Raw genomic sequence first — 50107 nt, forward strand, 5'->3', positions numbered from 1 at the left:
AGCTGACGAATACTAATAGATCGAGGACTTAACCAAAAAGTTTTTAAGAACTTCAATGAATGTTTATCCAGTTTTGAGAGAGCAATCTCAATAGTCTAGTAATGATGGCAAAGAGGTCACACCTGTTCCCATGCCGAACACAGAAGTTAAGCTCTTTAGCGCCAATGGTAGTTGGGGGCTGTCCCCCTGCGAGAGTAGGACGTTGCTAGGCACACTAAAAGCGCAACTGTTTATTCAGTTGCGCTTTTTATTATGCCAATTTATTAAAGATACTTTAAGCGTTCGCTAATAAGGACACTTTAATAAATTTTAAATAGTGAATAGTATAATTTTATATAAATGACCTTATAATCTAGTAGTAAGTAAAATTAGTTAAATACAAAATATGAAGGGTAAATGTACTTTCTAATTAGATAAATAGTTTATTTAAAGCATCATATCAAGTCAATCATGTATAATAAACGTAATAGTATATAGGAAAGGGTTTAATCATGACGAATAAATTATTTTTTACATTTGAAGGTCCAGAAGGGGCAGGTAAAACAACTGTCCTAAAAATGGTAGTAAATAAATTACAAGAGGAAGGAAAAGAAGTTATCGCAACACGTGAACCAGGTGGTAGCGTGATAGCTGAAAAAATCCGCGAAGTGATTTTAAACCCAGCCCATACAGAAATGGATGCAAAAACAGAGGCATTATTATATGCTGCGGCTAGAAGTCAACATTTTGTTGAAAAAATTGAACCAGCATTAAAACAAGGAAAAGTAGTTCTTTGCGACCGATTTATCGATTCATCGTTAGCTTACCAAGGTGTTGGTCGTTCTTTAGGGATAGAAGGAGTAAAATCAATTAACGAATTTGCAATCGGTAAAAGAATGCCAGATATGACTATTCTTTTTGATCTAGATCCTAGAATAGGATTAGAGAGAATAAATTCGCATAAAGATCGAGAAATAAATCGCCTAGATGTTGAGAGCTTGGCATTTCATCAAAAAGTGAGGGAAGCATATTTAAAACTTGCGGAAAAGTTCCCAGAAAGAATTTATGTAATTGATGCCAGCAAACCGTTAGAAGAAGTTTTTCTAAATGTCTGGAAAGTTTTGAAAAGAGCAATATAAAGTAAATGAAGTGCTAATAGGAAATATGTTATAATTATAAGTGAACCTATATATTAAGGGGTGAATGCCGATGAAATTAGTTGTGGCTGTTGTTCAAGATCAGGATAGTAACCGTCTTTCAAACGCTTTGACGAAAAATAATTTTCGCGCAACAAAGTTGGCCAGTACAGGAGGATTTCTTCGTTCAGGAAATACAACTTTCTTGATAGGTACTGAAGATTCACTAGTCCAAAAGGTATTAGATATAATTCGAGATAATTGTCGTTCTCGTGAACAAATGGTGGCACCTATTTCACCAATGGGCGGAAATGCAGATGCATATATTCCATATCCAGTAGAAGTTGAGGTAGGAGGAGCAACTGTTTTTGTTTTACCAATAGACCAGTTTCATCATTTTTAAAGATGGGGGACAATTAGGTGAAAATAAATCAAGACCTGCGTATAGGGTTGGATACAACTAGACAGAAATTGCCGGTTCACCAAACAACAACACGCTTTGGTGAATTAGTTGTTAAGTCCGGACAACGCATGCAAACAGAACAAATAACAAAATTATTAGGCGATATCTCAACTGCAGGTGATCGTATTGCAAAATCTAGAAATTTACGAGATTTAGCAAAGTTTAAAATGCTGGTTAAGAGATTTTTAAAAGAAGCTGTTTCCTATGGAATGGAGTTAAAACAATCTCATACATGGAATCGTTTTGGAGAAGGTCGTCGCTTGAAAATAGTAGATACAATTGACGAAAAACTGATTGAGTTAACAGAAGACGTTTTAAATGAAGAAAAAGATTCTGTCGATTTATTAGCTAAAATAGGTGAGATTAAAGGATTGTTAATCAACCTTTATACGTAAAACCCGTGTCTTTCGGTGTTCCGAAGCACGGGATTTTTTCAAACAATGAAAAGGTGATGGATGATGCATACAGCTGAAGAACTACTTAAATTACAACCAGTAGTGATGAAGCAACTACAGATGATCTTTGAGAAAGACAGGGTAGGGCATGCGTACATATTCGAGGGTGGTAAGGGTACTGGTACGGAAGAGATGATGCTTTTCTTTGTTCAGCTATTATTATGTGAAAATCCTAAAAATAATGTTCCATGTGGAACATGTCGAAGCTGTCAACGCATTAAGTCAGGAAATCATCCTAATTTTCATCAAGTATATCCTGAAGGGCAATTTATCAAAGTAGATGCTATTGAAAAATTATTAAATGAGATGAGCAAAACAGGTTTAGAAGCTGGACGCAAAATATATGTGATTCATAGTGCTGAAAGACTGAATGTTAAATCAGCTAATACGCTACTGAAATTCTTAGAAGAGCCTGAAGGGATTGTAACTGCAATATTTGTCACACAAAATATTAATGCAATCTTACCAACGATTCGATCACGTTGTCAGCATATTAAATTTCGAGAAATCCAACGAGATGTTATGGTGAAAACATTGGTTGATAGTGGTATAACTCAATCTATGGCAGCTACTGTAAGTATGATGACGAGTGATTTGGAAGAAGCTTTTTCTCTTGCAAAAGATGATGCGTTTGCACTGTCAAGAAAGACAGTGTTAAAATTGGTAGAAGCAACCTTTAAAAATGTACATGAAGCAATGCTAGTAGTACATGAAGATTGGTTACCTCTTTTCAAAGAGAGAGAGCAAGTTGAAATGGCATTAGATCTATTGTTATTTGCCTTTCGAGATATAGTAGCCGTTAAAGCAAACCCAGAAGCGATGTGTACGTATCCTGATCTAGTTCCAACATGGAAGGATGCTGCACTTCACACAACCTTCAATAAGTTATCGGCGCAGTTGCAAGCAATATTAAATGCACGAAAACAATTGCAGAGTAATATGAACAAGACGTTGATGATGGAGCAGTTGATGCTGAATCTGCAGGAGGGAAAATCCTTTGTATAAAGTAGTAGGTGTCCGCTTTAAAAAAGCGGGTAAAATATATTATTTTGACCCTGGAGAGTATTTGCTTGAAAAGGGTCAATATGTAATTGTAGAAACTGCCAGGGGCATTGAGTATGGAAGAATCGTCGTTCCTATGAAACAGGTTGGGGAAAATGATGTTGTTTTGCCACTTAAGCAAGTAGTACGTCCTGCAAATGAACGGGATCGTATTCAAGTTGATGAAAATGCATTGGAATCTAAGCGTGCTTTTGACCTGGCAACAAGTAAAATATTAGAACATGGTTTAGAAATGAAGTTAGTAGATGTTGAATATACATTTGACCGTAATAAGATTATTTTCTATTTTACAGCAGAAGGACGAGTAGATTTCCGTGAATTAGTAAAAGATCTTGCGGCCATTTTTCGAACGCGTATTGAGCTTAGACAGATTGGGGTCCGTGATGAAGCTAAAATGTTAGGCGGTATTGGACCTTGTGGAAGAATGTTATGTTGCTCCACATTCTTGGGGGATTTTGAACCAGTATCTATTAAAATGGCAAAGGATCAAAATTTATCATTAAATCCTTCAAAAATATCAGGATTATGCGGACGTTTAATGTGCTGTCTAAAATATGAAAATGATGAATATGAAGAAGCACGAGTACAAATGCCAGATTTAGGTGAAACGATTACAACTCCAGATGGTAGAGGAAAAGTGATTGGTCTGAACATATTAGAACGCGTGCTTCAAGTTGAAATATTTGAAGAACAACGAATCTTAGAATATACATTGGATGAATTATTACAATATGAGAATAGTTCTGTTCAATAGAAGAAATAATGAGGTGGCTTGAGTGAAGGACCGTAATTTCTTAGACACTGTTATGGAGTTCGAACAACAGCTTGAATCGATGCAAACACAATTTGAGGCATTGAAGAAATTTGTTGCACTCATGATGGAAGAGCATCAAACACTACAGATGGAGAATCATCATCTTCGAACGCGTTTAGAGGAACTTCTTTCTACGAAGCAAGAAAAATCTGTTAAGTCCAATGCTAAGGAAGAAAAACAGGAGACTGTTGATGTAGGAGAAGGATATGATAATCTAGCTCGGTTATATCATGAAGGGTTTCATGTTTGTCATGTCCATTTCGGTAGTTCGCGAAAAGGCGAAGATTGTTTATTCTGCCTATCATTTTTAAATAAACAATAATTGAAAGAAGACTGATTCCATTAAAAAGTGGAGGTCAGTCTTTTGCTATGTTGGAGGGTAAATGAATGAAACAATGGTTGAAAGAAGATGAAAGATTAGATTATTTGCTAGCAGAGGATTTGCGAATTATTCAAAGTCCGTCAGTCTTTTCATTTTCATTGGATGCCGTTTTATTATCTAAATTTGTAAGTGTACCTTATCAAAAAGGAAATATTGTAGATTTATGTGCGGGAAATGGTGCAATTCCACTGTTTTTAAGTGCTCGAACAAAAGGGCATATTACTGCCGTTGAACTACAAGATCGACTTGTTGATATGGCTAGTAGGAGTGTGCAATACAATCAATTGCAAGAGCAGATTACAGTTATGCAAGGTGATGTTCGCACAATTGCTCCAATACTAGGTATTGAGAAATATGATGTAGTGACATGTAACCCACCATATTTTCCTGCACATAAGGCGAGTGAAAAAAATTTAAAGGAACATGTTGCTATTGCAAGACATGAAATCTATTTAAAACTAGATGAAATGATTTTCTCAGCAAGTAAACTTTTAAAACAGGGTGGAAAGGCTGCTTTTGTCCATCGCCCAGGAAGATTACTGGATATTGTAACTTCAATGCGTGCAAACCGTATTGAACCAAAACGCATTCGCTTTGTCTACCCAAAGGAAGGCAAAGAAGCAAACACCTTATTAATAGAAGGAATTAAAGATGGAAAACCAGATTTGAAAATTCTGCCTCCATTATATGTTTATGGAGCAGATGATGAATATACATCTGAAGTGAGAGAAATGCTATATGGTGACAAGCAATAACCATGTTATGTACGTTTTAGAATGTTCCGATGGCACATATTATACTGGTTATACGAATAATTTAGAAAAACGTATTGCTGTTCACAATTCTGGTAAGGGTGCAAAATATACGAGAGCAAGAAGACCTGTACATTGTATTTACTTTGAAGTATTTGAAAACAAGCATGATGCAATGAGTGCAGAATATTATTTTAAACGACTAACAAGACAGCAGAAGATAAACTATATCGTAACAAGGAGCGAGGAAGAGTGAAATCACAGAAAAGTTCCATGCATGAAGAAGGTAGTTGCTTATATCTAGTGGCGACACCTATTGGAAATTTGGAAGATATGACGATGCGTGCGATACGAATATTAAAAGAAGCGGATATTATTGCAGCAGAAGATACCCGGAATACTAAAAAGCTGTGCAACTACTTTGAAATAGAAACACCATTAGTAAGTTATCATGATCATAATAAAGAACAAGGCGGAGAAAAATTACTTCAATTTTTACGTGAAGGGAAAACAGTAGCGCTTGTAAGTGATGCCGGATTGCCATGTATTTCTGACCCTGGAGCAGATATTGCTGCAAAAGCTATTGAAGAACATTTTGCAGTAGTACCTATACCCGGTGCTAATGCAGCTATTACAGCTTTAATTGCCTCTGGGTTATCTCCACAACCTTTCTTCTTTTATGGTTTTTTAAGTCGTCATAAAAAAGATCGCCGTGACTCGCTGGAATTATTGAAGAGACGACATGAAACTATACTTTTTTATGAAGCACCTCATCGTTTAAAGGATACTCTAAAAGATATGCAAATGATATTTGGGAATCGTCATGTTGTTATGGCTCGCGAGTTAACAAAAAAATTCGAGGAATTTCTTCGAGGAACTTTAGATGAAGCAATCGAATGGGCAAATAACAATGAAATTCGAGGAGAATTTTGTTTAGTTGTTGAAGGAAATATAAATGGAGAAGATGAGGAAGAAGAGAATTGGTGGGATCAGCTATCTATTATAGAACATGTCGACCAATTAATTTCTAACGAAAAGCTATCTTCGAAAGAGGCTATTAAAGAAGTAGCTAAAGTACGTGGATTAGCGAAAAGAGAAGTCTACCAACAATATCATATTGAAAACTAAATGGCGAGAAATTATCTCAACATCTTTAAGTAAATAATAAAAAAGCCCATCCGAAATGGCGAATATTTCGGATGGGTTTTTTCTTATATAAAATCACATTTGAAAGCAAGGTAATAAAGTAAAAATGACTTCTTATTTTATATCTTGTTGCTCGAGTAGCTAATTTTAATAAATTATTTATTTAATTTAGCTTGGATTTCTTTCATAAGGATTTGTGCACCTTCAGGGCTAAGGATTAAATTGCCTCCAGCTAAACGGAAGTTATCATCAGATACTTCACCTGTTACTGCACATGTCATATTAGGCATGTATTTTTTTAAGATGATTTTATCATCATCAACATAAATTTCTAGTGCGTCTTTTTCAGCGATTCCTAAAGTACGACGAAGTTCGATAGGAATAACCACGCGACCAAGTTCATCAACTTTACGTACAATACCAGTAGATTTCATTACAAGAGTTCCTCCTATATTTTCATAATAATATTATTCGTCAAAATTCGACATAAACTCTACTTCTGTTTTATATCATACCAACTAATGCCATAACCGTCAATTATTTTTCACTACATGAGTAACTTTTTTTCAAAAAATTTCCGTTCTTTAAGGATATTCATCATAGGAATTTAATTTATTTTGCACAAAATTTGTTCCTTTATACGGTTTTTTGCTTATAAATTTAGATATTTTTTCTCTGAATATTATTCGACAAATTTAGACAAAAACATGTAAAATAAACTTTAATTGAAAGGTATTTAGTACTTCGATAAAATAGTAGGTATACTGTATAGCACTGGAGGAAGTTTTCGTGACAAATGAAAAGAAAACATTCTATATAACGACACCAATTTACTACCCAAGTGGTAAATTCCATATCGGTACTGCCTACACAACTGTAGCTGCTGATACAATGGCTCGTTATAAAAGATTACGTGGATATGATGTTCGATTCCAAACAGGGATGGATGAACATGGTCAAAAAATTCAAGAAAAAGCAGAAGAAGCAAAGAAACACCCAAAAGAATATGTTGACGAAATTGCGGCAGCAGCTAAAAAACTTTGGAAAACAATGGACATCTCTTACGATGACTTTATCCAAACAACAGAAGAGCGCCATACAAAGACTGTAGAGAAAATTTTCAAAAAATTCTTAGATAATGGAGACATTTACAAAGGTGAATATGAAGGATGGTATTGTACACCATGTGAATCTTTCTTTACTGATACACAACTAGATAATGGTAACTGTCCTGATTGTGGTAGACCTGTTCACAAAGTAAAAGAAGAATCATACTTCTTTAATATGAAGAAATACGCAGATCGTCTTTTAAAATTCTATGAAGAAAACCCTGAATTTATCGAGCCTGAATCACGTAAAAATGAAATGATTAATAATTTCATTAAACCAGGGTTAGAAGACCTTTCTGTTTCTCGTACTTCATTTGACTGGGGTATTCGAGTTCCTGGAGATCCCAAACATGTTATTTACGTTTGGGTTGATGCTTTAACCAACTATCTAACAACATTAGGCTATGGCACAGAGAATGATGAAGAATACAAAAAATATTGGCCAGCAGATGTTCATGTCGTTGGTAAGGATATCGTCAGATTCCATACGATCTATTGGCCGATTTTCTTGATGGCTTTAGATTTACCACTTCCTAAGAAAGTATTCGCTCATGGTTTTATCATGATGAAAGATGGAAAAATGTCAAAATCTAAAGGTAATGTTGTATATCCTGAAATGTTGATCGAACGTTATGGTTTAGATGCAACACGTTATTTCTTACTACGTGAATTACCATTTGGGCAAGATGGTGTGTTCTCCCCAGAATCATTTGTTGAACGTACAAACTTCGATCTAGCAAATGACCTTGGTAATTTACTAAATCGTACTGTTTCAATGATGAATAAATATTTTGATGGTATCATTCCAACTGAAGATTTAGAACCAACAGATTTCGATGAAGCGCTTCATGCACAAGCAAAAGAAACACAAGAAAAATATGAAGCTGATATGGAAAAAATGCAATTTAGCGTTGTATTAGCAGATATTTGGGCATTAGTATCGCGCACGAACAAGTATATTGATGAAACACAACCGTGGGTACTTGCAAAAGATGAGGCTCAGCAAGGAAAACTTGCAACAGTGATGAATAATTTAGCTGAAAGTCTACGACGTGTGGCAGTTATGATTCAACCATTTATGACAAACTCCCCTAAAGAGATTGTCCGTCAACTTGGCTTATCAGAGGAATTACTTGCTTGGGATACTCTAAATGGAGAAAGTGTTATTCCAAACGGTACAAAGGTTATCGAAAAAGGTGTTCCTATTTTCCCTCGTTTAGATACCGAAGAAGAAGTAACATATATTCGTGATCAAATGCGTGGCTCTGTAAAAACAGTTGAAGTACCGAAAAAGGAAGAAAAGAAAGAAGAAATTCCTGAAATTACAATTGATGATTTTATGAAGGTAGATCTAAGAGTTGCAACTGTAACAGCTTGTGATAGAGTTCCAAAGGCAGATAAACTACTTAAACTTCAATTGGATTTGGGTTATGAACAACGTCAGGTTGTATCTGGTATTGCGGAACACTACAAACCTGAAGAGTTAATAGGACGCAAAGTTATCGTAGTAGCTAATTTAAAACCTGTAAAACTTCGTGGTGAATTATCACAAGGAATGATTTTAGCTGGAAGTAAGAATGGTGTATTGACTTTAGCGACTGTGGACGAGAAATTAGAAAATGGAGCTAAGGTTAAATAATAATACGGCATTAAAATGGCCAATTACATTATGGTGAATAACAATAGTTAAAGTTAAAATGTTTTATTTTTGATATTTTATTTATTTAAAAGAATAAAAAATGAATAATTTGGTAAAATACAATGCTATTTAGTAACAAAAAACCTGCTGGAAATAGACGGCAGGTTTTTGTATCTGTTGATATAAAAAATAGACAAAAATCGATTGAAAATTGGTGAATACGATTTATCATTATAGGTATAATAGACTATTCCTTTGAAGAGAGATGTTAGTTCGTAGGTATTAAGTATATTGTGAGATGTAATGTTTGTAATATATTTGTAATTTCTCTGTGAACTGTGAAATGGTTTATTTAGCTAAAATGTTAAACATGTGAGGAGAATGAATATGTTTATAGATACGCATGTCCATTTAAATGCAGAACAATATAATGATGATTTACAAGAAGTAATTAATCGAGCTTTAGCAGCAAATGTGAAAAAAATGGTTGTTGTTGGATTTGATAGGTTGACGATCAACCGTGCAATGGAATTGATTGAAGAGTACGACTTTCTATATGCGGCAATAGGATGGCATCCAGTTGATGCAATAGATTGTACTGAATCAGACTTGCAGTGGATTGAAGAGTTAGCAAAACATCCTAAGGTCGTAGCAATTGGTGAAACTGGACTAGATTATTATTGGGACAAGTCGCCAAAAGAGACTCAACAAAAGTTGTTACGAAAACAAATCCAGCTTGCAAAGCGTGTTAAATTACCAATTGTAATTCACAACCGTGAAGCAACTGCAGATTGTGTGCGTATTTTGCAAGAAGAGCACGCCGAAGATGTTGGTGGTGTGATGCATTGCTTTAGCGGTAGCGTAGAAACCGCAGAAATTTGTATCAAAATGAATTTTATGATTAGTTTAGGTGGCCCTGTTACTTTTAAAAATGCAAAAAAGCCGAAAGAAGTAGCAGAGAAAATACCTTTGCAATATTTGATGATTGAAACAGATGCTCCATACCTTGCTCCACATCCGAACCGTGGAAAAAGAAACGAGCCTTCGTTTGTACCGTTAGTCGCTGAAGAAATAGCGCGATTGAAGGGGTTAACAGTTGAAGAAGTTGCGCAAAAAACAACCGAAAATGCGCATCGTTTTTTTAAAATTGAAGCATAAAAAGAGTGAAATAAACAAACGTCTCCCACATTCAAAAAAAGGATCTTCAACTCTCTTTTTAATAATTTGTAAAGTCTTATCTGTTGACAATCAAAAAAGAGTCTATATAATCCAACGAGTGATAAGGAGGCGTTTTTCATGCCAAATAATTCCATGAAAACTCTGTTCTTAAAGTCATTGAGGAAACAGCAAAGAGTGGCAGGTTTTATAACTATTCTATTAGCTTTTGCTGTAATATTAAGCGTTATTGGTAAACCTGTTACTGTAAAAGCAGAAGGAAAACAACAGGGAAATGTAGTTAGTAATTTATATATTAACAATGTTATCCAATCGACCTCATTGAGTATTAATAATTTATACGAACAGAAAAATAACAACACATCTCAAATTTTAGCAGGAGAAACTTCGACTACGGTCGCTGACTTTTTAAAGCAACCTACAGTTGAGTCAGAGGAAAATAGCGATACTCTTGAAAGTAAAGATACGCAAAATATAAATGACCCTGCTGCATCTGACGTTCGAGTAGAAAAGGCCATCGATGTAGTGGAAGACTCCAAAGTTTATGCAAATAGAAATTCCAACAAGAAAATTACACTAGTTAGTAGTTCAAGAAAATACCACACGACTGGTAACCTAAATATGAGAAAAGGTCCAGGAGCTAAATACAAAGTTATTAAAGTAATACCTAAGGGTAAAAATGTGACATATAAAAGCAAAAAAGGAAAATGGTATAAAGTATCCTATAGTGGCAAGACTGGGTATGTATCAAAAGCATACTTGCGATCAGGCACAGTCAAAAAGGTATCAAATTCCCTTAATGGTAAATCTATGTATGTAACATCGACAGCGTATACAGCTTACTGTAACGGATGCTCAGGTAAAACAACTATAGGTATTAATTTACGAAAAAATCCATATAAAAAAGTTATAGCAGTAGACCCTCGAGTAATACCACTTCGTAAAATGGTATATGTAAATGGCTATGGATTGGCAATTGCCGGTGATACAGGTGGCTCTATTAAAGGACGTAAAATTGATGTTTTCATGCCATCGAAAAAGCAAGCGTACAATTGGGGACGCCGTACAGTTAAAATTACAGTTCAAAAATAAAAAAATGAAAAATTTTAAGCTTTCTTCTCCATACTGGTAGAAGAAAGCTTTTTTACTTTTACAGCAAATAAACTGCACTTATATCTATTTTCTGTACCGTTACTGTACAATAAGTGTAGAATCAAAGTAAAATGGTCAAAGGAACTTTTTAGAAAAGAGGATTCGATATCCGTGGATATAAAGGAAATCATTGTCGTTGAAGGAAAAGACGATACAACAGCAATAAAAAGGGCAGTTAATGCAGACACAATTGAAACAAATGGATCAGCAATTTCGGAAGAAACCCTCCGTAATATTCAACATGCTCAAGATGTCCGAGGTGTCATTGTGTTTACGGATCCAGACTATCCGGGTCGCCGCATTCGCGCAATTATTGAAGCGCGTGTTCAAGGTGTGAAACATGCATTTTTGCCAAAGAAAAAGACAATTGCTAAGAATGGTAAAAGTTTAGGTATTGAACATGCGAAGGATGAAGATATTCGTTATGCATTGTCCAAAGTTTATACGCCACAAAAAGTCAGTCAGGATTCACCCGATACAATTACGTTAGACGACTTAATAGCTGCTAAATTGCTATCACACCCCGATGCCAAAAAAAGACGTGAACGATTAGGGGAAATTTTAAATATTGGTTCTACAAATGGTAAACAACTCGTAAAAAGATTAAGGATGTTTCAAATTACAGAAGAGCAATTTGGAAAAGCAATTGCACACATCAATCAGGAGGAACAAAATGCATAAAGATATTGCCACACCTTTGCGCACACAAGAAATATTAAAAAAATATGGATTTTCATTTAAAAAGAGCTTAGGTCAAAACTTTTTAATAGACCCCAATATTTTGCGTAACATTGTAAGCTATGCTGACTTAACAAAAGAAAGTGCAGCAATTGAAGTAGGGCCAGGAATAGGAGCTTTAACGGAACATTTAGCCCGTGCTGCAGGAAAGGTTGTTTCTTTTGAAATTGACCAACGATTATTACCTGTACTAGAGGATACATTAAGCCCATATGAAAATATAAAAGTTGTTCATTCAGATGTATTGAAGGCAGATGTTGCTTCAATTATTACAGAAGAACTAAATGACTACAAAGACATTATGGTGGTGGCTAATCTACCGTATTACGTTACGACACCAATTTTATTAAAACTTCTTATGGAAGGTCTACCAATTCGCGGAATGGTTGTTATGATGCAAAAAGAAGTTGCGGATCGCATTTCAGCTGTCCCTGGTACAAAAGCATATGGTTCGTTATCAATTGCTGTGCAGTACTATATGAGTGCAGAAGTTGTTATGACAGTACCTAAAACGGTATTTATGCCACAGCCTAATGTTGACTCTGCTGTTCTACGATTAATACGTCATACAGAACCACCTATAAAGGTTATTGATGAGTCATTTTTATTTGAAGTAACTCGTAGTTCTTTTGCACAAAGACGTAAAACGATATTAAATAATTTACAATCCCAATTGCCAAATGGAAAAGAAAAGAAGGAAAATATCTTATCTGCATTGGCCAAAGTAAATATTGATCCAACAAGACGAGGGGAAACATTATCAATCGTAGAATTTGGTCAATTGGCAGACGCTTTATACCCATATTTCAAAAAATAAACCATATATTAGTATAATAATAAGAAAAAATAGAGTTTAATATAAAAAGTTATTGACATAGCAAAGCTTCATTGTTAAAATATAATTTTTGTGTTGACAAAAACACCGGTATTATGTATACTTGTTATTAGTGAGGTGTAAGCGAAAATGCCAAAAACTTTAGCTGACATTAAAAAGTCGTTAGATTGTCATTTGGGTAAACGTCTGCAATTAAAAGCAAACGGTGGTCGCAAGAAAACGATTGAGCGCGCTGGGATATTACGTGAAACATATCGCGCAGTATTTGTAGTTGATCTTGATCAAGACGAAAACGCTTTTGAGCGTGTTTCTTACAGCTACACAGATATATTAACAGAGGCAGTAGAGATTACATTTGACGACGAAGCAACTCAAATTGCCGCCGCCAAATAAGTAAGTTGTAATTATAATCGAATATTTTGTTCGGACGCTTGTAGAGCATTCTTTTGTCCAAAGGAATGTTTTATGAGTGTTTTTTATTTTTGAGGACATACTAGTAGCGTCAGTCGCTAAAGGAGGAATTTCGTTTGGCGAGAAGATCAATGATGTCCGATCGTTTGAAGGTAGAAATCGCTAAAGAATTAGGCTTTTACGATACTGTTGAACGTGAAGGATGGGGCGGAATCAAAGCACGGGATGCCGGAAATATGGTGAAGAAAGCAATCGAAATGGCTGAACGAGGTCAAGCAAGTGACAATAGCCAAAAGTAGGCAATCTTAAAATCATATGAAGCGAACTGACAAAAGCAGTTCCCTCTATATTTTTAGAGGTGAACTGCTTTTTTGTTTATAACTTATAAAGGGTGGCAAAACTCTTAAAGATTCATGTACGTTTTTTCTCAACTTTCTTTTCCTGTGGTAGAATATTATTCAGTGAAAAGAACGAAGTAACTTTATCTTGTTTTTTTATACTTATCGGAAGGAGGCGGAGATATGCTTTACGTAAAAGCACCTGCCAAAATAAATTTAACACTTGATGTACTATATAAACGTCCAGATGGCTATCATGAGGTTGAAATGATTATGACAACAGTTGATTTAGCCGATCGCGTTGGCTTGAAAAACCGTCATGATGGACAGATTCTAATTCATTCAAGCAGTAATTTTGTTCCCGATGATCAAAGGAATCTAGCATATCAAGCGGCAAAATTATTAAAAGATACATATAGTATTCAAGACGGCGTATCTATAACAATCGATAAGCAAATTCCTGTAGCTGCGGGTTTAGCTGGTGGTAGTAGTGATGCAGCGGCTACATTAAAAGGTCTTAACCAATTATGGAATTTAAATTTAACACTCGATGAACTGGCTGATTTGGGCGCACAAATAGGATCAGATGTATCATTTTGCGTTTATGGAGGAACTGCGATTGCCAGAGGACGTGGGGAAAAAATTGAACATATTGCTACACCTCCAACGTGTTGGGTTGTTTTAGCAAAACCATCAATTGGCGTTTCCACCGCAGCTGTTTATGGTGGCTTGAATATGGATGAAGTTGTACATCCAAATACAATGCAAATGAAGGCAGCCATTGAAAATAAGAATTACCAACTAGTATGTGATACAGTAAGTAATGTATTAGAAAGTGTTACACTAAAGCTACACCCAGAAGTATCTGTTATTAAAGAACAAATGAGTCGTTTCGGAGCGGATGCAGTATTAATGAGCGGAAGTGGACCAACAGTGTTTGGACTGGTACAAAATAAGGCGCGTGTTAGCCGAATTGTAAACGGTCTTAGAGGTTTCTGTGATGAAGTATTTGCTGTACGTATGTTAGGCGAATTAGATGTTCTTGATTAAAGACAGATATTTGTGTTATTTTTTGTATAAAATATTCGTGTTCAGGAGAGGATTTTATGAAATGGAAGCGTAGTGAGCGTCTTGTTGATATGACGCATTATTTGATGGAGCATCCACAACAGTTAATCCCCCTTACATTTTTCGCAGAATTGTATCAATCTGCAAAGTCCTCTATAAGTGAAGATTTGTCGATTGTTAAAGATACATTTGAGGAAAGAGGGATTGGCCTTCTAGTGACAGTCCCAGGTGCTGCAGGGGGTGTAAAGTATATACCTAAAGTCCCTGATATAGCTGTTAAAGATGTAATATCAGAGTTGATTAGAGAGTTAAGTCATTCCGATCGTTTGTTACCAGGTGGATATCTATTCATGACGGATTTATTGGGCAATCCCCAATTGATCAACCGTGTAGGAAAGGTGTTTGCTTCGGCCTTTTGCGATCAACAAATAGATGTCATTATGACAGTAGCTACAAAAGGAATTTCAATTGCCCATGCAATTGCAAGACATTTAAATGTGCCAGTTGTGGTAGTGCGTCGTGATAATAAAGTGACAGAGGGTTCTACTGTTAGTATTAACTATGTATCTGGCTCATCTCGTCGTATACAAACAATGGTGCTATCAAAACGAAGCATGAAAAGTGGGCAACGCGTTCTTATTACTGATGACTTTATGAAGGTCGGGGGTACAATGAACGGAATGAAAAACTTATTGGAGGAATTTGACTGTACTTTAGCAGGTATAGCTGTTTTAGTAGAAGCCGAACACCCCGATGAGCGTCTTGTGGATGATTATTATTCATTGGTCAAATTAAAAGAAGTCAATGAAAAAGATCACACCATAGCTTTATGTGAAGGAAACTATTTTGAGAAGGGTGGAAATTAGTAATGAATGTAGTAGCAACAAAAAATGCACCAGCAGCGATTGGCCCATATGTTCAAGGCATGATTATTAACAACCTTTTTTATAGTTCAGGTCAAATCCCATTGACAGCAGAAGGAGAGTTTGTTGATGGTGATATTACAGAACAAACAAATCAAGTTTTCAAAAATCTTAAAGCAGTTCTAGCAGAAGCAGGTTCTTCTTTGGACAAGGTTGTTAAAACAACTGTATATATCTCGGATATGGAAGAATTTTCAGCTATGAATGAGGAATATGCAAGACACTTTGGTGTACATAAACCTGCACGTACTACGGTCGAAGTTGCAAGACTACCAAAGGATGCTAAAGTGGAAATTGAAGTCATTGCATTAGTTTAGGATAGTAAAAGTCTATCAATCATAATAATTTTCTAAAAAACAAGCCGCGTTTTCTATCGTGGCTTGTTTTTTTAACTCTTTATCAATAAATATTATGTAATCTAAGTGGATTTTTGTATAAAAATCGAAATAATTTTTTAAATTTTGAAAAAATTGTTTAAAATTAAGAAGGAAATAGATATACTTTTCTTGAATATATGTAAATAGATTCTAATTTACACCCAAGATGAGAGGTGGTGAAAAAATGGAAGTAACAGACGTAAGACTTCGACGTGTTGAGACAGATGGCCGCATGCGTGCCATTGCTTCCATCACACTGGACAACGAATTCGTCGTGCATGATATCCGTGTCATTGATGGAAATGCTGGATTATTCGTAGCAATGCCAAGTAAAAGAACACCTGATGGTGAGTTTCGTGATATTGCACATCCTATAAACTCGGGCACACGATCAAAGATTCAAGAATCTGTATTAGCAGCATATGCCGATTCAGAGGAAGCAGTAGTAGAAATATTGGAAGAACAACGATAAAAGTATAAAATAAGAGCCTTTCAATAATGTATTGAAACAGGCTCTATTTTTATTGGACATGATAGTTTTTAGAAGAAAACTATTGAACATGTTCTAACATACGTCGTAATGCTAATTTAGCATCTTTAGTCGTCTTAGCGTCGACAGTAATAATATTCCCCTTCTTTCCTTCTACAATTAGCTCTAAGGACCATAGGAGGTGCGGTAAATCAATTCTATTCATGGTCATACAAGGGCACATATTTGGATTTAATGAAATAATATTTTTGTCAGGATACTGGCGAATAATTCGACGAACAAGGTTCATTTCTGTTCCTATTGCCCAAGAGGAACCAGAAGGAGAAGCTTTAATAGTATCAATAATGTATTTGGTAGATCCATTATCATCAGCTGCGGCGACGACTTCATGCCTACATTCGGGATGCACAATAATACGCATTTCAGGATGTTCATCACGTACCTGGTTGATGTTATAAGCGGAAAATCCTTCATGTACTGAACAATGCCCTTTCCATAATATTACGCTGATATCTTCTAGTGCCCCGTCGAAAACTAATTCTTCCTTTAGGGGGTCCCAAATAGCCATTTGTTCTAATGAAACTCCTATGTCAAATGCTGTATTCCTACCTAGATGTTGGTCTGGCAAAAAAAGTAGTCGCCTTTTGTGCGTAAATGCCCAGCTTACCATTGACTTCGCATTAGATGAAGTAACGCATGCCCCACCATTTCGGCCTGTAAAAGCCTTAATACCAGCCGTTGAATTTACATAAGTTAGAGGGATAATTGTATCACCAAAAAGTTTTTGAAGTGCCTCCCAAGCAATTTCAGTTTGATGGATATTGGCCATGTCTGCCATTGAGCAACCTGCACGCATATCAGGTAAATAAACTATTTGTCTATCTTCTGTAAGCATATCTGCTGTTTCAGCCATAAAGTGTACTCCACAAAATACGATATGTTTTGCATCCACATTATTAGCACAAATTTGAGCAAGTTGTAGGGAATCTCCTGTAGCATCCGCAAACTGTATAACATCATCACGCTGATAATGATGCCCTGGTATGAAAAGTTTCTTACCTAATTGTTTTTTAATCTCCCAAACACGCAATTCCATCTCTTCTTTTGTAAGCGTGCTATAGTGAGGTGGCAACTGCGACATTTTTTCGAATAATGTAGGATTAGTGAGCAATTTGGGTAACTCCTTTCAATTGTACGAGTGCACTTATATCAAGTGCTTTAACAGAGTGTGTTAAAGAGCCTAGTGAAATCCAGTCAACTCCAGTTGCCGCGTAATCTTTAATTTGATTATATTGAATACCACCAGATACTTCTGTTGTAATATGTAGCGGTACAAGTGGAAGCCATTCTTTAATTTCTTCGGGGGTACGATTATCAAACATTATAATATCAACACCTGCTTCGATTGCCTCAATCAATTGTGCTTTTGTTTCAATTTCAGTCTCAATCTTAATAGTATGTCCGATTCGCGACCTTATTGTATTTACCGCACTTGTTATACTCCCTGCGAATGCAATATGATTATCTTTTAACATTACACAATCATAAAGCCCGTTTCGATGATTAAATGCACCTCCCATTCGTACAGCATATTTTTCTAGCATTCTCAAACCTGGTGTTGTTTTCCGTGTATCACAAATTTTCGCTGTAGAATGAACGGTTTGATTAACAGCTTGTCTAGTAGCGGTAGCAATTCCAGACATACGTTGTACTAAATTTAAGATAACTCTTTCCCCAGCGAGTAGCGTTTGAATAGGTCCTTCAATTTTTGCGATGAGATCGCCTTTATTTAATAAGTCTCCATCGTGTTTTAATAGATTGCATTTCACCCCATTATTGAACATAGAAAATCCGATTGTAATAATATCTTCCCCACAGAAAATCCCTTCTTCCTTTGCATGGAATGAGAAAGTTCCTATTGTGTTTTTTGCAAATAGACGTTCACCTGAGATATCGCCATCACCAATATCTTCTAAAAAAAATCTTTTAAGCATGGATTCGAGCTTTAGTTGATTCATGCCATACACCCCTTTATCGCTTTGTAGTTTAAAGATTTTGAATAATAATGTGAGCTAATTAAAGTGCTGTAATCCCAATACTTTAAATAAGACAACTGTATAACTCTGCTTTTTCATATTATAGTTTACAGTTGTCTTGTCACATATATTGACATAAAATACTGATTAAAACAAGCGTTTTAAAGCTATAACTCTGCTAAATATAATCTTACTTTTAAGGCTTTATGTATTGTAATTGAGAAAGGAGGAAGACCTATGGTTTATGTTGATTATTCAGCAACAGCACCAATGAGTGAATATGCTATAGAAACGTACAAGGATATTGCTAAAAGGTTTTATGGGAATCCATCAAGTCCTCATAATGAGGGAACAAACGCAAAACAAATATTAGAAAATGCAAGACGTATGATTGCACATTGTGCAGGTGTTGTGCCTGAGGGGATTTACTTTACAGGAAGTGGAACAGAGGGAAATCTAATTGCTATACTATCAATTGCTCGAGCTAATGCTCAGAAAGGAAAACATATCATTACTAGTGCTGCGGAACATACTTCTGTGCATGCTGCTATGAATACACTAGAACAAGAAGGATTTCAAATTACCAGATTACCTTTCAACCAAAATGGGCAAGTTAGTATTCAAGCAATCCGAGAGGCAATATGTGATGAGACCATACTTATTTCGATTCAGCATATTAATCCTGAAATAGGATCGATTCAGCCTATTGAACAAATTATTAAATTAGCAAAAAAATATCAGATCCGTTGTCATGTAGACTGTGTTCAATCGTTTGCGAAGTTTCCCTTAGAAAGTTTTGCGAGTAAAGTAGATGCAATGGTATTTTCTGCACATAAAGTTGGTGGACCAAAAGGATGTGGAGCAGTATATATTCACCCAAAATGTAAAGCTTCTCTTCTATTTCCGGGATTAACACATGAAGGGGGATTACGTGGGGGCACTGTAGACGTACCAGGAATCGCTGCTTTTGCAGTAGCAGCAATAGAAACTAAAGAACAAACAAACTTATCTCATTTATCAACACTACGAAACAAATTGAAAGAACTATTAGCAGATAGTCCTTATCAATTTGTTGAGGCACCCAATGAAGTGCAATACCCAGCTATTTGTGGCATGCAAATAAAAGGATTAGAAGGACAATATATAATGTTGCACTTAAATGAACGTGGGATTTATATTTCAACAGGTAGCGCATGCGATGCGAATAGTTCTGTTGGAACGAAAGCAATAATAGCGATGGGATATCATATAGATGAAGCACGACAGTTCTTTCGAATTTCTTTTAGTAGTCAGACAACTAGTGAAGATATAAAGAAGGTTGCTGAAGGGTTAATTGAGATTGTGAATTGTACAAAAAGTATGGAATTGTAAATTTTTATCACTCTAGAAAATTTTACAAAAATAAAATAGACAAAATTTATAATATTAATTTGAACTTCACTGTTTTGTCAAGCCGTAAAGTCTTGAAAATTAGTTAAATTTGCTTTATAGTCAAAAGAGAAAATCTGCTTAATTGGAGGACTTAAGAAATGACGAATATTTATGCCGTAATTTTGGCAGCTGGCCAAGGCACGCGTATGAAGTCCAAATTATATAAAGTTCTTCATCCGGTTTGTGGTAAGCCGATGGTTGAACATGTGGTAGACCATATTCAAGAATTGAATGTTGAACGTATCGTGACAGTTGTTGGTCATGGTGCTGAAAAGGTTCAAGAACAATTGAAGGACAAAAGTGAATATGTATTACAAGCTGAACAATTAGGTACAGCACATGCAGTTCAACAAGCAGAACCAATCCTTGGTGATCTAGATGGTACAACAATTGTTATATGTGGTGATACACCTTTAATTCGCCCTGAGACAATGAAAGCGCTATATGAATATCACGAAGCCAATCATGCAAAGGCCACAATTTTAACAGCTATAGCTAAAGATCCTACCGGTTACGGTCGCATTATACGCGGAGAGGATGGTCAGGTAGCTCAAATCGTCGAACAAAAAGACGCAACACCTGAACAAAGAAAAGTAACCGAAATTAATACAGGGACATATTGCTTTGATAACAAAGCTTTGTTCGCTGCATTGAAACTAGTGAATAATGATAACGCACAAGGTGAATATTATTTACCAGATGTGATTGAAATTTTGCAAAAACAAGGCGAAATTATAGCAGCTAATGTTACAGAAAACTTTTATGAAACACTTGGAGTAAACGATCGAGTAGCTTTATCTCAAGCTGAAAGTATTATGCGTGCGCGTATTAACGAAAATCATATGCGTAATGGGGTTACAATTATTAATCCCGAAAATACTTATATCAGCGTTGATGCAAAAATTGGTCGCGATACCGTTATTCAACCAGGTGTGATGATTGATGGGGATTCTGTCATTGGTGAAGACTGTTTAATAGGACCGAATAGTCATATTCAACATAGCCAAATTGGGGATCGTACTTCTGTACATTCTTCTGTTGTGGAAGATAGCCAAATTGGCAATGATGTTGCAATTGGTCCGTTTGCGCATATACGCCCAGCATCAAATGTTGGTAATCATGCGAAAGTTGGTAATTTTGTAGAATTGAAAAAAACGACACTTGGCGAAGGTAGTAAAGCCTCTCATCTAACTTATTTAGGGGATGCAGAAGTTGGTGCCAGCGTCAATATTGGTTGTGGTACGATTACCGTTAATTATGATGGTAAAAATAAGTATCAAACAGTAATTGAAGATCATGCTTTTATTGGTTGCAACGCAAATTTAATAGCTCCTGTCAAAGTCGGCAAAAATTCATTTGTCGCTGCTGGATCAACTGTTACAAAAGATGTACCGGAAAATGCACTTGCTATCGGTCGTTCTCGACAAGAAAACAAAGAAAACTATGTTAACAAATTAAATTTAAAATAATTAAAAATTAACAGGAGGCCATCATGCCGTATCAATATGCTAACTCAAATTTAAAAATCTTTTCACTAAATTCAAATGAACCACTTGCTACAGAAATTGCAAAAGAAGTGGGTGTAGAATTAGGAAAAAGTTCTGTAAAACACTTCAGTGATGGAGAAATTCAAATCAGTATTGAGGAAAGTATTCGTGGTTGTGACGTATTTATTGTTCAGTCAACTTCAGCTCCAGTAAATGAAAATCTAATGGAACTGCTTATTATGGTTGATGCTGTGAAACGTGCATCTGCACGCACAGTAAACGTAGTAATGCCTTACTATGGCTATGCTCGTCAAGACCGTAAAGCACGCTCACGCGAACCGATTACGGCAAAATTAGTGGCAAACTTATTAGAAACTGCTGGTGCAACTCGTGTAGTTGTTCTAGATTTACATGCTCCACAAATTCAAGGTTTCTTCGATATTCTTATCGATCACCTAATGGGTGTACCTTTGTTATCTGATCATTTCAAACAAAAAGGATTCAATCCAGATGATGTTGTAGTAGTATCACCTGACCATGGTGGTGTAACTCGTGCTCGTAAAATGGCAGAACGACTAAAGGCACCAATTGCTATCATCGATAAACGTCGTCCAAAACCAAATGTAGCAGAAGTTATGAACATTGTTGGTAATGTTGAAGGGAAAATTTGTATCTTAATCGATGACATTATTGATACAGCTGGTACAATTACAATCGGCGCTGAAGCTCTTGTAAAAAGTGGTGCAAAAGAAGTTTATGCTTGCTGTACACACCCTGTATTGTCAGGTCCAGCAATTGATCGTATTGAAAACTCAGTAATTAAAGAATTAGTTGTTACAAACTCAATTCAATTACCTGAGGAAAAGAAAACACCAAAAATTAAAGAATTATCAGTTGCTACATTACTTGCTGATGCGATTGTTCGTATTTATGAAAATAAATCTGTAAGTAAATTATTTGATTAATTTTTAACGTAAGTTTAGCCCTACATCTAGAAACAGATGTAGGGCTTTTATAATTGTTTAAAATAGAGATATCGACTATAAACATATAAATTTATTTTTAAATAATTGTTTCATTCCTTGAAGAAATGGACACATTTGATAATGTGGTAATTCTATTTCTTACTTTGTTAATGTAGATTGATCTTTGAACAATTAGCAAAGTAGATGACAAAGGAGGAGACAACATATTTATGAATACTGTAGTTCATGTAAAAAAACGTGAGGTCGGAAAGAAATCTGTATTGTCAACCTTAAGAAAAAATGGTTTTGTCCCAGCTGTGGTATATGGATATCAAATAGAACCAATACCAATTGCTGTAAACGAAAGAGAATTTGAAAGATTATTAAGTAAAGAGGGTAAAAATAGCATCATTTCTCTAAACATTGAAGGTAAAGAAGTAAAGGCGGTAGTGTTTCAGTTCCAGAAAGATACTACTAAAGAAAAGTATATTCATGTAGACTTTTTGTCAGTCGACATGTCTAAGTTAATCGGTATTGAAGTACCAATCGTATTAAAAGGATTACCTATTGGCGTTAAAGAAGGTGGTGTATTACATCAACCTCTTCGATTGATGAAGTTAATCGTAAAGCCAAATGAAATCCCTGAAAAAGTTGAGATTGATGTGTCCAACTTAGCTATTGGTCATGCTTTAACTATTGGAGATATTCGAAAAAAAGTAAAGTATACAATCTCAGGTGACAATCAAGTAACATTAGTAGTTGTATCAACACCAACTGTAAGAATGGATTTAGACACTGAAATAACGGATCAACCAGAAGAAGCGGTATAACTACTCTACCTTAACAGGACCTTGCGTTATAAATGAAAACGTGAGGTTTTTTAATATATTGTAGCTATTTTTTCTAGTAATAATGTTAAGTAAACTGCATAATACTATGGAAATTGACTAATCTATCAGCTTAAATCTTTTCTCTAATCATTATGGCGTATGTTAAAATAACAAGGATTAGTTAGAAAAGGAAGATGTCAAATATGAAGTTAATAATTGGATTAGGTAATCCTGGGAAAGAATATGAACATACTCACCACAATGTTGGGTTTGATACAATAGATTTATTAGCACAAAAGTGGAATATTCCATTAAATCAACAAAAATTCAACGCTATGTACGGCACTGCTCATCGTCCAGAAGGTAAAGTAATGTTGATGAAACCTCTTACATATATGAATTTATCTGGGGAAGCTGTACGTCCTATGATGGATTACTTTGATATTGATGTAGAGGATATTGTCGTTATTTATGATGACTTAGATTTAGATAAGGGGAAATTACGCCTTCGTCAAAAAGGAAGCGCAGGTGGTCATAATGGAATTAAATCTCTGATTCAGCACATTGGCACGCAAAACTTTAACAGAATCCGTGTAGGGATTAATCGACCACCAGTAGGCATGAAGGTACCAGACTATGTACTTTCAAAATTTTCGAAGAAAGAGCAACCATTAATGCAAGATGCCTTTAATCGTGCAGCAGATGCCTGTGAATATTGGTTAGAAAAGCCATTCACAGAAGTGATGAATCGATTTAACTAAATTGTGAAGCATAAAAGGAACCAAAGCTGTCTATACTTTTTATAAAAGGGAGGCATGCTTATGGCTATTCGTTACAGATGTCGTCATTGCAACACGGAAATAGGCGTATTGCCATTTGATTCTGAAGAAAGTATTCGTAAACTTCATCAACTAAATGAACAAGATGCTAAGGAATTTATCCGTCATGAGCAAAATGGTGATACAACAGTAGAAAGTATTTGTGAACATTGCGAAGACTCACTGAAGAAGTTCCCAAATTATTATGCATTAAAAAATTGGTTACAGTAAATCGCTTTGGCGCTTAGGCGTCCAAGGCCTTTTTCTGTAGATTTTACAATATATATTGTATTTACCAAAGAAGGGAGGACGTTATGAAGATATTACGTCAATTGTTAATGCAAGACCCACATGTACAACGGTTGTTAGAAGAGATTAAAAGTGGTCAAGATGCACAACTGATTACTGGTCTTTCGGGGAGTGCAAGACCTGCATTTTTAGATACAATTTATGATTATATTCAAAAACCTATTTACATAATTTCACCAAACTTACTGCAAGCACAAAAAAACTTTGATGATTTAGTGAAACTTGTAGGTGAAGATTATGTTCACTATTATCCAGCCGATGAGTTTATCGCTGCTGATATGGCAACAGCGAGTCCAGAATTACGTGCCCAGCGTATTGAAACATTGGACCATATGTTACATCAACAAAAAGGTATCTATATAATTCCTGTAGCAGGTATGCGTAAAGTTTTGCCTCCGAAAGAGGAATGGTTAAATTTACATTTAAATGCAACTGTCGGAGAAGAACTGATAGTAGAAGAGTGGCTTCAAAATCTAGTGACTATGGGGTATACAAGAAGCCATATGGTAACAACGCCTGGTGAGTTTGCTTTACGTGGAGGTATTTTAGATATTTATCCTCCATATATTGAAAATCCAATTCGTGTTGAATTATTTGATACAGAGGTTGATTCGATTCGAACATTTTCAGCGGATGATCAACGTTCAATTGAAAAGTTAGATCAGATTCATATTTTACCTGCCTCAGAGTTTGTATTGACGAGAGAACAGCGGCTACATGTTGCGCAAAAGTTGGATGAGGCTTTAGCAGATAGTCTAAAAAAGGTGAAAAATAGGGAAATACAAGAACAACTCTATCAACACATTCAAACGGATATAGAGCTACTCAAACAAGGAGAATTGCCTGAATTTATAAATAGATATGGTTCGTTATTATATGACCAACCTTCGTTTCTAGGGGACTATTTTGCTCAAGATGGTCTTGTTGTATATGATGAGCTAGGACGTATTCAAGAAGTTATGGAAGCTTGGGAAAAGGAAGAGAAAGAATGGTATCTATCCCTAATTGAAGAAGGAAAATTAGTGCATGCTGTTAAACCTTCATATTCTTTAAAAGAAATCATTGCGATGATACATTTACCGTCAATTTATTTCGCTTTATTTGCGAGATCATTTTCAGGAATTCGTTTTAAAAAGACGACAAGTTTTTCATGTAAACCTATGCAACATTTCCATGGTCAAATGCCTTTGTTGAAAAATGAAGTAGAACGTTGGCAACTAGGAAAATTCACTGTCCTATTTGTAACAGAAAATGAAGAACGTCTATCAAACATACAAACAACTTTAGCAGATTACGATATTCATATACAGATTGGTGAACCTAGAAAAGAAGGTATCTTTGCTATTTCTGGCCAATTATCTGCAGGCTTTGAATTACCTTTGCAACGTTTAGCTATTGTCACTGAGGAAGAGCTTTTTAAACAAAAGACGAAGAAGAAAAAAAGTCGACCTCAAAAAATGACCAATGCTGAAAGAATAAAAAGTTACACAGAGATAAAACCTGGCGATTATGTGGTGCATATTCATCATGGTATAGGGAAATATATCGGCATTGAAACGCTAGAGGTCAATGGCAAGCATAAGGATTATCTACATATCCGATATCGTGCGGACGATAAGCTTTATGTTCCTGTCAATCAAATCGATTTAATCCAAAAATACGTTGGATCAGAAGATAAAGAGCCAAAACTTCACAAATTGGGCGGAACAGAATGGAAAAAAACAAAGAGTAAGGTATCATCAGCAGTACAAGATATTGCAGATGATTTAATCAAACTATATGCAAAACGTGAGGCGGAAAAAGGTTATGCATTCTCTCCTGATGGTGATGAACAACGTGCATTTGAAGAGGCATTCCCTTATGAAGAAACAGAAGATCAACTGAGGACAATCCAAGAAGTGAAGATAGATATGGAAAGAGAGCGTCCTATGGATCGTCTTGTTTGTGGGGACGTTGGATACGGGAAAACTGAAGTCGCTATTCGTGCTGCATTCAAAGCTGTTATGGATGGTAAACAAGTAGCCTTTTTAGTACCAACAACCATTTTAGCTCAACAACATTTTGAAACTTTCCAGGAAAGATTCCAAGATCAAGCTATTTCAATTGGCCTTTTGAGTCGTTTCCGCACACGTAAACAACAAAATGAAACATTAAAAGGGCTAAAAGATGGATCTGTAGATATTGTTATTGGAACACATCGATTGTTATCAAAAGACGTTGTTTATAAAGACCTTGGATTATTAGTAGTCGATGAGGAACAACGTTTTGGTGTTACCCATAAGGAAAAGATTAAGCATTTAAAGACAAATGTAGATGTATTAACGTTAACAGCAACTCCGATACCTCGTACATTGCATATGTCAATGGTAGGAGTGAGAGATTTATCTGTTATCGAAACGCCACCTGCTAATCGATTCCCCGTACAAACGTATGTTATGGAGCATAATGGAGCCCTTGTACGTGAAGCAATTGAACGTGAAATGTCCCGAGGAGGGCAAATATTCTATTTACACAATCGCGTTGACGATATGGCCCGTAAAGTAGAAGAAATTCAAATGCTTGTACCAGATGCTCGAGTAGGGTTTGCCCATGGGCGAATGACAGAGTCTGAATTAGAATCTGTAATCCTACGTTTTTTAGATGGTGACTATGATGTTTTAGTAACAACAACAATTATCGAAACAGGTATTGATATTCCAAATGTAAATACATTAATTGTAAACAATGCGGACAGGATGGGCCTTTCACAACTTTATCAATTAAGAGGGCGAGTTGGGCGTTCTAATCGTATAGCATATGCTTATTTCATGTATCAAAGAGATAAAGTATTAACAGAGGTAGCAGAACAACGCTTACAAGCGGTGAAAGAGTTTACAGAGCTTGGTTCAGGCTTCAAAATTGCTATGCGCGATTTATCTATTCGTGGAGCAGGAAACTTACTTGGTTCGCAACAACATGGCTTTATCGATTCAGTTGGGTTTGATCTGTATTCTCAAATGCTAGAGGAAGCAATTTCTGAGCGTCAAACAGGTGTGAAGAAAGAGGAAGAAAAAGATATTGAAATTTTAATCCCTTACGATGCCTATATACCTGATGCTTATATTCCAGATGGTTATCAAAAAATACAAATGTACAAACGTATTAAAGGAATGGATGAAGAGGAAGACTACTACGAAATTTTAGAAGAATTACAAGATCGTTTTGGAGATTTACCAACTGAAACTGAGCGATTACTTCGAATTGCACGGATAAAAGTATGGGCTAAAAGGGTTGGTGTCGATTCGATTAAAACAAAAAATAAAATAATAATTATTGATATTTCTGAAGAAGGAACAGCTAGTCTAGATGGAGGTAAAGTCGTTTCAGAATCTATGCAATTTGGGCGTGCGGTAGGGTTCCAATTAGAAGGACAACGATTAGTCTTAACCATTGATGAGAAAAAGGCAGAGAGACAATCTCCATTTGATATTCTAGAATCATTGATGAAGTTATTACCAACAGCCATTCATCAAAAGGTAGAGATAAGAGACTAATTTTTGTTATGTATATTTTTTATTTGATTGCTCCATACTAACGGCAAGTACAATATTGAAAATTTGTCGAAAGTGAGGCAACACGAATGAAAGCAACAGGCATTGTGCGCCGAATCGATGATTTAGGACGCGTAGTTATCCCGAAAGAGATACGAAGAACTTTACGCATTCGTGAAGGTGACCCATTAGAAATATTTACCGATCGTGAAGGGGAAATTATATTAAAAAAATATTCTCCTATTAATGAGTTGAGTGATTTTGCTTTATCTTATGTTGAGACATTATTTGAAACATTGGGCACGAGTGCACTCATTAGTGATCGAGATGAAATTATTGCTGCAGCAGGTGTATCTAAAAAAGAGTATTTGAATCGCCAAATATCTACTTTTGCAGAAGATTGTATTCTACAAAGAACTGTTATTGTTGAAAAACATGAAAACTCTGTTGAAATTGTACCTGGGCAAATTGAGCAGATTAAATCTTATTGTATAGCTCCAATTGTAGTTAGTGGGGATGCAATAGGTGCTGTTTATATTTTGTCTAAGATGCATTTTATCGGTGATACTGAACAAAAGGTAGCTGAAACAGCAGCACATTTTTTAGCAAAACAAATGGAAGATTAAAAATAAAAGCCATTCGACTATTGAAGGATCTCAATAGGGAATGGTTTTTTATATAGGAAAAGTTAATCCTTTAAACGAATCGATTTTAGAGCAGATGATGCATTAAGAAGATCTAACATTTCCCTCGTATTATTTTTAGGTGAGGAGGGTATTAGAGAAGATTCCTCTTCACTTATCCGTAATTCGGAGATTAAAGTTTTCGTACCATTTGCCTTTAATAAGTATTTACGAACAAAACCATTTTTTCTTTCCATTATCATACGAGGATACTTGTATTTAAATCTTCCTTCAACTTTTAGGTAGTTTTCTTGTGTAAAAGGTGACTGTTTGAATTTAGCAGTATTTTGGAATGTATCTATTTTTGAAACAGAGAATTTCATAGAAACCCCTCCTCGTTGCTATCTATACCATTTTTATCGACTGAATTTTCTGGAATTTAATATTAATAGATTGAATATCCAACACTATTTATTAATAATCAATTCCTTTGCTATAACGCTGTGGAAATATCGAAGTATAGGATAAATATGCTATACTGTTCTAAAATCTTGTAAAGAAAATGAATTGATGAATTAAAGGAAAGAGGATTATCATGTCCGAAAAATGGGGGATGAAAGCGTATTTAAAAGGCGTTGCTCTTCTTACTATAGCAGCCCTTGTTGTTAAGATATTGAGCATGGTATACCGTGTGCCTTTTCAAAATTTAGTCGGGGATCATGGCTTTTATATTTATCAGCAAGTTTATCCGTTTATAGCAATTTTCGTTACATGGACGGCTAGTGGCTTAGCAGTGGCAATTTCTAAAATCCTTGCAGATATAGAGGATACTAGTGATGAAGGTGAAAGAAGTACAGTATTACGGATTATTTTCATCTTTTTAGTGGTTCTATCAATAGTCTGTTTTAGTATTTTATACTTTGGTGCACGATTTTTTGCATATTGGATGGGCGATATAAAACTAGCTGGTTTACTTAGAATCGGATCATTTGTTGCCTTTAGTATGCCGCTATTAGCAATTTATAAAGGGGTATTCCAATCAGTAGGTATTATGCAGCCAGTTGCATATGCACAAATTGTTGAGCAAACAGTGCGAGTAGCAGTTATTTTAGGTGGTACGTATATCATCATGTCTACCACTGAATCTTTATATGGTGCGGGGAAAATAGCCTTATTAGGGACAGTTGTAGGGGAATTTGCAGGAATACTATTATTAGCTGTATATATAAAGAAACAGTCAACCGATATTAAATTGGGTAGAGTCGGAAAAAGGAAGCTAGCCACTTGGGGAATATTAAAAAAATTAATCGTATTAAGTATAAGTGTTAGTATGAGCAGTCTAGTCTTACTAGTATTTCAATTAATCGATTCATTTACAATTTATAGTACGTTAAAAGAAAGTGGAATGAATCCTCTTCGGGCAATGGAAACGAAAGGAATCTATGATCGAGGCCAACCGTTAGTACAAGTTGGTTTAGTGATAGCGTCGTCTCTTTCACTTGCAATTGTTCCATTAGTTGCACATGCTTCTAAACGAAACCAAGGGCACAATGCTGAACGTTATATACAGCTAACATACCGTACAGCTCTCTTATTTGGTCTTGCAGCAGCTGTTGGTTTAATACTTGTTATGCCGAATATTAACATGACCTTGTTTGAAACAACAGATTTGTCAAATGTTCTATCTGTATTTGTATTACAAATCATTTGGTTATCACTTATTCTGACATTAACAGCGATGTTACAAGGTTTAGATTATTTGAAAATACCCGCTTGCTTATTAGTTCTAGGTGTATTCGTTAAACTATTTTTTAATAAATTATTCATTTTGCAATTTGGAATAGCTGGAGCTGCTTGGACAGGAAATTTAGCGCTTTTTATAACAGTAATTGGTCTTATATGGTATTTTAAAAAAGAGGAAAAAATTCAATTAGCGCTGCCACGGTTTTATTTTGGTGCGTCGCTCGCTTTGCTCGCGATGATATTAGTTGTAGTGCTATTTACAATACTTGCAGAACCAATGATTTTTCCTTCCATAGCGGGGCGCGCACGAGCGTTGGTACTTTGTATTTCTAAAGCTGCAATAGGTGCATTTGTATTTTTAACAATGCTTGCCAAGCTGAAAATATTATCTATACGAGATTGGTATCTATTACCTTTCGGACGTCGTATGGCAAGCTATCAACTTGCTTTACAACGAAAAAATAAACAAAATTAGGTGAAGAATATGCATCAACTAACAATCATTGGACTAGGCGCAGGAGATTTTGAACAACTCCCAATAGGTGTCTATAGAAAGTTAAAACAAGCAAAGAAAATATGTGTACGTACTAAAGAACATGCTGTATTAGATGAATTAGCAAACGAAGGTATTCAATTTGAAAGTTTCGATGCAATGTATGAAAAACATGAAGATTTTTTATCGGTATATGAAGAAATTGTAGAGACATTATTAAAATATATAGAATCTGAAGATGTAATATATGCCGTTCCTGGGCACCCTTTGATGGCTGAAATGACTGTACAACTTTTGATTGAAGCCGAAAAGAAAGGTCAAGTCCAACTTAAAATTGAAGGTGGACAAAGTTTCTTAGATGCCGTTTTCGGAGCTCTTCGTATTGATCCAATTGATGGGTTTGAACTTGTTAATGGTACAACTTTTTCTATCCATCAAGTGAACATGTACAAGCATTTATTAATTGCACAAGTATATGATCAATTCAGCGCTTCAGAAGTAAAATTAACTTTACTTGAAAAGTATCATCCAGATTATCCTATCAAAATTGTAACTGCTGCAGGATCAAAAGATGAAATGATTCGTACTGTACCTTTACATGAGTTAGATCATGTTGCAGAAATAAATAATTTAACAACAGTGTATGTTCCACCTGTGAAAGATAAAAAGGATGCGCTTCGTGAATGGTCAACATTCCGTGAAATTATCAAAACATTAAGAAGTCCTGATGGTGGTTGCCCTTGGGATCGAGCTCAAACGCATGAAAGTCTAAAACGTTATATGTTAGAAGAAGTACATGAATTTTTACAAGCTATTGATGAACAAGATGATGAGCATATGATTGAAGAACTTGGCGATGTATTACTTCAAGTATTTATGCAAGCACAAATTGCAGAAGATGATGGGTACTGGAATTTAGAAGATATTTTGGCTGGGGTAGCAGGGAAAATGATACGCCGCCATCCTCATGTCTTTAGTGATGTACAGGTTGAAAGTGTAGAAGATGTCAATGCCAACTGGGAAAAAATAAAGAAAAAAGAACATCAAAATGATGATCATGCAGAACCGTTATTAAAAGGTGAATATCGTGCAACTTCTTCGTTGCAAACATCCTATAACTATCAACGTAGAGCAGCTAAAGTGGGGTTTGAATGGCCTAATATTGATGGAGTTTGGGAAAAGGTAGCTGAGGAATGGCAAGAATTCCGCCAAGAAATAGAAAATGGCACACAAGAAACTAGACTAGATGAATTTGGCGACGTATTGTTTACACTTGTAAACTTGGCGCGAGTATATAAAATCTCTGCAGAAGATGCGATGCTTCACGCAAATGCAAAATTTGCAAAGAGATTTGGCTATGTAGAACAACAAGTTATAGCTGGCCGAAAGGATTTTAAAGACTATTCACTCGAAGAATTAGATAAGTTTTGGCAAGATGCAAAACAATAAGAAAAGGGAGTATACGAATGCGATTAGATAAATTTCTTAAAATATCTCGATTAATAAAAAGACGAACATTAGCTAAAGAAGTAGCTGATCAAGGACGCATTACCATTAATGGTAAAGTTGTCAAAGCTAGTAGTGCTGTAAAAGTGGGCGACGAGTTAGCTATTCGTTTTGGTCAAAAAATAGTAACTGTTCGAATTGAAGAATTAAAAGACGTCGTCCGTAAAGAAGAGGCTGCTAAAATGTTTACCATCTTAAAAGAGGAAAAACTAGATAGAGTCGAACCTCAATTTATCGATGATGAGGCCTAAGTAATAGCGGCTGTTTTTAGTTTATAGTACATTTTAAAATTCGAAAGCTTTTGTAGTCTAAAATAAAACCACTATCAAAATATTAATTGATAGTGGTTTTATTTTTATATTTATCTTCATATATTAGATTGTCCAAACATATAGATTAATAGACAGGACAAGGAGGGGAATAGAAGATGACATTCCAACAGGATAATGCCACTTATACAATTCCAACAGGAGATCATTTATTAACGGTTCGTAATCGCAAAAGAATGGATGTTACATCTGTAAAATCAATTGAACGCTTTGATCAAGAGGAGTTTTTTGTACTCACCTCTCAAGGTCATTTGCAAATTCGTGGGGAAGATTTAAGAATTGTCCATTTAGATGTAGATAAGGGATTACTCACTTTAGAAGGTACAGTGAAGAATCTTCAATATGATGAAGAGGACAGTGGACTATCCCGCAGTATTTTGCATAAATTATTTGGATGACAGTTTCTGAACAATTCCTCAGTATAGCAACACTAATTGCTAGTGGTGTTATAGGAGCAGCTTGTATTGATTTAGTACGTACATTCAGTCATTATGCGCCACCGAAATCATTTTGGCGAAAAGGCTACATCATATTTGAATTATCTACATGGGTTCTATTAGGAATTGGTACATTTCTATTATTAATGATTGTAAGGGATGGGGAATGGCATTTTGTTGATTTCCTATCCCAATTACTAGGATTTTGTCTTTATCAATTGTTTCTACAGGATGTATTTCGTTTTGCAGGGCGAATGATTGATAGATTAATCATACAACCTATATTTTTTATATTTCATCTTTTACTGAAATTAATACGACAAATCATGCGGTTAATTACTTCTATTTTCAGATTTTTTACATTTCCTATTCGATTTGCTGTCGAAAAAATTAGAAAGATAAAGCTTAAAAAATAGGTAAAAGTTAGATATAATAGGATTGATATGTAAATGGTAATTAGTTAAACGTTGCATTTAATCATACTCAAAGGAGGGTACCTAACATGCCACTAACATCTAAGCAACTTTCTAAAAAGACTACACAAATGCCAACTGATTATGCAAAAACTGAAATACGTAAAAATATGATTAATAGCAAACGTAAAATTCGCTTACGTCGTAGACTTACAGTAATGACAATAATATTTGCTCTAATTGCAGGTTCCCTCATGGTTATGTTGATTAAACAAAAGAGCGTATTGGCAGATAAAGAAAAACAAAAAATTGAATTGCAACATGATTTAGCAAAGCAAAAAGAAAAACAGGATGATCTAAAAATTCAAATTGCTAAATTAAAAGACGACGACTACATCGCTAAGCTTGCACGAAAGGATTTATTCTTATCTGAGGATGGAGAGATTATTTTTTCAATTCCTAAAGCATCAGAAAAAGATAAGAAAAAAACAGATTCAAAAGAGTAGTCTTATTGACACTCTTTTTTTGTTGGCTATAATAAAAGGTAAGAATCACTAAAGTTTTACAAATTGATTTTAAGACTTATAAGTCGCTTAAATTTTAAGGAGGAGCATTTTTTTTATGTCAATTGAAGTAGGCAGCAAGGTACAAGGTAAAGTAACAGGTATCACAAATTTTGGAGCATTCGTGGAGCTGCCAAATGGCTCAACAGGTCTTGTTCATATTAGCGAGGTTGCTGACAACTATGTAAAAGATATTAATGACCATTTGAAAGTTGGGGAAATGGTTGAAGTAAAAATTATGAACGTTGGAGCTGACGGTAAAATTGGTTTATCAATCCGTAAAGCAAAACCTCAAGCTGAACGACCAGAGCGTCCTCAACGTCCACGCCATAACAACCACCGTTCAAATGACCGTGGTGAACATCGTCAACCTAAAGAAAACTTTGAACAAAAAATGGCGCGATTCCTAAAAGACAGTGAAGATCGTCTTGCAACATTAAAACGTGCACAAGATTCTAAACGCGGTGGCCGTGGCGCAAGAAGAGGATAACTTGCTGGCTATTTTAATCGTAGAAAAAGTGTTTTGTTAATAATTAAGAGACTGTTATAAAGTGTAGCTTATACTTTATAACAGTCTCTTTTGTATTGGTAGAAATCACCGTAAACAAGACATAGTAAATAGTGTTATCCATGTTAAACAAGTATATTAGGAATATAATGATGAAATATCGACAAATAAAAAGAAGCTATCATAATTGATAGCTTCTTTTAGTGTTTGTTCTACAAATAGCCCGAAATCTTATAATCATACAATGTATGGCGGCAGAGGGGATCGAACCCCCGACCTCACGGGTATGAACCGTACGCTCTAGCCAGCTGAGCTACGCCGCCTTTTTGAACAACACAATTCATATTACAAGACGATAGATTGAGGTGTCAAGCGATTTTTGTTAAAAAATTATAAACTATGTGATTTATCGTCGAACGATTTTTCGAACGAACCTTCAGGAACAGACAAACTTTACACAAATTTCTAGGTATACTAGCAGAAATGCTATAAATTGGAGGTTCTGTCCCATGAGAAAAGCGTTCGACCAACCAAACAAACTATTAATGCCAAAAGTAACTGTAAATTTACAACAGAAATATCCTGTAATCTTTTCAATGATGTTATGTTTCGCCGCATTTTTCTTATCAAAAGCTGTTCTTTTTGAAGCAATTGTTCCATTCTTTTTGCCAATGATGGCAGTAGTGTTTGTAAATCATCGAGAGTATTTTGTATGGGCACTTATTGGAGGTACAATTGGCAGTTTTACATTAGGGCTAGGCGATTTGTCTATCCATAGTATAGAATTATTACTCTTTTTATTGCTTATGAAGACGTTTATACGTAAATGGTCTATTTCAATAGTAGTTGGAATGTCAGTATTTGTTTCTCAATTTGTATGGCAACTTATTTCGTATCATGGTGAGCTACCAACCATGATTCTAGTATATGTTGGTTATGAAAGTATATTATCGATTTTCATGACTTTATTTTTAATGCAGCTGTTATTGCCAATGCCGGCTTTATGGAAAGCGTCATGGTCTTTAGAAAGAATGGGGGCAGCGTTAATTGTACTTGCCATTATGCTTACAGCTACAAGTAACGTTGTTTGGGAGGTATTATCCCCAACTTATATAGCGTTACAGTTTGTGATATTAGCATCAGCTTTTGTGGGAGGGGTTACGCTATCAACTGCTATTGCAGTCTTAATGGGAACAATCATTAGTCTCGCTCATCTATCTTTTAGTGGAATGATTGCTGTATATGCCTTAACAGGTTTATGCGCAGGAATATGTAGAAAACTAGGACGTTTTGGAATCGTAATAGGAAGTGCAATTGCAACAGCATTTTTTGTACTCTATGATGCGACATTACCAATTGATAAGACATATTATGTTGCATTAGGCATCGCATCTATTCTATTCTTTACGATGCCTAGAAGTTGGTTGCAATATTGGCAACGACAACTTTATCCGAATCATGAAGAAGTGCTTTTGGAAAGACAACGTTGGCTCACTGAAAAAGTGACTACGAAACTAACGAATTTTAATGACTTTGTTGTTTTTATGAAAGAGCTCGTAAATGATCGTCTTAGCGTGGCTGACCAACAACAAGAAGTCGAATTAGAAGCCAAACCATTATCACCTTGTGAAAGTTGCTATCGATTTGAAAAATGTTGGGGAGAAGGAAGAATGGAAATGGAACCATTGATGAAACAATGGTTAATGACGCAAACAGTTGGTAATAATGGTTCTAGAATACAATATGATGAAAAGATTCGTAATAAGTGTGTGCGTTCATCGCTATTTTTAAATGCATTAGCAGAGCATGTTTCAAAACAACAATTGAGTGGCCAATTTCACCATGGAAAGAAAATGATCGCCTTACAGTTAAAGGACATGTCTACACATATTGATCAAGTGATGAAGGATATGACAAATGATACCGTTTCTTTTCAACAGCAAGAAGAAATATTAGCAAACCGTTTTAAAGATATTGGAATTGACTTCTTCCAAATTGATATTTTGACGAATGATCCTGGCAATCGAAAGGTAGTATGTTGTATTCCATATAAAAAATCACAATGGGAAACAGACCAAATGGTTGCAGAACGGTTGATATTACCTGTTCTTCAAGAAGTATTTAAAGAGCCTTTTGAAATTCACCAAACGATTAAGAAAACAAAGCCTTATGCACATTTGCAAATTACATTCCAATCAGCTATACGATTTGAGATGCAATACGATGTATTATCAATGTCAAAAAATAATACGATGTATTCAGGAGATTCACATGCTGTATTTTCACTTAATCCGGGGTTAACTGCCATTATGTTATCCGATGGAATGGGACATAATAAACGAGCACATAAGGAAAGTAGAAAGTTAATACGCTTAATGCGTGAATGTTTGAATCACCAAATGTCACCGGAAACTGCCATGCATACGCTTCATTATGTTATGTCATTAAAGCAAGATGAAGAGATGTATGCAACAATGGACTTTGCTTTAATCGATTTACAACACGGAAAACTTTGGTCATGGAAAGCAGGAAGTATGGCAACTTATTTAGTGAGAGGAAAGAAAGTGACTAGGGTTGAAAGCGCCAGTGAACCGTTCGGATTGTTTACGTCATTTTCGGTTGAAGCTGAACAGCGGTCATTAAAGGCAGGGGATATTATCTTCATGTGTACAGATGGTTTGTTCTTCGAGAATATGCCATGGGAACAACAAGAACAGCTTCTACGTAATAGCTTATTACAACATAGAAGTCTTCCTATTCAAGAAATTTGTCCACAAATATTAAATACATTCCGTAATAATAGCCAGCCAATGGACGATTGTACGATCGTGTGTATTGAGATTCAACATAAAACAGTAAATTGGTCATTATTTAAGCCTACTTTACAGGAAAATGCTTAAGAAAGAATGGTAAAATAATGATGAGGTGAGATAATGACAAAACTCGAACAAAAAGTATATGAATATATACAACAATATGAGTTGTGTCATGCGGGAGATCGTCTTCTTGTAGCTTGTTCTGGAGGAGCTGATTCCATGGCCTTACTCCATTTTCTGCATCACGAGCAAAAAAGATTGGGCGTTTCGGTTGCAGCAGTGCATGTTAATCACATGTTAAGAGGAGAAGATGCAGATGGTGATCGGCTCTTTGTAGAATCATTTTGTAAGGAACGTAGTATTCCGGTATATGCCACTAATATTCCAATTCCAGAAATTTTAGAAGCGGAACAGGGCAATATGCAGGCAGTTTGTAGAAGAGAGCGCTACGCCTACTTTAAGGAAGCTATGTTAGAATCAAAAAGTTCAAAATTAGTCGTGGCGCATCATGCGGATGATCAAGTTGAAAGTATTTTAATGGCATTAATCCGAGGATCGCACGATACGGGAATGCAAGGTATTATTCGATGTCGTCCATTTGGAAATGGACTATTAATCCGACCGTTTCTTTCGATAACTAGAGCTGATATTCTAGAGTATTTACAAGCCAATAAACAAGAATATAGAGAGGATTCTAGTAATAAAAAGGATTCCTACACTCGAAACCGTATGAGACATCATGTTGTTCCGCTTTTAAGAAATGAAAATCCAAAGATAGCGGAAGCAGTTATGCACTACACTGAAAAAGTACAAGCAGATGAAGAATTATTAGATTCATTAGCGGAGAAAGCATTACAAGATGTATTAGTTGAAAAACAAAGTGATTTATGGAAAATAAATATAAATACATTCCAAAATAAACCGCTTGCTTTACAAAGAAGAATCATTCTACTACTATTAAAATATCTTTATAAAGATACAATCATTATACAAAGTTACACCCTTTGGAATTCTATTCTAAAACTGGTACAAACAACAGATGGAAATGCGACCATAGATTTACCTAAAGGAGCAAAGGCAATTCGTCAATACGGTGATTTAATCCTAGTTAAGCAGCAAGTAAATACGACTCAAACAATGCCAAAGACATTACAATTTGAACAATGGAATGAGTTACCAAACTATTTACGAGTTTATATAGGAAAAGTTGATGGGGAAATTCCGTCAGATTTATCATCAAACGCTAAATGCTACTTTGTAAATACAACATGTTTTGCATTACCACTACATATTCGTGGCAGAATGGATGGAGATCGCATCCAATTGTTTGGAGCAAATATACAAAAACGAATCTCCCGTCTTTTTATTGATGAAAAAATTCCAATGGCGCTTAGAGAAGAATGGCCAATTATTGTGACAAATGATAATGAGGTCATTGCCGTCCCAGGGCTCCGTGTAAGTAGCTATTTTTCGAATAGCAAACGATTAAATGATGATATGATATTCATTATTGATCAACAAACTTTGTAGTGTCTATATACAATCAAGGAGGAACTAAAGATGCTTCAGAAGGACATCGAGAAAGTATTAATTTCAGAAGAAGAGTTACAAAATAAGATTCAAGAGCTTGGGGAATCTCTAACTACAGAATACCAAGATAAATTTCCATTGCTTATTGGGGTACTAAAAGGTGCAATGCCATTTATGGCAGACTTGATGAAACGAATTGATTCTTATGTTGAAATCGATTTTATGGACGTTACAAGTTATGGTAATGCAACAGTTTCTTCAGGTGAAGTGAAAATCTTAAAAGATTTAAACACAAGTGTTGAAGGTCGTGATATCGTTATCATCGAAGATATTATTGATAGTGGTTTAACTTTAAGCTATCTTGTAGATTTATTTAAATATCGTAAAGCAAAATCTATTAAAATCGTTACTTTATTAGACAAACCATCTGGTCGTAAAGTAGATTTAAAAGCAGATTATGTAGGTTTTGAAGTTCCAGATGCATTTGTAGTAGGTTATGGCTTAGACTACGCAGAAAAATATAGAAACTTACCGTACATTGGCGTCTTAAAGCCATCCGTTTACTCATTTTAAGATAAGTGTTTAATTTTTAGACAATTATTAGCAGGAAACATTTTGAATGAGAAGCTTTTCATTGTACGATAAAAAATTCATATGTTAAGATTTACTATAGTTTTTCTGTTTATCTTGTGAGGAGGCTGGGGATGAATCGAATATTTCGATACACCATATTCTATTTATTAATTTTCCTCGTGATTATCGGGATTTTTGGTACGTTTAATAATGCGAACCAACCTACTAAAGAGATACAATATCACGAGTTCGTTAAAGCATTAGAGAATGGCAAAATTACTGAAGCAAGTATTCAACCTGATCAGTTAGTATTTGTCGTAAAGGGTAAGATGGAAGGGTATAAAAAAGGCGAAGAATTCGTTACGAATATACCCCGTGAAGACCAAGGATTGATGGATGAAATTCGAGATGAGGCCAAGAAAAATTCAAACATTAGTTTTTTAAAGGCTCCTGAATCGAATGGCTGGATTCAATTCTTTACTGGAATTATTCCTTTTGTAGTCATTTTCATCCTGTTCTTCTTCTTGTTGAATCAGGCTCAAGGTGGCGGTAACCGTATGATGAGCTTTGGTAAGAGCAAAGCAAAATTGTACGATGACCAAAAGAAAAAAATTCGTTTTACAGATGTTGCAGGTGCCGATGAAGAGAAACAAGAACTTGTAGAGGTTGTAGATTTCTTAAAAGATCATACGAAGTTTGATGAGATTGGCGCACGTATTCCAAAAGGTATCCTATTAGTAGGACCTCCAGGTACCGGTAAAACTTTATTAGCCCGTGCGGTAGCTGGTGAAGCTGGCGTTCCATTCTTCTCAATTAGTGGTTCTGATTTCGTTGAAATGTTTGTCGGTGTCGGTGCTTCTCGTGTACGTGACCTATTTGAAAATGCTAAGAAAAATGCTCCATGTATCATCTTCATCGATGAAATTGATGCAGTTGGTCGTCAACGTGGTGCAGGCTTAGGTGGCGGTCATGATGAACGTGAACAAACATTGAACCAATTACTTGTTGAAATGGATGGTTTCAGTGGAAATGAAGGAATTATTATTATCGCCGCAACAAACCGACCAGATATTCTAGACCCTGCGTTATTACGTCCAGGCCGTTTTGACCGACAAATTACTGTAGGTCGTCCAGATGTAAAAGGTCGTGAAGCTGTACTTAAAGTACACGCTCGTAAAAAACCATTAGATGAAACAGTAGACTTAAAAGCAATTGCACAACGTACGCCAGGATTTTCTGGTGCAGATTTAGAAAACTTATTAAACGAAGCGGCATTAGTTGCAGCTCGTGAAAATAAGAAGAAAATTGATATGGGCGATATTGATGAAGCAACTGACCGTGTTATTGCAGGGGTTGCTAAAACAAGTCGTGTCATTTCAGAAAAAGAACGTAAAATTGTGGCATTCCATGAAGCTGGACACGTAGTTGTAGGTCTTACACTAGATGAAGCTGAAAAAGTTCATAAAGTAACAATTGTACCTCGTGGTCAAGCTGGTGGATATGCGGTTATGCTTCCTAAAGAAGATCGTTATTTCATGACAAAACCAGAATTACTTGATAAAGTTTCCGGTTTACTTGGTGGTCGTGTAGCAGAAGATATTGTCTTCGGTGAAGTCTCAACAGGTGCTCACAATGACTTCCAACGTGTAACAAGTATTGTGCGTTCTATGGTTACTGAATACGGTATGAGTGATAAACTTGGACAATTGCAATTTGGCTCTAGCCAAGGTGGAAATGTATTCTTAGGACGTGATTTGAACTCTGAACAAAATTATTCAGATCGAATTGCTTATGAAATAGACCAAGAAATGCAACAAATGGTCAAAGAACAATATGAACGTACGAAGAAAATTTTGACAGAACGTCGTGATCTTCTAAACCTCATTGCAACAACTTTACTTGAAGAAGAAACTTTAGATGCCGAACAAATCGAACACTTAGAAAAGTACGGTAAACTACCAGAACGTTCTTATGACAAAAAGAACCATAAAGCTGGAAGTGAAGCCGATGCAAATGTAAGTGAATCTACAGATGCTAAGATTGTTCAAGAAACAAAAGTGGATATGACAGGTAATGCTGATCCAACAGCTAGTGATTTACCTAAAGATTCAAACGGCGAACAAAGAAACAACGGTATTCAAGAAGAACGTTAAGCAATGTAAAAGTAAAAGCTGACTCCTCACTCTATGTAAGGTAGTCGGCTTTTTTCATCTATGCATATATGTTATGATTCATGGAGAAATTACATATAAGTGAGGATAATATTTATGATTTTAGTGATGGATGTAGGGAATACGAACATCTCAATAGGAATTTATAATACAGAACATCTTGAACACCATTGGCGAATGAAAACAGACACATTAAAAACAGAAGATGAATATGCTATGCAACTCAATACTCTGTTTTTACATAAAGGTCTATCCTTTAAAGATATCAAAGGAATTATTATTTCATCCGTAGTTCCGCCAATCATGTTCTCACTTGAAATGATGTGTCGTAAATATTTCTCAATCGAACCAGTTGTAGTTGGTCCAGGAGTAAAAACAGGGCTTAACATAAAATGTGAAAACCCAAGAGAAATCGGTGCTGATCGTATTGTAAATGCAGTTGCAGCGATACAAGAGTATGGCTCGCCATTAATAGTTGTCGATTTTGGTACAGCAACAACATATTGTTATATTAATGAGAATGGTGATTATATGGGGGGTGCAATTGCCCCAGGAATTTCAATATCTATGGAGGCCCTTTTCACACATTGTTCTAAGTTACCAAGAATAGAAATTGCCACACCTCAAAATGTTATAGGTAAGAATACAATTTCGTCTATGCAAGCTGGAATCGTTTATGGCTATGTTGGGCAAGTAGAAGGAATTGTTAGCCGAATGCGTAAACAAGGTAGAGAAGAGGCACTAGTTATTGCAACAGGAGGTTTAGCGAATATGGTTGCGAAAGAATCAACCGTAATCGATATTACTGATCCATTCTTAACATTAAAAGGATTATATCTAATTTATAAACGAAATCAGGAAGAAAAGGGGAAGAAAAATGGCTGATTATTTAGTAAGAGGACTTGGATTTAATGGTAGTGTTCGTGCGTTTGCTGTTTGTACAACGGATACAATAGGTGAGGCACAACGTCGTCACAATACATGGCCTACAACCTCAGCAGCACTTGGTCGTACAATGACTGCATCTGTTATGATGGGTGCTATGTTAAAAGGTGACAATTCAATTACTGTTAAAGTAGATGGAAATGGTCCAATCGGTCCTATGGTTGTTTGTGCAAATGCAAATGGGGAAGTGCGCGGATATGTTACACATCCTCAAGTTCATTTTGATTTAAATCCACAAGGTAAACTGGATGTTCGACGTGCAGTAGGTACGGAAGGTACTTTAACAGTTGTGAAAGACCTTGGTTTACGTGATCATTTTACAGGACAGGTACCAATTGTATCTGGAGAAATCGCTGAAGATTTCACATATTACTTTGCAAAATCTGAACAAGTCCCATCATCTGTCGGATTAGGGGTATTAGTGAATACAGATAATACAATTCTTGCAGCAGGTGGTTTTGTTATTCAAGTAATGCCTGGAGTAGATGATGAAACTATTACAGAGATTGAAGAACATTTATCAAAAATTGAACCAGTGTCTAAGATGATTCAAAAAGGATATACACCAGAACAAATTTTAGAAGCGGTGCTTGGTGAAGAAAATGTACAAGTTTTAGATACAATGCCAGTGAGATTCCAATGCACATGTTCTAAAGAACGTTTTCGAGCTGCAATTCTTAGTCTAGGTGTAAAAGAAATCCAAGATATGATCGACGAAGATGGCATGGCAGAGGCACATTGTCATTTCTGTGAAGAAAAATACCTTTATTCTAAAGAAGAATTAGAAGGCTTTATCGACGAAATTCATGCTCAAAATAAGTAATTCAATTTGATACAGGGATACCAAAATCTTTGATACAATTGAGTAGAAAGAACGGCTTATATTTATTTGGAATATAAGCTGTTTTTTTATTGACAAACTATTTTTAAAAGTTGTAATATAAAAACTATAAAGCTTATTAAATTACTAGGGATTAGGAGTGGAATGGTAAATGAGTAAAATTGTAAACTCAGTAGTAGAATTGATTGGTAATACACCGATTGTAAAGTTGAATCATGTAACAGGTCCTAATGATGCTAATGTATATGTAAAACTAGAATATTTTAATCCAGGAAGTAGTGTTAAAGATCGTATTGCAGCAGCCATGATCGAAGCGGCTGAAAAAGAAGGTAAATTAAAACCTGGTAGTACAATTATTGAACCAACAAGTGGAAACACTGGTATCGGTCTTGCTATGGTTGCAGCTGCAAAAGGATATAAAACAGTAATTGTAATGCCTGATACAATGAGTGTTGAACGCCGAAATTTATTACGTGCTTATGGTGCAGAATTAGTTTTAACTCCAGGAGCAGATGGCATGAAAGGTGCAATTGCTAAAGCGGAAGAGTTATCAAACGAGAATGGTTGGTTCGTACCTCAACAATTTGAAAATCCAGCAAATGTTGAAGCACACCGTTTAACTACTGGTCCTGAAATTATTGAAGCATTTGATGGTTTAAGCTTAGATGCATTTATCGCAGGAGTTGGTACTGGTGGTACAGTAACAGGTACTGGTGAAGTACTAAAAGAAAAATTCCCTGACATTGAAGTAATCGCGGTAGAACCAAAAGATTCTCCTGTTCTTTCAGGTGGTAAACCAGGTCCACATAAAATCCAAGGTATTGGTGCTGGATTTGTACCAGAAGTATTAAACACTGAAGCTTACACTTCTATTTTCCCAGTTGAAAATGAAGATGCATTTGAAACAGCTCGTAAAGTAGCAAGAGAAGAAGGTGTATTAGCTGGTATTTCTGCAGGTGCAGCTATGTATGCAGCAATTGAAACAGCAAAACGTCTTGGAAAAGGCAAAAATGTTTTAGCGCTTCTTCCTGATACTGGTGAACGTTACTTTAGTACACCATTATATCGTTACGACGATTAATCATAAATTTATATATTTAAAAAGAGCATCCGAAAATATCGGATGCTCTTTTTGTTGAGATGAATTTAGCTTGTTAATGTAAATATATTCAAATTGGCCATTCTTAGGGAGTACTTTTGATAAATTCTATATCTATGTTTCATGAATAGGTGTTGTTATACTGAAGAAAGATTAGTGTGTTTAGAATTCTTATGTACATTTTCAGCATATGTAAGAATGCTATAATAGAGATAAAAAAGATTGTATAGAGCACAGTTTCTACTTTAGCGACAAGCTATTTAAGAATAGGGGGAGCTTTCTTTATTTTCTGGGGAATAATAGATGGTTTATTTACATCAATGGTCGCTCCAACGATTACGATAGCTAGCTTTGCTAGATATAAAAGGAATAATGGTAAGAAGAAAATTAGCTATAAAGGGTAAAGCGTATTTATAAAAAGGATATATTATCTAATTTGAAAGGGAGTAGGAAAATGAATCTTGAAAAGTATAAAGTACTAACAATAGATGGTCATAGATTGGATTTTGCTAAAAAAACGTTTGTTATGGGTATTTTAAATGTTACACCTGACTCTTTTTCGGATGGTGGTAAGTATAACTCTGTCGATAATGCGGTTAAACATGCAAAAGAAATGGTTGCCGATGGTGCTAATATTATAGATATTGGTGGTGAATCTACACGACCAGGTCATACACCTATTTCTGCAGAGGAAGAGTTAAAACGTGTTATTCCTGCTATTAAAGCAATTCGCTCCGAAGTGGATGTATTAATTTCAGTTGATACATTTAAATCGGAAGTTGCACGTGCTGCTATTGAAGCAGGTGCACATATTATCAATGATATTTGGGGTGCTCAATATGACCCGGAAATTGCTAAAGTAGCTGCAGAACTTAACGTACCAATTATCTTAATGCATAATCGTAAAGATGAGGCTTACAGCAATAATTTTTGGGCGGATGCCAAAAGTGATTTAGAAAAAAGTATTCAAATTGCAAGTGAAGCTGGCGTCAAAGATGAATATATTTGGTTAGATCCTGGTATTGGTTTTGCGAAATCGCATGAGCAAAATATTGAAATGATGAAGGCATTACCGAACCTTGTAGATATGGGGTACCCAGTATTACTAGCAACATCTCGTAAGCGTATGATTGGAACAGTACTTGATCTTCCAGTAGAAGAGCGTATGGAAGGTACTGGAGCTACATGTTGTTATGGAGTCGACAAAGGCTGTCATATGGTACGTGTTCATGATGTAAAACCAATTGCAAGAATGATGAAAATGATGGATGCATTAAAGTAATTATGGTTAAAGTTTGAAATGTTATTGAAATGTTACGAGGAGGAACGTAATGGATTATATTCATGTTAAAGATATGGAATTCTACGGTTATCATGGAGTGTTACCAGAAGAAACGAAGCTTGGCCAAAGATTCCGTGTCACATTAGCTATAGCTACAGATTTACAACATGCAGGTGAAACGGACAATCTTGAACATACAGTAAGTTATGCAGAGGTTTATGATATTTGCAAAAAAGTTGTTGAAGGTAAACCATATAAATTAATTGAAACTGTTGCAGAAACGGTTGCAAAAGAAATAAGAGATGCTTATCCTGATAGTGTGAAAGGGATTAGAGTAGAAATAATTAAACCAGATCCGCCTATTCCTGGTCATTACAGAGAAGTATCTGTTGAAATAACTAGAGGAGTGTTTGCATGAACGAAGTCTATATCTCATTAGGATCCAATATGGGGGATAAAGAGGAAACATTGCGTCATGCTGTGCAACTATTGCAACAACAGAAGGAAATTGAAGTTGTTAAACTTTCATCAATTTATGAAACCGACCCCGTAGGATATACGAATCAAGATTTATTTTTGAATATGGTAGTTCAGGTGCGCACTACATTACCTGCTCAAGAGATGTTGGAGGAATGTCAAAAAATTGAACAGGCATTAAAAAGAGTGAGAATTATTCGTTGGGGGCCACGAACGATAGACCTTGACATTTTGTTCTATAATCATGACAATATTGAGACGGAGACACTGATCGTTCCGCATCCTCGTATGCATGAACGTGCCTTTGTTCTTGTACCTTTACTTGAGATTGATCCAAATCTAATATACCCTCCTACAGGCCTGGCATTAAGAACGATGCTTGAACTAGTTGGAAAAGAAGGCGTTAGACGATGGAAAACAGTCACTGGGGTATCAGAATTCGTGCTTTCAGAAAACTCAAAAGGATAAATCAAGACGAATTTGCTAAATTAACAGGTATACCCCTTTCGATTTTAGGGAAAATCGAAAGGGGAGAACGCCAGGCAACTGAAGATGAACTAAAAATTATAGCAAAAAATCTTAAGATAAATATAAACGAACTTAAAGGTGAAATTTAATATTCGCCTACGAAGGAGGATAAACGGTGACATTAACTAACGACAAACCGTTTAAAATTGGCGATATAATCATGGACAACCGTGTTGTACTTGCTCCCATGGCAGGTGTCTGTAATTCAGCATTTCGCCTTACAGTTAAAGAATTTGGAGCAGGTTTAGTATATGCTGAAATGATATCCGATAAAGGGATTGTACAACGTAATAGTAAAACGATGAATATGCTTTATATTGATGAACGTGAAAACCCTCTTTCGCTTCAAATCTTTGGCGGTAACAAGGAAACATTAGTTGAAGCTGCGCAATATGTAGATAAATATACGACAGCTGATATTATTGATATCAATATGGGATGTCCAGTTAATAAGATTATCAAATGTGAAGCGGGAGCTAAATGGTTGCTAGATCCAAATAAAATCTATGAAATGGTTTCAGCAGTTGTAGATGCTGTCGATAAACCTGTAAGTTGTAAAATGCGTATTGGTTGGGACGAAGATCATGTCTTCGCCGTAAAAAATGCACAGGCTGCAGAACGTGCAGGGGCTTCTGCCATTGCAATGCATGGTCGCACACGCCTTCAAATGTATGAAGGAAAAGCGAATTGGGATATTTTAAAAGAAGTAAAAGAAAACATTAATATTCCATTTATCGGGAATGGTGATGTTGAAACACCAGAAGATGCTAAACGCCTTTTAGAATATACAGGTGCTGATGGTGTTATGATTGGTCGTGCAGCGCTTGGAAATCCATGGATGATCTATCGTACGGTTGAATATTTAAAATCAGGAAAACTTATGCCTGAACCACCAATTCGTGAGAAGATAGATGTCTGCCTCTTACACTTTGATCGTTTGATGAAACTTAAAGGAGAAAAAATTGCTGTGCGTGAAATGCGCAAACATGCCTCTTGGTATTTAAAAGGGGTACGTGGAAATGGCAAGGCAAGAAACCTTATCAATCAGGCAGAATCTGCATTAGAGCTACATGCAATTTTGAACGAACTTGTTGAGGAAGTTGAAGGACGCGAAGAAACTGCTCAATCAATTGAAATCGTGTGATAGAGATAAATGCTTTTAGAGAGTGTCTTACAAGTGGAAAGTGCTTTAAGACACCCTCAAATGCTTACTTTATAACAACTTAAGGTATTATTTTTTTTTAATACTATTTACACGTAGTTTTGAATCACTTCTTATTCTCTATGTCATATATAATATTAGATTTAGCAGAGAAATGAGTAGAAAGACGTGATTCATCACAGAAAATTGTGTACAATAAATACATTATGGACTGCTTAGCGGAACAAATATAAGGAGTGAAAATCGTGGCAGAAGAATTAAATGACCAACTTTTGGTGAGACGCCAAAAAATGGATTCTATAAGAGAACAAGGCTTAGACCCATTCGGTCAACGTTTTGAACGCACACATCTTTCCAACGAATTAAAAGAACAATATGCTGACTTATCAAAAGAAGAGTTAGAAGAAAATGATCATCTAGAACAAGTGATCATTGCTGGACGTATTATGACAAAACGTAGTAAAGGCAAAGTTGGATTTGCTAATATCCAAGATCTTGGTGGTCAAATCCAAATTTACGTACGAAAAGATGCAATTGGTGAAGAAGCGTATGATATCTTTAAACACGCTGATCTTGGAGATATCGTAGGTATTAAAGGTACAATCTTTAAAACACATGTAGGTGAACTAACTGTTAAAGCATTAGAATTCACTTTCCTATCTAAGTCTTTACGACCATTACCTGAGAAATTCCATGGCTTACAAGATGTAGAACAACGTTACCGTCAACGTTATTTAGATTTAATTACGAATGAAGATAGTAAACAAACATTTATTACACGTAGTCAAATCATTCGTTCTATCCGCAATTTCTTAGATAACAAGGGTTACCTTGAAGTTGAAACTCCAATGTTAAACTCTGTAGCAGGAGGAGCAGCAGCTCGTCCATTCGTTACACATCATAACGCATTAGATGCAACAATGTATATGCGTATTGCAATTGAACTATACTTAAAACGCTTAATTGTAGGCGGTCTTGAAAAGGTATATGAAATCGGACGTGTTTTCCGTAATGAAGGTGTTTCTACTCGTCATAACCCAGAGTTTACACTTCTTGAATTATACGAAGCATATGCAGATTTCCATGACATAATGGACCTTACTGAAGACTTATTTGGACATGTTGCTCAAGAAGTGCTTGGAACAACTCAAGTTCAATATGGTGAAAATACAATTGATCTTTCTAAAGGCTGGAAACGTCTACACATGGTAGATGCAGTTAAAGAAGCTACAGGAGTAGACTTCTGGAAAGAAATGACGAAAGAAGAAGCGCAAATTCTTGCTCGTGAACATCACGTTGATATTAAAGATAGTATGGAAGTGGGACATATCATCAATGAATTCTTCGAGCAAAAAGTTGAAGAAACATTAATCCAACCAACTTTTGTTTATGGACATCCAGTTGAGATTTCTCCACTTGCTAAGAAAAATGCTGAAGATCCACGATTCACTGACCGTTTCGAATTATTTATCGTACGTCGCGAACATGCAAATGCATTTACTGAACTAAATGATCCTATCGATCAACGTCAACGATTTGAAGCGCAAATGCGTGAAAAAGAGCTAGGTAATGATGAAGCTCATGAAATGGATGAAGATTTCTTAGAAGCTTTAGAATATGGTATGGCACCTACTGGTGGCTTAGGTATTGGTATTGACCGTATGATTATGCTTTTGACAAACTCTCAATCTATTCGTGATGTATTATTATTCCCATTAATGCGAGCACGTGACTAATTTATAAGAATACCTTAAGCGACGTTCACTTGGACAAAGAGAACGTCGCTTTTGTTTACTTTCCTAGCATATAAAATGTTCTAATATCATTATATTGATGAATATTAGATTGTGAATAAATATTATTTTAGAAAAGCTAAGTTTATTTTTCTGAAATAGCTTGTACATACAATGATATTGTGTTATATTAATTGAGCTGTTAATTTAATTAACACATTTCTTTTAGAAAAGATTTAAAAAATCTTGACAAATAAAAATCATATTGATATAATATATAAGTCGTTTAGAAACGATGAAAATTAATCAATGACAACTATAGATTAGCAAAGATTTTTTTAAAAAAAGTTCTTGACAAAAAAATAAGTTGTTTGATATAATAATTAAGTCGCTGACAGCGATTGAACATGAACCTTGAAAACTGAACAAGCAAGATGTTAATCAATAAACTTTGTTTTTTTAACAAAGACAAAATAGATATCAT

The 50107-nt window shown here is 35.5% G+C and carries 52 protein-coding genes, 1 tRNA gene and 1 rRNA gene; 49 read left to right on the forward strand and 5 right to left on the reverse strand.

Translation table 11 applies throughout. The features are described 5' to 3' along the window. Positions 1-94 precede the first annotated feature (94 nt). The 10 genes from rrf (at position 95) to rsmI (ending at position 6171) form a co-directional block, all read left to right on the forward strand. Positions 95-211, forward strand: a 5S ribosomal RNA gene (rrf, locus tag Q0977_RS12955). 280 nt (positions 212-491) lie between these two features. Next, a complete protein-coding gene (tmk, locus tag Q0977_RS12960; RefSeq protein WP_119416014.1) occupies positions 492-1118 on the forward strand; it encodes a dTMP kinase in 627 nt (208 codons plus the stop codon). Between the two features lie 70 nt (positions 1119-1188). Next, entirely contained in the window at positions 1189-1518 is a 330-nt protein-coding gene (locus Q0977_RS12965; RefSeq protein WP_119416015.1) for a cyclic-di-AMP receptor, read from the forward strand. 17 nt (positions 1519-1535) lie between these two features. Then, positions 1536-1973, forward strand: a complete 438-nt coding sequence (locus tag Q0977_RS12970; protein ID WP_119416016.1) for a YaaR family protein — start codon at positions 1536-1538, stop codon at positions 1971-1973. A 60-nt stretch (positions 1974-2033) separates the two neighbouring features. Next, entirely contained in the window at positions 2034-3038 is a 1005-nt protein-coding gene (gene holB / locus Q0977_RS12975; protein ID WP_119416017.1) for a DNA polymerase III subunit delta', read from the forward strand. After that, entirely contained in the window at positions 3031-3849 is an 819-nt protein-coding gene (locus Q0977_RS12980; protein WP_119416018.1) for a stage 0 sporulation family protein, read from the forward strand. The genes holB and Q0977_RS12980 overlap by 8 nt, the downstream gene beginning before the upstream one ends. 22 nt (positions 3850-3871) lie before the next feature. Then, complete coding sequence (gene yabA, locus Q0977_RS12985) at positions 3872-4231, forward strand: DNA replication initiation control protein YabA (protein WP_119416019.1); 360 nt, start codon at positions 3872-3874, stop codon at positions 4229-4231. 65 nt (positions 4232-4296) lie between these two features. Then, positions 4297-5046 carry a tRNA1(Val) (adenine(37)-N6)-methyltransferase gene (locus tag Q0977_RS12990; protein WP_124218384.1) on the forward strand — a complete coding sequence of 250 codons (750 nt, stop codon included), beginning with the start codon at positions 4297-4299 and terminating at the stop codon, positions 5044-5046. Continuing rightward, positions 5030-5299: a GIY-YIG nuclease family protein gene (locus Q0977_RS12995; protein ID WP_299514685.1), complete on the forward strand. Its 270-nt coding sequence runs from the start codon at positions 5030-5032 to the stop codon at positions 5297-5299. The genes Q0977_RS12990 and Q0977_RS12995 overlap by 17 nt, the downstream gene beginning before the upstream one ends. Next, positions 5296-6171 carry a 16S rRNA (cytidine(1402)-2'-O)-methyltransferase gene (gene rsmI / locus Q0977_RS13000; RefSeq protein WP_119416022.1) on the forward strand — a complete coding sequence of 292 codons (876 nt, stop codon included), beginning with the start codon at positions 5296-5298 and terminating at the stop codon, positions 6169-6171. Before Q0977_RS12995 ends, rsmI begins: the two co-directional genes overlap by 4 nt. Positions 6172-6344: 173 nt before the next feature. Here the strand turns inward: rsmI and Q0977_RS13005 are convergent, their stop codons facing one another. Further along, on the reverse strand, positions 6345-6623 hold the full coding sequence (locus Q0977_RS13005) for an AbrB/MazE/SpoVT family DNA-binding domain-containing protein (protein WP_102693395.1): 279 nt from the start codon (positions 6621-6623) through the stop codon (positions 6345-6347). A 355-nt stretch (positions 6624-6978) separates the two neighbouring features. Here Q0977_RS13005 and metG point away from each other — a divergent pair, with 355 nt between their 5' ends. From metG to spoVG, 11 genes are all read left to right on the forward strand, one after another. Next, entirely contained in the window at positions 6979-8937 is a 1959-nt protein-coding gene (gene metG / locus Q0977_RS13010) for a methionine--tRNA ligase (RefSeq protein WP_119416023.1), read from the forward strand. Between the two features lie 387 nt (positions 8938-9324). Beyond that, positions 9325-10095 carry a TatD family hydrolase gene (locus Q0977_RS13015; RefSeq protein WP_119416024.1) on the forward strand — a complete coding sequence of 257 codons (771 nt, stop codon included), beginning with the start codon at positions 9325-9327 and terminating at the stop codon, positions 10093-10095. Positions 10096-10233: 138 nt separating this feature from the next. Further along, a complete protein-coding gene (locus Q0977_RS13020; protein WP_199670735.1) occupies positions 10234-11205 on the forward strand; it encodes a 3D domain-containing protein in 972 nt (323 codons plus the stop codon). 171 nt (positions 11206-11376) lie between these two features. Beyond that, entirely contained in the window at positions 11377-11946 is a 570-nt protein-coding gene (gene rnmV, locus Q0977_RS13025; protein WP_119416025.1) for a ribonuclease M5, read from the forward strand. Then, positions 11939-12820 (forward strand): 16S rRNA (adenine(1518)-N(6)/adenine(1519)-N(6))-dimethyltransferase RsmA, encoded by an 882-nt coding sequence (rsmA, locus tag Q0977_RS13030; protein WP_119416026.1) that lies wholly within the window; start codon positions 11939-11941, stop codon positions 12818-12820. Before rnmV ends, rsmA begins: the two co-directional genes overlap by 8 nt. A gap of 147 nt (positions 12821-12967) precedes the next feature. Continuing rightward, complete coding sequence (gene veg, locus Q0977_RS13035; RefSeq protein WP_119416027.1) at positions 12968-13231, forward strand: biofilm formation stimulator Veg; 264 nt, start codon at positions 12968-12970, stop codon at positions 13229-13231. A gap of 152 nt (positions 13232-13383) precedes the next feature. Continuing rightward, complete coding sequence (locus tag Q0977_RS13040; RefSeq protein WP_255416313.1) at positions 13384-13548, forward strand: small, acid-soluble spore protein, alpha/beta type; 165 nt, start codon at positions 13384-13386, stop codon at positions 13546-13548. Positions 13549-13770: 222 nt separating this feature from the next. Further along, positions 13771-14637: a 4-(cytidine 5'-diphospho)-2-C-methyl-D-erythritol kinase gene (gene ispE, locus Q0977_RS13045; RefSeq protein WP_119416029.1), complete on the forward strand. Its 867-nt coding sequence runs from the start codon at positions 13771-13773 to the stop codon at positions 14635-14637. Positions 14638-14693: 56 nt separating this feature from the next. Next, positions 14694-15521, forward strand: a complete 828-nt coding sequence (purR, locus tag Q0977_RS13050) for a pur operon repressor (RefSeq protein WP_119416030.1) — start codon at positions 14694-14696, stop codon at positions 15519-15521. Positions 15522-15523: 2 nt separating this feature from the next. Next, a complete protein-coding gene (locus Q0977_RS13055; RefSeq protein ID WP_119416031.1) occupies positions 15524-15895 on the forward strand; it encodes a RidA family protein in 372 nt (123 codons plus the stop codon). A 244-nt stretch (positions 15896-16139) separates the two neighbouring features. Next, positions 16140-16427 carry a septation regulator SpoVG gene (gene spoVG / locus Q0977_RS13060; RefSeq protein WP_299514705.1) on the forward strand — a complete coding sequence of 96 codons (288 nt, stop codon included), beginning with the start codon at positions 16140-16142 and terminating at the stop codon, positions 16425-16427. Positions 16428-16506: 79 nt separating this feature from the next. Here spoVG and nadA read toward each other — a convergent pair whose 3' ends face one another. After that, a complete protein-coding gene (gene nadA / locus Q0977_RS13065) occupies positions 16507-17586 on the reverse strand; it encodes a quinolinate synthase NadA (protein WP_119416063.1) in 1080 nt (359 codons plus the stop codon). Positions 17587-17605: 19 nt separating this feature from the next. Then, positions 17606-18463 carry a carboxylating nicotinate-nucleotide diphosphorylase gene (gene nadC / locus Q0977_RS13070; protein WP_299514708.1) on the reverse strand — a complete coding sequence of 286 codons (858 nt, stop codon included), beginning with the start codon at positions 18461-18463 and terminating at the stop codon, positions 17606-17608. Between the two features lie 255 nt (positions 18464-18718). Here nadC and Q0977_RS13075 point away from each other — a divergent pair, with 255 nt between their 5' ends. The 8 genes from Q0977_RS13075 (at position 18719) to spoVT (ending at position 28477) form a co-directional block, all read left to right on the forward strand. Beyond that, positions 18719-19852, forward strand: coding sequence for a cysteine desulfurase family protein (locus Q0977_RS13075; RefSeq protein WP_299514711.1), 1134 nt, complete (start codon positions 18719-18721; stop codon positions 19850-19852). Between the two features lie 158 nt (positions 19853-20010). Continuing rightward, positions 20011-21381 (forward strand): bifunctional UDP-N-acetylglucosamine diphosphorylase/glucosamine-1-phosphate N-acetyltransferase GlmU, encoded by a 1371-nt coding sequence (glmU, locus tag Q0977_RS13080; protein ID WP_119416035.1) that lies wholly within the window; start codon positions 20011-20013, stop codon positions 21379-21381. A 23-nt stretch (positions 21382-21404) separates the two neighbouring features. Then, positions 21405-22364, forward strand: coding sequence for a ribose-phosphate diphosphokinase (locus Q0977_RS13085; RefSeq protein WP_119416036.1), 960 nt, complete (start codon positions 21405-21407; stop codon positions 22362-22364). Between the two features lie 230 nt (positions 22365-22594). Next, positions 22595-23194 carry a 50S ribosomal protein L25 gene (locus Q0977_RS13090; RefSeq protein WP_124218387.1) on the forward strand — a complete coding sequence of 200 codons (600 nt, stop codon included), beginning with the start codon at positions 22595-22597 and terminating at the stop codon, positions 23192-23194. 203 nt (positions 23195-23397) lie between these two features. Beyond that, the gene (pth, locus tag Q0977_RS13095) at positions 23398-23955 is read left to right on the forward strand and encodes an aminoacyl-tRNA hydrolase (RefSeq protein WP_124218388.1); all 558 of its coding nucleotides are present in this window, start codon (positions 23398-23400) and stop codon (positions 23953-23955) included. 60 nt (positions 23956-24015) lie between these two features. Further along, positions 24016-24243: an anti-sigma-F factor Fin gene (locus tag Q0977_RS13100; protein ID WP_102693377.1), complete on the forward strand. Its 228-nt coding sequence runs from the start codon at positions 24016-24018 to the stop codon at positions 24241-24243. Between the two features lie 83 nt (positions 24244-24326). Further along, positions 24327-27854, forward strand: a complete 3528-nt coding sequence (gene mfd, locus Q0977_RS13105) for a transcription-repair coupling factor (protein WP_299514725.1) — start codon at positions 24327-24329, stop codon at positions 27852-27854. A gap of 86 nt (positions 27855-27940) precedes the next feature. Then, complete coding sequence (gene spoVT / locus Q0977_RS13110; RefSeq protein ID WP_119416040.1) at positions 27941-28477, forward strand: stage V sporulation protein T; 537 nt, start codon at positions 27941-27943, stop codon at positions 28475-28477. Between the two features lie 62 nt (positions 28478-28539). On the opposite strand, the gene Q0977_RS13115 is transcribed toward spoVT, so the two are convergent. Further along, the gene (locus Q0977_RS13115) at positions 28540-28857 is read right to left on the reverse strand and encodes a hypothetical protein (protein ID WP_124218390.1); all 318 of its coding nucleotides are present in this window, start codon (positions 28855-28857) and stop codon (positions 28540-28542) included. Between the two features lie 212 nt (positions 28858-29069). Here Q0977_RS13115 and Q0977_RS13120 point away from each other — a divergent pair, with 212 nt between their 5' ends. The 7 genes from Q0977_RS13120 (at position 29070) to Q0977_RS13150 (ending at position 34448) form a co-directional block, all read left to right on the forward strand. Beyond that, on the forward strand, positions 29070-30692 hold the full coding sequence (locus tag Q0977_RS13120) for a polysaccharide biosynthesis protein (protein ID WP_124218391.1): 1623 nt from the start codon (positions 29070-29072) through the stop codon (positions 30690-30692). A 9-nt stretch (positions 30693-30701) separates the two neighbouring features. Then, positions 30702-32159, forward strand: a complete 1458-nt coding sequence (mazG, locus tag Q0977_RS13125) for a nucleoside triphosphate pyrophosphohydrolase (protein WP_124218392.1) — start codon at positions 30702-30704, stop codon at positions 32157-32159. Between the two features lie 17 nt (positions 32160-32176). Continuing rightward, positions 32177-32467, forward strand: coding sequence for an RNA-binding S4 domain-containing protein (locus Q0977_RS13130; protein ID WP_119416044.1), 291 nt, complete (start codon positions 32177-32179; stop codon positions 32465-32467). Between the two features lie 176 nt (positions 32468-32643). Beyond that, the gene (gene yabP, locus Q0977_RS13135) at positions 32644-32943 is read left to right on the forward strand and encodes a sporulation protein YabP (protein ID WP_119416045.1); all 300 of its coding nucleotides are present in this window, start codon (positions 32644-32646) and stop codon (positions 32941-32943) included. Continuing rightward, on the forward strand, positions 32940-33398 hold the full coding sequence (gene yabQ / locus Q0977_RS13140; protein WP_119416046.1) for a spore cortex biosynthesis protein YabQ: 459 nt from the start codon (positions 32940-32942) through the stop codon (positions 33396-33398). The genes yabP and yabQ overlap by 4 nt, the downstream gene beginning before the upstream one ends. Before the next feature lie 86 nt (positions 33399-33484). After that, positions 33485-33901: a septum formation initiator family protein gene (locus Q0977_RS13145; protein WP_119416047.1), complete on the forward strand. Its 417-nt coding sequence runs from the start codon at positions 33485-33487 to the stop codon at positions 33899-33901. A 115-nt stretch (positions 33902-34016) separates the two neighbouring features. Continuing rightward, positions 34017-34448, forward strand: coding sequence for a S1 domain-containing RNA-binding protein (locus Q0977_RS13150; RefSeq protein ID WP_119416048.1), 432 nt, complete (start codon positions 34017-34019; stop codon positions 34446-34448). A 267-nt stretch (positions 34449-34715) separates the two neighbouring features. On the opposite strand, the gene Q0977_RS13155 is transcribed toward Q0977_RS13150, so the two are convergent. Then, positions 34716-34789: transfer RNA gene (locus tag Q0977_RS13155), tRNA-Met, on the reverse strand. Between the two features lie 186 nt (positions 34790-34975). On the opposite strand from Q0977_RS13155, the gene Q0977_RS13160 reads away from it, so the two are divergent. The 13 genes from Q0977_RS13160 (at position 34976) to lysS (ending at position 49626) form a co-directional block, all read left to right on the forward strand. Continuing rightward, positions 34976-37366, forward strand: coding sequence for a SpoIIE family protein phosphatase (locus tag Q0977_RS13160; protein WP_119416049.1), 2391 nt, complete (start codon positions 34976-34978; stop codon positions 37364-37366). 33 nt (positions 37367-37399) lie between these two features. After that, positions 37400-38812 (forward strand): tRNA lysidine(34) synthetase TilS, encoded by a 1413-nt coding sequence (tilS, locus tag Q0977_RS13165; protein ID WP_119416050.1) that lies wholly within the window; start codon positions 37400-37402, stop codon positions 38810-38812. A gap of 30 nt (positions 38813-38842) precedes the next feature. Beyond that, on the forward strand, positions 38843-39385 hold the full coding sequence (gene hpt / locus Q0977_RS13170; protein WP_119416051.1) for a hypoxanthine phosphoribosyltransferase: 543 nt from the start codon (positions 38843-38845) through the stop codon (positions 39383-39385). A gap of 131 nt (positions 39386-39516) precedes the next feature. Next, positions 39517-41538 (forward strand): ATP-dependent zinc metalloprotease FtsH, encoded by a 2022-nt coding sequence (ftsH, locus tag Q0977_RS13175; protein WP_119416052.1) that lies wholly within the window; start codon positions 39517-39519, stop codon positions 41536-41538. Positions 41539-41652: 114 nt separating this feature from the next. Then, positions 41653-42441: a type III pantothenate kinase gene (locus Q0977_RS13180; protein ID WP_119416053.1), complete on the forward strand. Its 789-nt coding sequence runs from the start codon at positions 41653-41655 to the stop codon at positions 42439-42441. Beyond that, on the forward strand, positions 42434-43324 hold the full coding sequence (gene hslO, locus Q0977_RS13185) for an Hsp33 family molecular chaperone HslO (RefSeq protein ID WP_299514763.1): 891 nt from the start codon (positions 42434-42436) through the stop codon (positions 43322-43324). Before Q0977_RS13180 ends, hslO begins: the two co-directional genes overlap by 8 nt. 169 nt (positions 43325-43493) lie before the next feature. Next, positions 43494-44423: a cysteine synthase A gene (gene cysK / locus Q0977_RS13190; RefSeq protein ID WP_119416055.1), complete on the forward strand. Its 930-nt coding sequence runs from the start codon at positions 43494-43496 to the stop codon at positions 44421-44423. A 472-nt stretch (positions 44424-44895) separates the two neighbouring features. Continuing rightward, positions 44896-45723, forward strand: coding sequence for a dihydropteroate synthase (folP, locus tag Q0977_RS13195; RefSeq protein WP_119416056.1), 828 nt, complete (start codon positions 44896-44898; stop codon positions 45721-45723). A 49-nt stretch (positions 45724-45772) separates the two neighbouring features. Next, positions 45773-46141 (forward strand): dihydroneopterin aldolase, encoded by a 369-nt coding sequence (gene folB, locus Q0977_RS13200; RefSeq protein ID WP_119416057.1) that lies wholly within the window; start codon positions 45773-45775, stop codon positions 46139-46141. After that, positions 46138-46668 (forward strand): 2-amino-4-hydroxy-6-hydroxymethyldihydropteridine diphosphokinase, encoded by a 531-nt coding sequence (gene folK, locus Q0977_RS13205; protein ID WP_119416058.1) that lies wholly within the window; start codon positions 46138-46140, stop codon positions 46666-46668. Before folB ends, folK begins: the two co-directional genes overlap by 4 nt. After that, the gene (locus Q0977_RS13210) at positions 46611-46817 is read left to right on the forward strand and encodes a helix-turn-helix domain-containing protein (protein WP_119416059.1); all 207 of its coding nucleotides are present in this window, start codon (positions 46611-46613) and stop codon (positions 46815-46817) included. The genes folK and Q0977_RS13210 overlap by 58 nt, the downstream gene beginning before the upstream one ends. Before the next feature lie 26 nt (positions 46818-46843). Then, a complete protein-coding gene (gene dusB / locus Q0977_RS13215; RefSeq protein ID WP_119416060.1) occupies positions 46844-47872 on the forward strand; it encodes a tRNA dihydrouridine synthase DusB in 1029 nt (342 codons plus the stop codon). Between the two features lie 254 nt (positions 47873-48126). After that, positions 48127-49626 (forward strand): lysine--tRNA ligase, encoded by a 1500-nt coding sequence (gene lysS, locus Q0977_RS13220; protein WP_206426832.1) that lies wholly within the window; start codon positions 48127-48129, stop codon positions 49624-49626. Positions 49627-50107: the final 481 nt, after the last annotated feature.

Origin of the sequence: uncultured Rummeliibacillus sp. (assembly GCF_934216135.1) — a bacterium.
Classification (GTDB): domain Bacteria; phylum Bacillota; class Bacilli; order Bacillales_A; family Planococcaceae; genus Rummeliibacillus.

Bases quoted from the DNA above. Each gene is read 5' to 3' on its own strand.
- Q0977_RS13055 (WP_119416031.1), top strand. From the start codon at position 15,524: ATGAATGTAGTAGCAACAAAAAATGCACCAGCAGCGATTGGCCCATAT.
- Q0977_RS13085 (WP_119416036.1), top strand. From the start codon at position 21,405: ATGCCGTATCAATATGCTAACTCAAATTTAAAAATCTTTTCACTAAAT.
- mazG (WP_124218392.1), top strand. From the start codon at position 30,702: ATGCATCAACTAACAATCATTGGACTAGGCGCAGGAGATTTTGAACAA.
- Q0977_RS13090 (WP_124218387.1), top strand. From the start codon at position 22,595: ATGAATACTGTAGTTCATGTAAAAAAACGTGAGGTCGGAAAGAAATCT.
- veg (WP_119416027.1), top strand. From the start codon at position 12,968: ATGCCAAAAACTTTAGCTGACATTAAAAAGTCGTTAGATTGTCATTTG.
- spoVT (WP_119416040.1), top strand. From the start codon at position 27,941: ATGAAAGCAACAGGCATTGTGCGCCGAATCGATGATTTAGGACGCGTA.
- Q0977_RS13115 (WP_124218390.1), bottom strand. From the start codon at position 28,857: ATGAAATTCTCTGTTTCAAAAATAGATACATTCCAAAATACTGCTAAA.
- hslO (WP_299514763.1), top strand. From the start codon at position 42,434: ATGGCTGATTATTTAGTAAGAGGACTTGGATTTAATGGTAGTGTTCGT.
- Q0977_RS13120 (WP_124218391.1), top strand. From the start codon at position 29,070: ATGTCCGAAAAATGGGGGATGAAAGCGTATTTAAAAGGCGTTGCTCTT.
- spoVG (WP_299514705.1), top strand. From the start codon at position 16,140: ATGGAAGTAACAGACGTAAGACTTCGACGTGTTGAGACAGATGGCCGC.
- ispE (WP_119416029.1), top strand. From the start codon at position 13,771: ATGCTTTACGTAAAAGCACCTGCCAAAATAAATTTAACACTTGATGTA.
- Q0977_RS13005 (WP_102693395.1), bottom strand. From the start codon at position 6,623: ATGAAATCTACTGGTATTGTACGTAAAGTTGATGAACTTGGTCGCGTG.
- folB (WP_119416057.1), top strand. From the start codon at position 45,773: ATGGATTATATTCATGTTAAAGATATGGAATTCTACGGTTATCATGGA.
- holB (WP_119416017.1), top strand. From the start codon at position 2,034: ATGATGCATACAGCTGAAGAACTACTTAAATTACAACCAGTAGTGATG.
- nadA (WP_119416063.1), bottom strand. From the start codon at position 17,586: ATGTCGCAGTTGCCACCTCACTATAGCACGCTTACAAAAGAAGAGATG.
- Q0977_RS13150 (WP_119416048.1), top strand. From the start codon at position 34,017: ATGTCAATTGAAGTAGGCAGCAAGGTACAAGGTAAAGTAACAGGTATC.
- yabP (WP_119416045.1), top strand. From the start codon at position 32,644: ATGACATTCCAACAGGATAATGCCACTTATACAATTCCAACAGGAGAT.
- rsmA (WP_119416026.1), top strand. From the start codon at position 11,939: ATGCATAAAGATATTGCCACACCTTTGCGCACACAAGAAATATTAAAA.
- Q0977_RS12995 (WP_299514685.1), top strand. From the start codon at position 5,030: ATGGTGACAAGCAATAACCATGTTATGTACGTTTTAGAATGTTCCGAT.
- pth (WP_124218388.1), top strand. From the start codon at position 23,398: ATGAAGTTAATAATTGGATTAGGTAATCCTGGGAAAGAATATGAACAT.
- Q0977_RS13100 (WP_102693377.1), top strand. From the start codon at position 24,016: ATGGCTATTCGTTACAGATGTCGTCATTGCAACACGGAAATAGGCGTA.
- Q0977_RS13015 (WP_119416024.1), top strand. From the start codon at position 9,325: ATGTTTATAGATACGCATGTCCATTTAAATGCAGAACAATATAATGAT.
- ftsH (WP_119416052.1), top strand. From the start codon at position 39,517: ATGAATCGAATATTTCGATACACCATATTCTATTTATTAATTTTCCTC.
- Q0977_RS13145 (WP_119416047.1), top strand. From the start codon at position 33,485: ATGCCACTAACATCTAAGCAACTTTCTAAAAAGACTACACAAATGCCA.
- Q0977_RS13020 (WP_199670735.1), top strand. From the start codon at position 10,234: ATGCCAAATAATTCCATGAAAACTCTGTTCTTAAAGTCATTGAGGAAA.
- nadC (WP_299514708.1), bottom strand. From the start codon at position 18,463: ATGAATCAACTAAAGCTCGAATCCATGCTTAAAAGATTTTTTTTAGAA.
- Q0977_RS13040 (WP_255416313.1), top strand. From the start codon at position 13,384: ATGTCCGATCGTTTGAAGGTAGAAATCGCTAAAGAATTAGGCTTTTAC.
- mfd (WP_299514725.1), top strand. From the start codon at position 24,327: ATGAAGATATTACGTCAATTGTTAATGCAAGACCCACATGTACAACGG.
- Q0977_RS12965 (WP_119416015.1), top strand. From the start codon at position 1,189: ATGAAATTAGTTGTGGCTGTTGTTCAAGATCAGGATAGTAACCGTCTT.
- Q0977_RS13160 (WP_119416049.1), top strand. From the start codon at position 34,976: ATGAGAAAAGCGTTCGACCAACCAAACAAACTATTAATGCCAAAAGTA.
- glmU (WP_119416035.1), top strand. From the start codon at position 20,011: ATGACGAATATTTATGCCGTAATTTTGGCAGCTGGCCAAGGCACGCGT.
- folP (WP_119416056.1), top strand. From the start codon at position 44,896: ATGAATCTTGAAAAGTATAAAGTACTAACAATAGATGGTCATAGATTG.
- Q0977_RS13180 (WP_119416053.1), top strand. From the start codon at position 41,653: ATGATTTTAGTGATGGATGTAGGGAATACGAACATCTCAATAGGAATT.
- yabQ (WP_119416046.1), top strand. From the start codon at position 32,940: ATGACAGTTTCTGAACAATTCCTCAGTATAGCAACACTAATTGCTAGT.
- Q0977_RS12990 (WP_124218384.1), top strand. From the start codon at position 4,297: ATGAAACAATGGTTGAAAGAAGATGAAAGATTAGATTATTTGCTAGCA.
- cysK (WP_119416055.1), top strand. From the start codon at position 43,494: ATGAGTAAAATTGTAAACTCAGTAGTAGAATTGATTGGTAATACACCG.
- Q0977_RS13130 (WP_119416044.1), top strand. From the start codon at position 32,177: ATGCGATTAGATAAATTTCTTAAAATATCTCGATTAATAAAAAGACGA.
- Q0977_RS13210 (WP_119416059.1), top strand. From the start codon at position 46,611: ATGGAAAACAGTCACTGGGGTATCAGAATTCGTGCTTTCAGAAAACTC.
- tmk (WP_119416014.1), top strand. From the start codon at position 492: ATGACGAATAAATTATTTTTTACATTTGAAGGTCCAGAAGGGGCAGGT.
- tilS (WP_119416050.1), top strand. From the start codon at position 37,400: ATGACAAAACTCGAACAAAAAGTATATGAATATATACAACAATATGAG.
- hpt (WP_119416051.1), top strand. From the start codon at position 38,843: ATGCTTCAGAAGGACATCGAGAAAGTATTAATTTCAGAAGAAGAGTTA.
- folK (WP_119416058.1), top strand. From the start codon at position 46,138: ATGAACGAAGTCTATATCTCATTAGGATCCAATATGGGGGATAAAGAG.
- purR (WP_119416030.1), top strand. From the start codon at position 14,694: ATGAAATGGAAGCGTAGTGAGCGTCTTGTTGATATGACGCATTATTTG.
- Q0977_RS13075 (WP_299514711.1), top strand. From the start codon at position 18,719: ATGGTTTATGTTGATTATTCAGCAACAGCACCAATGAGTGAATATGCT.